The following is a 44,049-nucleotide window of genomic DNA, read 5'->3' on the forward strand; positions in this document are numbered from 1 at the left end:
ACACTTTTGCTTTTGCGATTCCGAGCGCGCGCAGCAGATTGCTCGCGTCATCGGCCATGCCCTCGACGGTGTAGATACAGTCAGGCTTGTCGCTGAGCCCGGTTCCGCGATTGTCGAAGTAGATAGACTTGAAGCCGCTGAAAAACGGCAGCGACGGAATCCATCCAGCCCCCGACATCCCGAATCCCATGATCAGCAGCAACGGCTCGCCGTCACCGTAAGTGTCATAATTGATATTGATGTTGTCGGCTTTGATCAGTGGCATCGCGGGAATGTACTCCGTGTAGAAAAGTGAAAAACAAAAAACGGACGCGGCTCCGTGCCGAGCTGCGTCCGCCATGAGCAAATTCAAGTCTCTATCAGGCGATCTTCAAGATGCTCTGGGGATACTGTTCGTTGGGATCGACGCCGGGTTCCATCGTGTACACGACCGACTTATCGACCACCAGCTGTCCGTCGTCGCCAACATAAATCTTGAATCGATCCATCGGGCGCGGCGCCGGGCCTTCGAAGTTGAGCCCGCTGATGTAGTAGCCCGAGCCGTGGCACGGACATTTGAACTTTTGCTCCGTCTTCAGCCATCGCGGCGTGCATCCCAGGTGCGTGCACTTGGCGAAGATCGCGTAGAAGCCCGCTTTGGTGCGGATAATCCAGGTGCGGAAATCCTGTTTGTATTTTTCGCTGACCTCGCCGACCACGTAGTCGTCAGGAAAGCCAGCCTTGAACTTTGACGGCGGCAGGAAGAGCACACGCGGGAACGCCGAGCGGACGGCAGCGAGCAGACCGATCAGCGAGAACGCGCCGAACCCCGCCCATCCGAGGACGCCAAGGAAATCGCGACGGCTCCACAATGTGCCGAGCTCGGATTTTTCCTTGTCCCGTTTCGCCCGCTCTTTTGCCTGCTCGTCCTCGCGCCACTTCTTGAGTGCGGCGGGATCGGTCGGAGCCTTCTCTTTGAGTGCAACAGCCATCTAAGTGACGCAACCTCCCCAACTTGAGATGAGCCTGCATTAGCTCATCCACATCTCATTGGACGTATCCGATTAGCAAAAATTCTATTACCCAAAGATACGCAACATTCAAGGGTGAAGATAACCCCTGAAGCTTGGCAGATTTGCAGGACGCGAAAATTCAGTGAAGCGCGGGTTGACTGTTCGAGGCTGGCGGCGCCGATGAGGCTGGGGCCGCCGGCTTGATCAGGGTTGCATTCATCGTCACGGGCGCCCGCGTCGGAGACCAATCCTGCGGAGCAGTGGACGTCGTCGCCTGGTCCATCGTGTTGTCGGGAATAATCGGCACCGGCGGCGGAGGCGACATATCGCTGCCACCCACCGGCCGGTAAACCGGTGCGACAGGACTGTCGTTGGCTACCCAGTGCATCGGCCGGGAGACGAGCCATTCAAGGCCATAGCCGATCGGGTAGAGGAAGTCGGCGAAGAGCGCGAGCGGCTGCGAATCCTCGTCATGATATTCCTTGGGATTCTGTTGATCGGTGTCGTTGTACTGCGCGTGCGAAATTGCGGGAGACGCGAGCCAGAGCGCGGCACCTAAAATGATTGCAACCCGGCGCATATACTCAACTCTGCGCGATTGGCCGTCGTCGGTCAACACGTCGCGATCGTTCTTGCGCTGGCGCCCTTGCTGGCGCAATTCTAAACGCGATGACCACATCATCCATGCGCTCCGCGCGTGCTTGCTTGCAGATTTCCACCGCCGCGGCAGCCATCCTTATGCTAGCTCTCGGCTCGATTGCGCAGGGTGCGCCGACGCCCGGCGCGATCACCTTCGTCGGCACCGACTCCAACATCTACTATTGCGATACAAAGTGCGCGGAGCCCAAATGCATCACCTGCAAGGCCGCCGCGATTCATGTCCGCCGCGAAGATACGATCATGCCGGTCGTGCTCGCCGACACGGTCTCCGAGCAGGGTCCCGCGAGCGATTCCGTGTACGGATGGCCGACGTTCTCGCCCGACGGCAAGCGCATCGCTTATTCGGCCGAGACTCACAAGCAGAGCGAGGATTCGTTCGCGGTGTGGGTTTACGATCTCGCGCGCAGCCAGGCGATGCCAATTTTCGAGAGCCGCTCCGAGCGCATCGTGTACCTGGTGTGGACGCCCGACGCCGAGCATCTTTCATTTCTGCTCGGGGAACCGCACGGACTCAGCCTGGTGCTGGCCCAAGTGAAGGAATCGACGCCCGTCAGAATCGTGACCACCGGGATGCCGCTGTACTTCGATTGGGGCGCGCGGCCCGACGAGGTAGCACTGCACACGCTCGCGCTCGACTCCGATCGCACCGAGCGGGTCTCGCTGATGAGCCTGACGCCCACCAGCCAGAACGTGGTCAAGGTGCTATCGAGCGGACGCACGCCGTTCAAGACACCCGCATGGTCGCCCGACGGCAAGCATCTCGCGTACGTCGAGAATTACCACGCCGAATCGAACATCGTGGTCGCCGATGCCGACGCCAGTCATCCGCGCTCCGTCGTGAGCTTGCCCGTCGGCGAGAACAGTTTCGTGTGGGCGCCCGACTCGGCGCACCTGGCGTACACAACGGCGATCACGCCGCAGGACCCCACCTTCAACGGCATCAAGCTGGTTGACATCGCCACCGCGAATTCGAAATGGCTGACTAAGGACGACGTCGCCGCATTTTTCTTCGCGCCCGACTCGCGCCACGTTGCGTTCATCGGCGTGCCCGCGGAAAAGCCGTATTATACCTGGTCCGTCGTTGACGTTAGGACCGGCGCCGAAAAATCGCTAGGCAATTTTCTCGCGACGCCCGACGAATCGACCGCCTACCGCTACTTCGATCAGCTGGCCGTGTCGCACACGATCTGGTCGCCCGATTCGTCGTCGTTCATCTACGCGGGCGTGCGACTGGAAGGATCGCCGGAAAAGGCGCTCGGCTATGCACCGCCGCCTTCGGCATGGATAGTGCCTATCGACGGCAGCGCCCCGCACGCCGTCTCAAACGCAGTGCTCGCCTTCTTTTCTCCCGTGAAGTAGCGCGTTTCTGTCTCCTTTCCCTCGTGGGGAGAGGACGAAGGTGACCGTCCCTGTGCAACGCGCACTTTTGGCACGCGATTCAAAGATTCTGCCTCTGCCCCGAACGCGTGCGCGCTATTCCTTGCGGCAGACGTAAATCGCCGCCGGCTTGCCGAGCACCGACACCCGGATAATTTTGCTCGGTGCGATCCTGCGTGTGCGCTCGAGCTCGCGCATCAGCCGCCACTCCGACGTCAGCATCACCATCATGCCGCCGCTCTTGAGCACGCGCGCGAACTCGCGAAACCACAGCGGATAGAGTTTTCGATTCTCGCCGTGCGTTCCATACCGTAATCCCCACGGCAGGTTGGTGATGATTTTATCTATGCTCGCGTCGCCGAGCGGCAATGCGCCCGCGTCCCAGTTCTCGAGCTGGATCGGCTTGTAGCGCGCGCCGACGTTGACGCGCGCCGCCGCGAGCGCCGCAGCATCGCGATCGCTGCCGAGCAGCCTCGCGTACCGCCCCAGGTGCGCCCGCTCGACAAGGATCGTTCCCGCGCCGCAAAATGGATCGAGCACCAGGTCATCCTCGCGCGGTTCCGACAGCCACGCGAGCGCCGCCGCTCCCGACGCGCGCAGGGAAGCCGGTCGATGGGCAGTCTTGTACTCGCGATGGCGCATGCGGTCATCGCTGAGCCGCACCGTCAGAAAAAACTCAGCGTCGATCATGGTCGCCCACAACTCGACATCGGCGTCCTCTTCTTCCAGCCGCCACGTATGATCGCCGCGCTCGAGAACTCCGCGCTCGACCGCGCGCTGGAAATCGACGCGGCGATATTCATGCTCACCAGCCATCCTGGCGATCACGCGGAACTTTAGCCTGCGGCCTGCGCGCGTCCCCGGCGAGACCTTCACGCGCGCCTGGATCGCCGCCTCGACCAGCGGCGCCTCGCGCGCCGCGCCGCGAATCTTGTCCAGCTCCTTGTTCTCGGGTCCGATTCCGGCGCGGTAACCGGTCAGCCCGAACAGGTCTTCGGCCGTCCGGATTGCGGCGAGCTTCTCAGCCGCCGGCGCGAAAAAAATTGTCATCCCGGCGCGATCTGGCACGACCCGCCGCGTGATCTCGCGAGCGCCGCTGATTCGTCCCGCTATCTCGTCCGCCGCGATCCCCTCGAACCCCGGCTGCGTGTGCGCGATGTAGAGATTTGGCCCGAATCTAATGGGATGCGGATGCGCGCGTTCCGGCCTCGCCGCCTTGCGATCGCGCCCGGCATGTCGGTATGTCTGGCGCGCGCTGATCAATTCTCAACCCGCTACTTAGAGCGTGACAGGTACTCGCGCGTCTCGGTGTTGATCGTGATCGTGTCGCCCTCGGCGACGAAATGCGGCACGTTGATGACCATTCCCGTCTCGAGCGTCGCCGGCTTCAGCGTATTGCTCACGGCAGCCGTCTTCATTCCCGGATCGGTCTGCACCACCTTGAGCGCGACCGTCTTGGGAAGCGTCACGTTGAGCGGCGTTGTTTCGTAGAATTCGACTTCGACTTCGAGGTTCGGCGTCAGAAATCCGACCACGTCCTCGATCAACTCCTTGGGAATCGTGATCTGTTCGTAGTTCTCGGTGTTCATGAAATGAAAATCGTCGCCGTCCTGGTAGAGGAACTGCATCTTGCTCTGATTCAGGATCACCCGCTCGACGCGATCTTCCGAGCGGAACCGGTTCTCCGTCTGCGAGCCCGTTTTAACGTTACGCAGCTTGGTCTGCACCATCCCGCGCCAGTTGCCGGGCGTGATATGCGTGATCGTCATGATCCGGTAGAGGTCGTTGTTGTATTCGACAATCATGCCCGGGCGCAGTTGCGTCGCTTGAATCAGCATCGTGTGGACACTCTTAATAAGAATTTAAGAACGAAGGTTGAGAAAGCAATCCTACTCAAGCCCGCAGGGCGCGGCAAGTTCACTACGGGTTCGTAGCGCGGACTAGTGAAACATGCGCTCGTACCATGGCAGCTTCCCTGGCGGAACAGTGCCGTACGGCGGCGGACCGTAGCCAGGCGCGTATCCATAGGGATACGGATTCGGGGCGTACGGATTGTAGCCGGGCGCATACGGATTCGCGTACGCGTACGGATTGGGCGCGTAGTACGGCGACGGCGGATACGCCCCATACGGCGCCGCGTACATTGGCGGATTGCGATACTCCGTTATACCGCTGCCTCCGCCGACCGTGTCCACCGACGCCTCGACGAAATCGTTGCCGTTGCCGTATGCGCGAATCCTCGCGTCGCTGCCCGCCGGCATCGGAAAAATCAGGTCGAACGCGCTGTACCCGGTGGGGCTGATCGCGATCGGCTTGACCAGCCGCCCGTTGACGTAAATCCCCGCATGACGCACGCCCGGCCCCGCAATCTGCCCGACTACTTCGACATTTCCCGGCGCCGACATCGATTCTTCGGCGTCGATCACGTTGATCTGCACGTTGGTCAGCGGCCCCAGCGACGAGTTCGCATCGATATGACGCCGCGACGGCGACAGCTCATCGCCCGGCCGCGGAATCTCGGCCGTGTTGTTACCCTTGGAGGGCCCCGCCGACGCAATCGGACTGTCTGCCAATGGACCCGCCTCGCCCCGCGACGCGCTCGCGCCCGGGTCGACTTCAATCAACTCCTCGCTCCCGCGCATCGCGCCGACGCCCGCCGGGTCCGGCGAAATCAACGCCTGCGCCTCGCGCCCGTAAACATCCGCCACGCGAATCGATTGTGTCGGCGAAGGCTGTTCGATCGAGAAATCAAAATTGATTCGCTGCTCACCCGGCGTACTCGCGACGTCGATGTCTCTGCTCTTGGTGTCGCCGTCGAAAATTCCGGCCGACTTGAGATCGGTGCCTTCCAGAAAGCCCTTCACGCGCACCGTTCCGCCCCGGAACACCCGCGACGCGATCTCGATCTTCGGCGCGTCCGGCATCTTCTCCCCGGTCGCCGGCGCGACCGACACATGCGAATCCGGCGCGCCTCCGGCCGCTTTGCTGCCCGCGAGCGCTCCCGCGGGCACTTGCTTTTCGAGCGCCGCGATCTTCTCCCTGATACTGCTCCACTGCTCCGGATACTGCCCGCCCGCAAGCTTGGCCGCAGCCTCGATCCTGGCGCGATCGTTGAGGATCGACGTCATCGCGCCGCTCGCGCTTGCGTTGTCATGCGTGCCCAGAGCCGTCGACAGCGTTTGCGCGTCGCCCGCCAGGCTGGCCGCCGGCGCCAGCATCGGACCAGCCTTGGTGGATGACGCATTGATCGCGTTGAGCATCGCGAACGCATGGTCGCTCAACTCCAACGCTTGCTCTTGCGGGTCCTGAGCGAAGGATTGCCGCGGCGCAATCGAAATCGCAACGATCGCGAGCGCGATCGCCGCAACCGAAATAGTCGCCGCGCTCCGCCGGGAGACGGACTCGCTACGCGCCGCACGCGCGCCGCTTCTATGCGCGACAAAAAAGACCACGCAGCTTGACCCGTTAAGCTAAGGCGACTGCCTGTAGCGTTCTGCCGTTTGCTTTATCTGGCGTGAGAGCTTCAAGAACATCTCGCCCTCGTCATAGATGAAAAGCGCGAGTGCGCCACCGGCACCCACAATCAGCCCGAGGATAAACGCGCCCATAACTTCGCCTCCGGATATGCGGGATTATATTCAAATTTGCGCCGATAAACCTACCCGAAAAAACCCCGCCCCGGCGCCGCTCCAACCAACGGCGCATGGACCCGCGGGCAGACCGCTGTTAGTATCTACCGCCACAAAAAATGCTTGCGACGCTGACACGACTGGGGATCTCATCCGACGCGACTCCGTCGCAATTGCGCTCGGCGCATGAGCATTTCGAGCAACATGACTATCTGCGGATGTCCGGGTTCATCGAGCCTGCGCTGTTGCGTGTGATTCAGCATTACCTGCGCGGCGCCGTCTTCAAAGAAAAGGAATATGAGGTCGGGAGCGATCTCTCGCTCTCGGACAACCCTTTGGCCGGGGTCTTTTACGTCCTGCTGAACGATCCGAAGCTGTTCCGTCTGATTCGGCGGGTCACCGGATGCGGCCGCATCGGATGCTTTACGGGCCGGCTCTACCGGATGGTCGCGCGCGATGGACATGCCTTCAAATGGCACAACGACATTATGTACGATCGAAAGGTCGCGATTTCGATCAACGTCAGTGACGCGGCGTAGCGCGGCGGGACTCTACAGATTCGCGATACATCGCGCGGCAAGCGCGAGACAGTCCCGAACCTCGGCTTTGGCGACGCGATCATCTTCCGGGTCGCCGAGCATCTCCAGCACCGCGTCACCCCGGATGTAGGAGAGTGTGCGAAGACCGCCGTCACCGGATGGTTCTGCTCGAGACCCAGCTACACGTCAGTGCATCGCGAGATGGTGGCGAGGTCCGAATTCGCGATCGCCGCGCGCGCCGCCCGAAGGCGCAAGAATCTCGCAGCTCCCTCGCCAAATGACGTCGCGAAAATCCCGAGCGCCGTCGTATCACAAACCACCGGAAGCGAGACCTTTGTCGCCAACATCGCTACCGCGATGTGTTACGGCTTGAACGGGACCGGCGGTCGAATCTGGGAGCTGATGGCGCAGGGCCTTGGAACGCGCTCGATATCGGACACCATCGCGCGCGAATACGCGGCCCCGCGCCGCGAGGTCGAGCGCGACGTCCTCACACTGGCTCACCAGCTCGCCCAACGCGATCTGATCAAAGTGGTTCGCGCCGCCAGCCCCTGATTGAACTGGCTATCAGTCGGGTTGCCACGGATCGTAGCTGCCGAAACTCCAGATGTGCCCCTCCAAATCGCGGCAGGTGTATCCTCTGCCGCCATAGTCCTCATCCTGAACATCTCTAAGCATTACTGCGCCCGCGGCCTTGGCCCGCGCATAATGGGCATCGCAATCGCCGACGATGACGTAAGCGCTCTGCGTTTCGCAGCCTTCGATTTCATCGGGCTGCTTCATCAACCGGCCGAACATGCCGCCCCCGACCGACGACAGCATGATCATCCCGTTGCCAGACGTGAGCTGGGCATGGGCAATCCCGCCGTCCTTGTCAGGCACCACGAGATGCTGCTCAAACCCGAACGCCTTGCACAGCCATTCGATAGCCGCCGGCGCATTCCGATAACGCATAGTAGGAATTATCCTCGCGTGCTTGCTATGCGCGTCCATAAGTGCGACCTCCTGCGATAGGCTCACTGCATAGATAAACCGACGCGTCGCGAAAAAGTTACGCTCCCCGTCCGGATCCTAACCTCTCCTCGGACAAGAAGAGGTTACGATCCTCCCCTCTGAAACTTCCTAACAGGGACGAAGTCCCGCGTCCCTTCCTAACAATGGGTGCAGGGGTCACCCCTGCCCAAGGAAGTGTGAAACCCACGGTGGGGTTTCACATTCAATGAAGTGATTTCCTAGTCGATCGACTGATCGCCGTTTACGCGGCTGCGCGTGAGATACCCCGAGCCCATCGCCGCGAACTTCCGCTCGCGCGCGCGGCGCAACTCCTGCGGCTTCAGCTTGACCAGCCGCTCCAGATGCCGCGCGATAGCCGCACCCATCAGATGCGCCGCTTCGGCCGGCGCCGTATGCGCTCCGCCGACGGGCTCCGGCACGATCTCGTCGATCAATCCCAGCTCCAGCAGATCGGGCGCCGACAATTTCAGCGCTGAAGCCGCCGCCGCGACGTTCTCCTCACCGCCCGCGCGCCACAAAATCGCGGCGCATCCTTCCGGCGTGATCACCGAGTAGCACGCGTTCTCCTGCATCAACACTACGTTTGCCACACCCAGCGCCATCGCGCCGCCCGAGCCGCCTTCACCGATCACGCACGCGACAATTGGCACCGTTAGCCGCGCCATCAGTTCCAGGTTGCGCGCGATCGCCTCGATCTGCCCGCGTTCCTCCGCGCCGACGCCCGACTCTGCCCCTTGTGTGTCGATCAGCGTAATTATAGGTAAGCCGAACCGCTCCGCCAGTTCATAGAGGCGCGTCGCCTTGCGATAGCCCTCGGGCAGCGGCTTGCCGAAATTGCGCTTGATTCTCTCGGTGGTCGAGCGGCCCCGCTGATGTCCGACGACGGCGACAGCGCGGCGTCCGAAATATGCGAGGCCCGCGACGATCGCACCGTCGTCAGCGAAGCGCCGGTCGCCGTGGATCTCGATAAAGTCGCGCATTAGCAGGTCGATATAGTCGAGCGTCTGCGGGCGATTCGCATGCCGCGCCAGGCGCACGCGCTCGATCGCGCTGCGCGATTCCGAAGCAGTCCCCTCGACCATCGCGATTTCGTCTCCGCGATTTTTCGCGCCGCGCGCCCTATGTCCGTTCGAATTGCCTTTCAATCTGGTTCACGCCCGAAAAATTTCTCGAACAACGCAAGAGCATCCTGAGCGCCGCGCTCCAGGTCAAGCCACACGATCTCCGGCTCGTGGCGAAACCACGTGAGTTGGCGCTTGGCCAGCCGCCGCGATTCCTGCTTGGCGGGCGCTATCGCATCAGCCATCGTTATCCCGCCGCGCAGATACGCCGCGATCTGTTTGTACCCAATCGTACTAAGCGGCGGCTTCTCGGGCGAGTATCCAGCCTCGATCAATGCGCGCACTTCCCCGACGAGCCCAGCCGCGACCATCGAATCGAAGCGCGTGTCGATCGCCTCGTAGAGTTTTTGCCGTTCGACTTCGACACCGACCGTCAGAGTGTCGTAGCCGGCGTCGGCGAACCGATGCCGCCGCTGATGAGCTGAAATCGTCTCGCCCGTCAGCTCGAAGACTTCAAGTGCGCGCACGATGCGGTAAAGGTCGTTGACGCCGATTCGATTCGCCGCCTCGGGATCGATCCCGCGCAACCGCTGATGCAGATGCGCAACGCCGTGCTCCTCCGCGATCTTCGTCAAGCGGTCACGGATTTCCGCCGACGCAGCTGGCCCGCGGAAGATTCCGCCGCGGATCACGCGCAGGTAAAGCCCGCTGCCGCCGACCACCAGTGGATTTCGCCCGCGCGCCGCAATCTCTTCGATCGCCGCGCGCGCAAGATGTGCAAACTCGGCGACGTCGAGCGACTCGTCCGGATTGCGCACGTCTATAAGATGATGCCGCACGCGCGCGCGATCTTCCGCCGAGGGTTTCGCCGTGCCGAGATCCATCCCGCGATAAAACTGCCGCGAGTCGGCGTTGACTATTTCGCAGTTCAAGCACTCCGCTACTTCTATCGCGAGCGCAGACTTGCCCGCTCCGGTCGGCCCGACTATGAAGCCGACCGCGATCCTGGCCGGTCGTACCGACGCGTCAAGCTGCGCCACTGAAAAACTCATCGCCGAAACATTCGCTCGATTTGCCCGCGTCCGAACTGAATGTGCACCGGCCGTCCGTGTGGGCAGTTGGTCTTGAACTCCGTGCGATCCAGTTCCGCGAGCAGCGAATGGATTTCCGCCGGCTCGAGCACGCGTCCCACTCGAACCGAGCCATGACACGCGAGTTGCTTCAGCCAATTCTCGAACGCAGCCTCGCCTCCACCGCGAAAGCCTGCATCGCCCATGCTCTCGATCATGTCGCCGAGCAGCTTCGCGCCGCCTTCGGGTCCGAACACCGCGGGCGCGCCCTTGAGCAGCAGAGTGGTCGGCCCGAACGGCTCGACATCGAAGCCCATCGCGCGCAGCTCGCTCAGCGCGCCATGCACCTGCGCCGCGCGCGCGGGATTCAGCTCGACCGGCACCTGCGCGAGCATCGCCTGCGTGCGAATCCCGCCGTCGCGGAGTTCCCGGCGCAGCTTCTCGAACGTAACGCGCTCGTGCGCCGCGTGCTGATCGATCAGCAGCAAGCCCTCCTCGGTCTCGAGTGCGATATAGCCCGCGAAGATTTGTCCGATCACCCGGAGCTTCGAGTACATAGGGATCGGCGCCGCTGGCGCCGTCGGCGCGCCCGGGCGGGCGTCGCGATCGTAAGCGAGGGTGAGCGGGCGCTGAAACGCTTTTTCAGTGGCCGCGTCGGGCACGAGCCGCAACGGCCCATCGCTGCGCGGACTTGGCACTGTATCTTCGCCGCGTGACGACATTGTGATGAGTCCCATCGCGGCGTCATCGGTGGACGGAGCCGGCGCATCAACTAAATTTGTCGCGGGCGCGCTTTCGGTCTGATCGGCCAAGCGGTCGCGAATCGCGTGATACACGACGTCGAAAACCGCGCCGCCATTTCGGAAGCGCACTTCGGTCTTCATCGGATGCACGTTGACGTCGACCTCTCCGGGCCGCATATCGACGAACAGCAGCGTCGCCGGATGACGCCCGCGCGGGATCAGCGTCTGGTAGGCCTGCTCGACGGCGCGAATCAGCATCCGGTCGCGCACCGCGCGGCCGTTGACAAAAGTGAAGATCATTCTACCGGTGGCAAACGATTCGTGGCTGGACGCGGCCAGTCCTTGCGCGCGGATTCCGGGGCGGTCGAGATCGAACGCAAGCATCCTGGCCGCGAGCTTGGGACCGAACACCTGGCGGAATCGTTCGAGCACCGAGTTGGCGCGCGGCAAATCGAAGACGACGCGGCCGTCGGCGCTTAACCGAAACGCGATGTGATGATTGGCGAGCGCGACACGCTGGAACGATTCGGCGATCGCGCCCTGCTCAGTAGCCAGCGTCTTCAGGAACTTCAGGCGCGCCGGAGTGTTGAAGAACAGTTGGCGCACTTCGATTCGCGTTCCGGCCGCAATCGCGCACGTGCGGGTATCCTCGATGTTGCCGGCTTCGGCGGCCACCTCGACGCCGTGTTCGTCGGCGGCGCGACGCGTTTGCATCCGAAGATGCGACACGCTGGCGATCGAGGCGAGCGCCTCGCCGCGGAACCCGAGCGTGCGAATCGCCGTCAGGTCGGCGGCGCTACGAATCTTCGACGTTGCGTGACGCCTGAGCGAAAGGATCGCGTCGGCGCGCGTCATGCCGGAGCCGTCGTCGGCGACCGCGATTAGCGCCGAGCCGCCGCCGAGAATCTCGACGCTCACTGAGCGCGCCCCGGCGTCGAGCGAGTTCTCGACCAGCTCCTTCACGGCGGACGCGGGCCGCTCGACGACTTCGCCCGCCGCAATCTGGCTGGCGACTTGCTCGGGCAGGATGTGGACTATGTGGTCGGACATACTTTGCCGGACGACCTAACTAGACATTGTAGCTTTCGGACCGGATACTCAAGCAACTCGCCGGCGTTGGTCAAAAGCGGGGATTGTTGCCGCGCGGGTTGAAGATCGCGGCGGGTTTTGAAAAGCTCTCGGCGCGGCGAATTCGCTTTTTCACTGCATCACTTAAACGATGAAAAAAATTATGGTAATGCTGCTCGGCGCGGCAATCGTTGTGGCCGCGGCCGCGGCGGGCGCGTATGCGGAGCCGATCAAAATCGGAGTCGGCGTAATTGGTCCGATCTCGCCGCAGACCGAGGCCGATATCGACCAAATTGTCGGCAAGCTGCCGAACGTGAAGGCGGTGCCGATTCAGCCGCCAGGCGGGGTTGATGCGTGCGTCAAGCGATTCGTCGCGGGCGACCCGGACGATCGCCTCGACGCGGTGATGGTGGTGAGCCTGCCGACCGAGTCGTTTCAGTCGCAACGCGATTCGAACGAGGCGCGCTTCACTGGCGCTTACGAGATATGGACGCTAAATCTCTCGACGCTGGCCGAGGACCGGCATCGCTTCACCTTCACTGACAGCGAGCCCGTAATCGGCGGCGCGTCCGCTTTCCTGGCGCTGCCGGCGCAGGTGTTTGCCGAGCGCGCGACCGGGAAGAAACTTATCTCGAGCGATCAGTGGCAGGCCTTTGAGGCGGTGCAGACGCGCGTCGAGGCGAAGCTGGTCGCGGCGACCAAGTTGTATCTCGCGACCGCGTCGATCCGCGACACCACCCCGCTCGTTCCGCTCGACACGGCGAAGGCTCTGCTCGATCGCGGCGACGGCGAGGACGCGATGGCGGTGTTCAAGTCGGCCGGGATCAACAATCCCGACGTTCAGCGGATGATCGCGAACGCGCAAGGGCAGTTGCGGCGCAGCGCGGCGAATGCACTGCTCGGGCGCACGCTCGGAGCGATGGCGGGCGGGAACGCCGGCGCGGCGCGCGTGATACTGGCCGACTACGAGAAGGCGCCGTCGGCCGAGGCTTCGCGCGCGGATTCGATTCGGCGGGTGCTGGCGGAGATGCCGAGCAGTCACCCCGACTCGATTTACGACGGCGTGATCAAGAGCGACGTGCCCACGCTCGACCATCAGGCGTTCGTCGCGATGATCAAGCAGCTCTTCAGCGAGCAGACCGGCTCGATCCCCAACGAGGTGATCGTCGCGGCCAAGGACCTCACGATCGAAGACAAGGACGCGCCCAAGGGTCTCAAGGAGCAGCTCGACAGCTACGCGGTCGCGCTTGGGCGCAGCGCTTGGCTGATGAGCCTCAAGTGCGGATGCGACGCTGGCGCTGTGCTCGAGAGCGAAGCGGTCGGCGAGGCGCTGCTGAAGGCGAAGTATTCCCCCTCTTTCACGCGGCCGCAGGTCGGGCTACCCTAGACGGATTACCAGGTTCGGACGGAAGACCCATGAGACATTGCGCATACTGCAAGAAGCAGCCGTCAGTCGGCAATAACGTCAGTCACGCCAACAACAAGACCAAGCGGCGGTGGAATCCCAACCTGCAGGAAGTGCGTGCCGAGATAAACGGCAACGTGCGGCGAATCCTGGTCTGCACGCGATGTATCCGCTCGGGCAAGGTCAAGAAGAGCGCCTAGCAGCCCAGCCCGACTCCGTCACAACAACACTTCGAGCTTTTCCGGCGGACGCGCGATGATCGCGCGCTTGCCGCGAATCACGATTGGACGCTGCATCAGCTCGGGATGCTCGAGCAGGAGCGCGACGACCGCCTTCTTGTCGGCGTACTCGGCGGGATTCAAGCCCAGCTCCTTGAAGCGCTTGTCCTTGCGTACCAGGTCGGAGACGGGACCGTCGAGCATCTCGATTATTTTTTCGAGCCGTTCACGAGTCGGATGTTCCTTCAAATATTCAATGATGTCGAACTCGACATCGCGCGCGCGAAGCATCTCGAGCGCGCCGCGCGAGCTCCCTCATCCAGGATTGTGATACAGGGTTATGCGTTCCATCGTTACCTCGCCGTGGGATTTGCGGAAAGCATAGGCGATGCGCGGGCTTTGATGGAAATGCCCTGAGCGGCTACAATTCAGCCGGCGCGAAACCTGTCGCCATGGAGTCGTCGTGAAGAACATTTCCAATCCCAGGTCGGGCCGCAATCGTTTCGCGGCGGCAGCTCTATCGGTTGCATTCGCCGCGGGTCTCGCTGCAGGGGCGCGGATTGCGGGCGCGGCGAATGTGAGCGGCATGATGTCGTACCGCGACGGCCGACCGGCTGATCGGCGCCAGCTTCATTACGAGAATCGCGTTACCAGCGATATCTACGTCGCGCCGACCAAGCCCGACGGCTCGTTCACGGCGGACTTGCCGCCGGGACTTTACGATCTGCGCGCCGAACGCGGCGTCGTTCTTGCCAGCAACATTCGCGTCGATAGCGCGGACGTCAACGTCGGCCATGTCGTCGAGCCGGCCCCGCTGGACGTGCGCCGCCCGTTCGAGCGTGAAGGCGTGGCGGACTCGATCCTCGAAAGCCCGGCGCCCGCGACCGCGAATGTGGTTTCCGGACGCCCGCTCGCCGCGATGAAGTACGGATACGAGGCGGTTGCGCCAATGTCAGCGCCCGGGACGCCTGCGCCGCAATCCACCCCGCTCGGAGAAGCTACTCCGGTAGCCGCAGCGTCGCCGTCGGCAATGCCCGCGCAATAGCGCACACCGGCCAGGCGCCAGAGTCATTTCGATCGAACTTCGACGAGCCGGAACTTTCCCTCGACACGCGGGAAGAGCGTGCGACAACGCGCGAGTTCGGCCGGTCGCATGTAGCTGGGCAGGATAAGGGTCCGGATTTGCGCGGCGGCAGGCGGGAGCTCGCCTTCAGGGGGAAGGCGGACGAGGTCGGCGCGGCGGACCGTCGGCGCGTAGTAGAACGCTGAGCGGTTGCTGCCGTCCCAGCTCACGATACCAATGCGTCTGCGGCCCGGCGCCATTGCAATTGCCAGCGCGACTGCCTCGCGAAACAGCCGATCGCGCGGCTTGCTATCGTAGCGATAGACGTGAGTGAGCATCGTGAGCGCGACCAGTGCCGCGGCGACACCGCGCGCCCGCGCGCTGCCGAGCGCTGCGATGCCGAGTGCCGCCAGGATATAGAACGCAATGAAGGACGGGAGCACGTAGCGGGTGACGTCCATCGGTATGAACAGGTAGGAAATCGCGAGCTGCGCCAACGGTGGCAGCCACATAAGGATGAGCGCGAACGCGATCTGCTCGCGGCGCCACCGCCATCGCGTGAGCACCCCCCACAGTGCGAGCGCCGCACACAGCACGAACACCCACGCACCACTGGCGCTCTCGAAGGTCTGGAGTGGGTCTATCGGTCTCGGCGGCTGGATCCAGGACCACGTTCCGCGCGTTACTCCTGAGCCAAGCTGTAAAGCGATGACCGATGCGAATGGCGCTAGCATCGCGAAACCTGCAAGGACGCCGAACGCGGCCCGCCACGCGCGCGTATCGAGCCCGCGGCCATTGCGCCGCTCCGCAACGAGGCGCCAGGCGAACCACGCTCCTTCCGCAGCGAAGGCGAAGGCCGCGGTGAAATTCGCCGCGACCGTCAGCGCGGTGAAGACGGCGATCGCGGCGAAGCTCAGCCATCCACCGCGGCGCATCGCGCGCAGGAAAAAACCCGACTTGTGCCAGCACCATCGCGAGCATCAGCGGATACATCCGCGCCTCGCGAGATGAGTTTATCATCACGAGGCTGATCGCCGTGATGAGCGCGCTGAGCGCGGCCGTAACCTGGGCCGCGGGCCCGTCCGCTTCGCGCCCGTCGCCGCCGCTCGCTGGCAGCATCAGCAGCTCGTAGGCAACGAAGAAGGCCAGCGCGATGGCCGTGGTTCCAAACAACGCCGACAACGACCGCAGCGCCGCCTCGCTGTCACCGAACATTAGTATCCACAAGTGCAGCAGGAGGTCATGCAACGCGAGCGTGCCCAGGTTCGCGTGCTGATGCGCGCGAATCACGCCGGCCAGCGTCGGAGCGCTGGCGGTCGCCCACGATGACACCTCGTCGCCGGTAATTTCCGCCACGCCGATATGGATAAACCGGAGGAAGCCGCCGAGCGCGATCGCCAAGGCAAGGATCAGCGCGGCCTCAACCTGCAGGGCGGAGCGTCCGAGGCGGTGCTTTGGCGCCGTCGGCATCTCGGAAGCCGCGAGCGCGGGTGTCTGGCCCCCGGCCATCATCCGGCGAGCCGCGCGCGCCGCACCGGGCAGCGGTGAAGACAATGGATTTGGCGAATGTGACAAGCGCGAGCAAGCACAAGCATGCGGCCGCTCCTGGTTCTCAGTCTTTGATGAGCCGAGGCCGGAGAGCAAGATTCGCCAAGGGGCACTCGGCGTCGCCTGTCTGCCCATACTCCGCCGATCGGCCGTATGTCGAGTTCCGCGGGCTTTGCTCACCCTGACACGGAACGAAGAGCCGCCGTTGACGAAGGTGCTTTTGACAACGAGCGCTGAAAACCTCAAGCTGTGATTGTATGGCGATGCGGGAAGCTCAGATCGACGCGCTCGCGACTCATCTCGTCAACGGGCTGATTGATCGCGGTTTGATCAAGCCCAAGGCTGACGTCAAGGAACTGGTCGCGTGCGTGGTCGAGCTGATGTCGGCAAATTTCGAGACCGAAGCGCAAATAGACGAAGAGGCCGACAAGATGGCGGAGGCGGAAGCGCGCCGCGACACGCGCCTGGACGTCACGCGGCTGCGCAGTTTGATTCGCCAGCGCCTGGCCGAGAAGAAAAACTTCACGCTCTGAAATCTTCATGAAGCTCACCGAAGCACGAGTCCTGTTCCTGGCGCGCGAGTCGCTGGCAAAATTGCGCGACGAGGGCTTGGCCGAGATCGCGAACTTTCCGCTGGCGCTGCGGCAGGCGCGCGAAATTGTCGCGCAGTTCAACGAGCAGGGCGACGAGCTCGACGCAATCGTGCGGCGCAAGATCAATTCGATCAAACGCGGCGTCGTAGAAGGCTCCAACGAATGGACCCTGCTCTACAAGCGCTACCGCGACGAAGAGATGCGGAAGAAGGGCCCGCAGAGGTGAGGAAGGGGAAACCCTTCATTGAAGTGAAACCCGCGGCGGCTTCACGTTAGATGAAGTTCCCCTTCAACTGCATTAATGTTGACTGCGGTTTACCCCTCTCTCCAATCGCGTTACGCTTAATCCACAATGGCGCTCGAACGCGACAAGCATACTGCTCAGCACGCGCTGCTGACCCTCCACGAGAGCCAGCTCCTCGACCTCTATCGCCGCATGACGCTCATCCGCCGTTTCGAGGAGAAGACCGCCGAGATGTACAGCCGCGGCAAAATCACCGGCTTCTGCCATCTCTACGCCGGCGAGGAGGCCGTCGCCGTCGGCTCGATATACGCCCTCAACGACAAGGACTACGTCGTCTCGACCTATCGTGAGCACGGTCACTGCCTCGCCAAGGGTGCCGAGCCGCGCGTCGTCATGGCCGAGTTGTTCGGCAAGGCGACCGGCATCTCGCACGGGCGCGGCGGCTCGATGCATCTGTTCGACCAGGACCTGCGCTTCATGGGCGGCTATGCGATTGTCGGCGGTGGATTGCCAATCGCATGCGGGCTTGCGCTCGCGGTCAGCTACAACGAAGGTCCCGAAGTCGTCTGCTGCTTTTTCGGCGACGGCGCGCTCCCGCAGGGTGCGTTCCACGAGACGCTCAACATGGCGTCGCTGTGGAAGCTGCCGCTGGTTTTCATTTGCGAGAATAATTTTTACGGGATGGGCACGCTCGTCCAGAATGCGATCAGCCAGGAGGAACTCTACCGCTTCGCCGAGCCCTACAAGATGCCGGGCGTGCGCGTGGACGGGATGGACGTGCTCGACGTTTACGGTGCCACGATGGAGGCCGTTGCGCGCGCGCGCGCCGGTGACGGCCCCTCGTTGATCGAAGCCGTCACGTACCGCTTCCGCGGCCATTCGATGTCCGATCCGGCCGAGTATCGCTCGAAGCGCGAGGAAAGAATCTGGCAAGAACGCGACCCGATTAAAAATTTGCACCGTCGCCTCCTAGCCGAGAAGCGCGCCACCGACGCGAAGCTCGACGAAGTCGAGCGCGAAGTCGCCGCGACTATAGATGATGCGGTCAAGTTCGCCGACGAAAGCCCCGAGCCCTCGATGGATGAACTCGGCAAGGGCGTCTACGCGTCCGAGGACAAGTGAGGCCACCGAACCTGAGATTAGAATGGCGCAGATCACTTACCGTGAAGCATTGAACCAGGCCCTGCGCGAGGAACTCGATCGCGACGAGCGCGTCTTTGTCATGGGCGAAGAGGTCGGCTACTTCGGCGGCGCCTTCAAGGTCACCGACGGCCTGCTGGCTATCTACGGTGAAAAGCGCGTCCGCGACACTCCCATCTCCGAACTGACTATTGTCGGCGCCGGCATCGGCGCTGCGATGGGCGGGCTCAAGCCGATAGTCGAACTGATGACTATCAACTTCGGCCTACTGGCTATGGATCAAATAGTCAATAGCGCCGCCAAAATACACTTCATGTTCGGCGGCAAGGCCAATGTACCTATAGTCATTCGCGCGCCGCAGGGCGGCGGCCATCAGCTCGGAGCACAGCACAGCCAGAGCCTCGAAGCGTATTTCCTCCACGCCCCCGGCCTCCGCGTCGTCATCCCGGCCACGCCAGCCGACGCCAAGGGACTATTGAAAACCGCAATTCGCCAGGTCGATCCAGTAATGTTCCTCGAACACGAGTCACTATACGGCGTTAAGGGCGAAGTGCCCGAGGATCCTGAGTTCATGGTTCCGTTCGGCAAGGCAAATGTAATCCGCGAAGGTAAGGATGTGACCATAGTCACTTACTCGAAGTGCGTATACGACGCGATCGCCGCCGCCGAAGCGCTCGAGAACTCCGGCATCGACGCTGAGATAGTCGATCTGCGAACCCTGAACCCGCTCGACATGGCGACCGTCGTCGCGTCGGTGAAAAAGACCGGGCACGCCATCGTCGTATACGAGGGATGGCGCACGGGCGGTGCCGGCGCTGAAATCGCCGCGCAGATTCATGAGGCCGCCTTCGACTCGCTCGACGCGCCCGTCGCTCGCGTCGCCGCGCTCGACTCTCCGATGCCGTATAACAAGCATCTCGAGCACGCTTCGCTGCCGAGCGCGGGCGATATCGTCAAAGCGGCGGAACAATTGACGTAAAAATTTTGGGCTAGAAATCATGAGCAACGAAATCACGATGCCCAAGCTTTCCGACACGATGGAGGAAGGCAAGATCCTCCGATGGCTCAAGCATCCCGGCGACAAGATCGCGCGCGGCGAGGCGATTGCCGAGGTCGAGACCGACAAGGCCGACATGGTGCTCGAGTCGTTCGAAGAAGGCGTGCTCGATCAGATCAAATTGAACGAAGGCGAGAGCGCGCCGGTCGGCGCCGTGATCGCACTGATGAAATCCGCAAGCGCGAAAGATTCCAGGGCAGAGGGCAAACCGATGCCATCTGCGGAGGCCAAACCTCTTCCGGCGGCGGCGGTGATGGAAAACCCCGGCGCCGAAGCGGCGGCGACTTCGGAGCTGCCCGTGCTAACCGCTGTAAAACCAAAGATTGCAGGAGGAAGGCAGCCTTCGGCAAAGCAGATCGCGCCGACCGCCGCCAGTGAAAAAACTCAAAAACCTAGGAAATCAATCGCGCCGGCCGCGGTCGTCACCGACGGCTCCGCGGGCGACTTGCACGTGCATCCAGCGATGTCCGCGAATCTCTCCGCCGCGCCGACCGCAATCGCCGCACCTCCGCCGCGCCCCGAGCCGTCCGCCCCTGCGGCTGACGCCGACGCGGGCGATGGCCACAAGCTTCGCGCCTCTCCGCTGGCGCGCCGCGCAGCAGAGGAGGCCGGCGTCGATCTCTCTCACGTCCGCGGCACCGGCCCCGAAGGACGAGTCACCAAGCGCGACATCGACAACTTTATCCGCGAGCAGCAGCTATTCAAGTTTCGCCGCCTCGTATCGCCGCGCGAGGGCGCGCCCGGTTCGCGCGAAGAGTTGTCCGCGATGCGCAAGACGATCGCCAAGCGGATGGCCCAGTCGAAGCGCGAGATCCCGCACTTTTACGTCACCGTCGAAGTCGCGATGGAAGACGCGGTGCGCTTGAAGGACTCGCTCGAAGCGACTGAGCTGTTCGAGGAAACCGTCACCTACAACGACATCATCGTGAAAGCCTGCGCGCTCGCTCTGGGCCGCTACCCGCGCATCAACGCAAGCTACGAGGACGAAGGCATCTTCATCCATCCCAACATCAACATCGGCGTTGCCGTCGCGGTCGAGGATGGATTGATCCTGCCCGTGATTCGCGAATGCGAGCGGCTGTCGCTGCTCGAAATCTCGCGGGCCGCGCATCGCCTCGTCGCGAAGTCGAGCCGCGGCGGTTTCACTTCCGACGAACTGTCAGGCGCGACGTTCTCGATCTCCAACATGGGCATGCTGGGCATCGAGCATTTCGCCGCGGTCATCGTTCCACCGCAGGCCGCGATTCTCGCCGTGAGCGCCATCAAGGATCGACCCGTCATCCGCAACGGCCAGCTCGCCGTCGGCAAAACCATGATGGTCACCGGCTCGTTCGATCATCGCATCGTTGACGGCGTCGTAGCCGGCCGCTTCCTGCAAGAACTGAAACGCTTTCTCGAAAACCCCTCCAGCCTCCTGCTATGAGCGAACAGATCGCCCTCTACGATTTCCACGGCTCGCCATGCGCGCGGCGTGTGCGAATCGTGATGCTCGAAAAAATCTCGAATGGGAAACCCGGCTCGTCGATCTCACGAAGATGGAGCAGAAGCGGCCGGAGTATCTCGCGCTCAACCCCAGCGGCCTGGTGCCGACTCTGGTCCACGGCGACCGCGTCATCTACGAGTCCAACGTCATCACCGAATATCTCGACGCGGTCTTTCCCGAACCGCGCTTGTATCCCGACGACCCATGGTTGTGCGCGCGCGCCAAGATGTGGCAGGCCTTCGAGCTCGCGATGGCCAAGGAATACCGCCCTTTGATGTACCTGCGAGTGATCGGTCCTATCGATCGCCAGCGCTCCAACGACGAGGTGATGCGCGACGTGCGCCGCTCGACCGACGATCCCGCGCACATCGACTGGGTCAATCGCGTGTACGACGGTACTGCCGTAAGCGAGGATGAAGCGACGCTGCTGGCAAGCCAGCTCTACCAGCGCATCGATCATATCGAGCGCGAACTCTCCGGCGAGTTCCTGCTGTGCGATCGCTTCTCGATCGCCGACATCTCAGCGTATCCGCGAGTCGCGATGTATCCGATGGTTGGGCTGGCGCTCGAGCCCGCGAAGTATCCGCGCACGACGCGCTGGATGTCCGCGATGGCGCAACGCCCTTCGTTCAAGCGCAGCGAACGCGTTCGCCCCTGACTGACCACTACCCCGAGGTGAGGATGTGGTCGAGCTTGCGGTGCACCCAGGCGTCCACCTTGTTTGCGAGCGCGTCCAGCTTTACGGGTTTGCTCAGATAGTCGTCCATTCCGGCATCGAGGCATCGGGCGCGATCGTCTTCCGTCGCGTGCGCGGTCAGCGCGATTACCACACTGTGCCGAGCGTCCCCTTCGCGCCGTCTAATCTCGGCGACTGCTTCGTAACCGTCCATCTCGGGCATCTCACAGTCCATCAGGACGATATCGCAGCCGCCGCTCGATACGATCTCCACTCCTCGCTGCGCGCAGTCGGCGATTTCCGCCGTATAGCCGAGGGCCGAGAGCTGCTTCGCCCCGATAGTTCGATTCACGAGATTGTCGTCCACCAACAACACCCGCACCGCCTTGCGCCATTGCGGCTGTTCATTGCCAATCGGCCGGGGCGGCGCGGCCGCGATTTTCTCGACGCCTACGCGACCGGTACTTCCGCATAGCTCCAGGATACAGCTGAACAGGTGCGACGGACGCACTGGCTTCGTAATCCACGCATCCACGGCTTCGCTTGCACTCCTGCCACCGGTCTCCGCGCTGAACATGATCACCTTGCTATGTCTTCCGCCGAAATGATCCTTGATTGCGCGCGCGAGTGTTAGCGCGCCCATGTCAGGTGTCTGTTCATCGATAAGCACCACGACCTGCCTCTCGCCGCCGGCGGTCCACCGTTTCAGTATCGCGAGCGCTTCGGCCCCGCCGCCGACCGCCGCGTTCTCAACCCCCCATGACGTCAGGTATTCGGAAATGACTTGACGAAGGGCCGGACTGTCGTCGACGACCATCGCGCGCATCGCCTTGAAGCATGAGATTGCGGTTGCACTCATCCAAGGATGAACAATCTCCGATCCTCTTCCGAACCGCGCCGTGAAATGAAAGTTCGAGCCACGTTCGGGCGCGCTTTCAAATCCGATTTCGCCTCCCATTTGTTCGATCAGCTTGGCCGCGATCACCAGGCCGAGTCCGGTGCCGCCGAAGCGTCGGCCGGTCGAGCCTTCCGCCTGGACAAACGGCTGAAACAAGCGCGCCTGCGCCTCGTCCGGAATTCCAATCCCCGTGTCCACGACCTCGAACCGCACCAGCGCGTGGCCGGCCGTGCTTTCCACAGTGCTTGCCCGGACTGTCACGTCGCCTCGCTCAGTGAATTTGATCGCGTTCGCCACCAGGTTGTTGAGAATCTGGCGCAGCCGGCTCGGATCTCCCCGCAGACCGGTCGGCACATTTGCGTCCACGTACAAGGCAAGCTCGATCCCTTTGGCGCGAGCAGCCACCGCAAAGGAATCGATTAGATTCTCTGTCAGCTCGACGAGATCAAAGTCGAGTTTCTCCAGCTCGACCCGGCCGGCCGCCAGTTTCGAGAAATCGAGGATGTCGTTGACGATTGTCAGCAGCAGCTCGCCGCTTGAGCGAATGATCTCTGTCAGGCGGCGCTGCTCGGCAGTCAAATCGGAACGCGATAGCAGCTCTCCCGTGCCGATAATTCCGGCCAGCGGCGTGCGAATCTCGTGGCTCATGCTGGCCAGGAACTCCGAGCGCATACGCGCCGTCTCGAGTGCAAGGTCGCGCACCCGATCGCGCGCGCGATTGGCTTCGTCCTCGGCGCGCTTGCGGTAGGTGATATCCACCAGCACGCCCTCGTAATGTGCAACCTTGCCGGCCGCGTCGTAAACCGCGCGCGCACTCTGTTCGCACCAGATGACGCTGCCGTCGGGCCGCCGTATCTCCATCTCGAAGTTTTTGACGACTCCCACCTGATCGATGATGGCCTTGAGCCGCACCCGCTCCTCCTGCCGCAACCATACCTCCGCGAGGTTCACACGTGTGGGACTGCTGCCTGCCTGAAATCCCAGCATCTCGATCAAAGTCGGATTGAACTCGAGCAGGTCTCCTTCCGGTGAAATCCTAAACAGTTCCACCGGCACGCGATCGGCGAGACTGCGGTAGCGGGCTTCGGCGCGGTTGCGCTCGGCTCGCACTTCATAATCCCGCAGCTCGCGCTCGACCGCGAGCGGCAGCCGCGCCAGGTTGCTCTTCAGAACGTAGTCATCAGCGCCGCACTTCATGGCCTCTACGGCCACTTCCTCGCCCACCGTGCCCGAGACCAGGATGAACGGCACGTCGAGTCCAGCCTTCTGCAGCATCTTCAACGCGGCCAGCCCGGTAAAGCGCGGCATCGAGTAGTCCGCGATGACGATGTCCCAGTTCTGTTCTTCGAGTGCCCTCCGCATCGCCTCCGGCGTGTCGACGCGATGATAGGTCAGAAAGCAGGCGCCCCGGCGGAGCGCCCGAACCGTGAGCTCCGCATCATCCGGCGAGTCCTCGACGATCAGGACGCGCCGCGGCTGGCTCACGAGCCGTTCCGAAGATCGGCGGAAGGCCGCTCGTTCAAGACGAGCCAGTAGAGGCCGAGTTGCGACACGGCATCGACGAAGTGCTGAAAGTCTACGGGTTTGCGGACGTAACTGTTGGCGCCCAGGCCGTAGCCATTGACGATGTCCTGTTGCTCTTTGGAGGAAGTCAGAATGACCACTGAGAGCAGCTTCGTCCTCTGGTCTGTTCGCAACCGCTTCAACACCTCGAAGCCGTCCACTTTGGGCAGCATCAGGTCCAGCAGAACCAGCTCCGGCTGAACGGTAGTGTCACGGTCCGCGTATTGCCCCGTGCCGAACAGGTAGTCGAGCGCCTCGACCCCGTCGCGCGCGACTACGATCTTGTTGGTGATGTTGTTCTTCTTGAGCGCGCGCAGCGTCAGCGCTTCGTCGTCGGCGTTGTCTTCCACTAACAGGATAATTCGATCTCTCATTTTCTGCTCTCCTGACTGTTTTTGAGCGTGAACGAAAACGTCGCACCCTTGCCCTCCGCGCCATCAGCCGAAACTCGCCCCCCGTGGCGATGAACGATCCGCTGCACCGTCGCCAGTCCCACGCCGGTGCCGGGAAAATCCGCTGCGGCATGAAGCCGCTGGAAGGCGCCAAACAGCTTTTCGCAGTAGGTCATGTCGAAGCCCGCCCCATTGTCGCGCACGAAGTAGGCCGTCTGTCCATTTTTTTCCGCAGCTTCGAACTCGATCCTCGCCTGCTCACGCTTGCCGGTGAACTTCCATGCGTTGCCGAGCAGGTTTTCGAGCACCGCCCGAAGCAGACGCGAATCTCCATGACCCACGACGTGCTCCTGCACTACGCACTCGACGTCGCGATTCGGCTCGCCCCTGCGAAGCTCGGAAAGGATGACGTTGACCAACGCGCTCAGGTCCACCGGTTGCGTGCGCATCTCGCTGCGGGTGACGAACGCGAGTTTCAGCAGGTCGTCGATCAGCTGGGCCATGCGCTGAGTGGCCGCCCGGATTCGCCGCAGGTGTGCGTTGCCCTGCTGGTCGAGTTTATCGGCGTAATCCTCAATCAGGGCCAAGCTGAAACCGTCAATACTGCGCAGCGGCGCGCGCAGGTCGTGCGAAACCGAATAGGAGAAGGTTTCGAGCTCCTTGTTGACGACTTCGAGTTGCACTGCATGCCGCCGCTCGGATTCGTTCAGTGCCCGCATTTCGTCCTCGGCGCGCTTGCGCTCGGTGATGTCGCGGATCGCGCCGGAGACGAGGGTGACTTCGTCAGTCTCGATCGGGCTCAAGCTGATCTCAATTGGAAACTCGGTACCGTCTTTGCGCAGGCCGTAGAGCTCCAGGCCGGAGCCCATGGAACGCACCTTGGGGTCCCTGAAGTATCCCGCGCGATGCTGCGGATGCTTGTCGCGAAATCTCTCGGGCATCAGCACCTCGACCGTATTGCCGAGTAACTCCGCGCGCGCGTATCTGAACAGCTTTTCGGTCTGCGCATTGACCAGCGCAATGCGGCCGTCCCGGCCCACGATCACCATCGCGTCCGGGGCTGACTCGAGCAACGCACGGAACTTCTCTTCGGCAATCTTGCGCTCGGTGACGCGGGCCAATTCCGCCTGGCTGAACATGAGAGCCTTGGCGGCGTCCGACAGCCGCCTCCTGGTCAAGAGGGCGTAGCCGCCGAGTGTCATCAGCCATACGATGATGAAGCTGCCGCCGATTGCCAGGACGGTCACGCTGTCCCGCGACGTCACGCGAGCACGTGCGGTGCGTTCTCTCATTGGGCCCCGTTCCGTCGCAGACATTTGGTACAATTCCTCGAGTAATTGGAAAATGGCCGCACTCAGCGCGACAGCCTCCGACCCCCTGATGGACTGCGCTTGGTCGGAGGTCCGAGACGCCCGAGTAATGTTCTGCGAGAGTGCCGTTATTTGCCGCCCGATCCGATCGAATTGATCGAGTCGATTCTGCTGGGACGCGTTATCCACCGTCAGGGCCCGAAGTACGTGGGACTGGCGGTCGAGTTTCGCGATCATGTCGTCAACCTTGCCGAGGTCTTTCAGATCGCCGCTCTCGTAGTAGTCCTGAATCGCCGAGAGCGCCGAGAGCGAATATCCTCGCGCCTCTTCCAGCGCGTCGAGAACGCTCTGCGTGTGAGTTATCCAGCCGTTCCAGGCGTAGGACTCGTTCGCGTCTCGATCGGCGTTCCAGCCGATTGCAGCCGCGGCAACGACAGCCACGGCAAAGCCGAACCATAGAAACCTGTCAATCAGGCTCCGTTTCGGAAGCTTGTCGTGGCTCACGGATTGCACCTTCTCACTTCGCCGCCGCTCTCCTTCCACCCCGATGATCCCAAGAACCATGCCGCGCGATTTGGATAGTCGTGGCTCGCCGCAATCGAACCGAGGGACGAAATGGCGGCGATTGGATGGCGGCGGCGGCATAAAAATGGCGCGCCGTAGTTGAATGAGGGTGATGACAACCTCGCTCACTCGATGCTCTAATTCAGTGCATGATCGTCAACTGGATTTATAACAATCCAACCTGGCTCTGGGGCACCATCCTGATCGCGATCTTTATCGCGGCGGCATGCGGCGGCCTGCTGATCTTTCATCGATTGGTCCACGTCAAGTTGCGCCGGGCTCACAACGATCTGGCCGGGTTCACCTTTGCAATCGTCGGCGTGCTGTACGCAGTTCTGCTGGCATTCATCGCGATCGCCACGTGGGAATCTTTCAGCCGGGCGTCTGACATCGTCGAGAACGAATCGGACTACGCCGGCGGGATGTATCTCGATACCGCGGGCTTGCCTGACGCGAAGGGACAGGAGATTCGCGACGCGTTGGCGAAGTACGTCAGCGTCGTCGTCGACGTCGAATGGCCGATCCAGAGGACGGGAGTGACACCCGACCAGGGATGGAAGCCGCTGCGTGACCTCGCCACCGCGATCGCCACGATCCACCCGCAGACCCAGGGCGAAGCGGTAATCGAGGCCGAGTTGCTCAAAACATGGAACCTGCTTTACAACGCTCGCAGCGCGCGGCTGTCGGCGGTGCAGGGGCACATCCCGGGCGTCATCTGGGCGATCGTATTTTTCGGCGCGGCGATAACGACCGCCTATACCTATCTCTTCGGCTACGAAAACTTTGGCATGCACCTGGCGATGACCGCCACGCTTGCCGCAACGCTCGAATCGTGATGATCATAGCTCTGGATTGGCCGTTCCGCGGCGAGATAAGCGTTTCGCCGGACCCCTTCATAATGACGCAGCAGTCGTGGGCCGAAGCGCCAATCGATAAGCGATAAGAGCGGTCGATTCCAAAGGTCGATTGGCCGGGAAGGAGCAATTCATACCACCTGTTGTGCCCCATCGCGGTAATGACCCCATCGGTAGCTTCGTTCCGTAATTTTTGTGTTTTCTCGGCGCGGCGAGCCGGCGCGGTGAAAGCGCGGGCAGTTCGGTTGCGGGCGAGGGCTGGGCAGTATGGAGTGTCTTGAGTGTTGTCCATACCGTTAGGTGTAGCACGCCGGGCGCGAAAGGGTCAGGCTGAACAGTTCATCCCTGAACTTCCGAATGGTTGATGCGATGGTAGCATCGTGCTAACCTACGCCTTTGTAGCATGGTGCTACCAATGAAATCAGGGAGTGACACAATTTATGCAGAAACGCTTACTTTTTCTTACAGCAGACTTTTGCCCGGGTTTCACTCGGTAGGGATCTCAGATGAGTCCCACGTATTCGCTCGAAGAGATAAAGTCGAGTTTGAGCGATGGAAAGTACATTCTAACGATCAGTGGATTGCAGGGCGCTCTTCAAATGAGCCTCTCGGCCGAAGATGTGGTCGATTGTGTTTGCCAAGAGTTGAGGGATTCGCATTTCTACAAAACGATGCCGGCGGAGAAGGTCTCAGGTCTGTGGCAGGATGTCTACCGTTTGTGGTTTCGTGGCAAGAGGGTTTACCTGAAGGTTCAGATAAATGCTCGGGGAAAGGCGGTAATCATCTCCTTCAAAGAGGACACGAGCCCCTGAACGAACCAATCTATGACGCCGCCGCACGGGGCTGCTTTTGCCCCGGCGGCGCCTAGATTCAAGGTAATTGTATTCCAATTAATCATGATGGTGAAGAATAATATTGTTTGTGAGGTGTGTTCGTCGGAATCAGCAGGGAAGGTCTCTGAGAGCTTCCGGGCGAGCTATAATCAAACTTTGGTGGTCCTCCCCTCCGTTGAGATGTATAGCTGCAGTCAGTGCGGCGAAAAGTTCTTCACACCAGAGCAGGCAAAACATGTAGGCAAGGCGGTTCGTGTCGTGGTTCGCGAGCAGTTGGGTTTACTCGGTCCTGAGAGAATTGTTGAGATTAGACGGAAATATGGTCTCTCGCAGGAGCGATTAGAAGCCTTGCTGAGCCTTGGCTCGAAAGTCGTTACGCGCTGGGAGACCGGGCGGGTCCTTCAGACTAAGCAAGCGGACGATCTTTTGCGCCTCATCGACAAAGTACCAGGTGTGATCGATGTGTTGCGAGAGATCCGCGAGGAGTCCGGTCATAGCCGCGGATCACACCGTTCCGCACTGGTCTGATCTCGTGTTGATTGCCGGTTTCTGAGGGCTGAGAGTAATCGGTTTTCTCTCGAGTATCTCCGCGAGAGGGGAGGAGAGATCTGATGACCAGTTGGATGGATGAAAACGAACGGGATGAGCGGCGGGATGTCGCGCTGATCTGCACAGCTGGCCATGTGATCAATCCGAGCTTCCGCTCTCGACCACAGTTCAACACGAATTTTTGCGAGATTTGCGGGAGTGCGGCAACAAATCAGTGTGATTCCTGCAAAGCACCGATTCCGGGTGCAATGCCCCTAATTGCTATGTCGAAGCAAAACTACCTTAAGCCATACTGTGGGAACTGTGGTGTGGCTTATCCGTGGACTCGACTAGCGATCGATGAGACTCGCAAGCTCGCGTTAGAGACCGTTGAACTCTCTGACGCTGAGCGAAACGCTCTCGTCGAAAGCGTTCCAAGTCTGTTTAGAGAAGGCCCCGGCACTCCGGTTGCGATCGCACGGTTTAAACGGGTCACCTTAAAGGGAGGCAGGAAGTTCCTATCCGATGGGCTCAAGCACATACTTTACACCTTGGCCGCCGAGGGTGCGCGGCGCCAAATCTGGGGTCCGTGAGTGCAGAGCGAGGAAAATAGGACTCAGCGCAGGGAAAGAGATCCGAGGTCCCTCGACTCCGGCAACCTCCTCTCGGGATGACGGAAGGAGAGCATTAGGGGGTATCGTAAATCGCGCGTGGAAGATGCGCGCTGAAGTCTCCGTCACCGCGCCGGGTGCGCGGCCTCTCCTTGGCAGAGGCCAGGAAGGAGCCGGGATTCTTGGCTTCGCTCTAGAATGACACGGAAGGAATTCTAACAGGCGGCAAGGCCGCATCTACTCTCTCCTGATACTAAGAGTGGTCACCCCTGCTGAAACCCACGGCGGGTTTCGCATTCAATTGAGTGATTTACCCTTCCCCTCGGCGCCGTTTGACAGTTCGCCCGCGATCACGCTATGAGCTTGAGTTCATAATTCATAATATGAATCTGCATTCATTCAGGTGCTGCGCGGGTAGATGAGCGTTCAGGAACGGCATCGGCGCGAGCGGCAGGCGCGGGGGCAGGCTATCCTGACTGCGGCCGCCAAAGTTTTCGCCAAGCATGGGCTGGAAGGCGCGACTATCGAGATGGTTGCGCGCGAGGCCGAAGTGGCAGTCGGCACGATCTACCTTTACTACTCTTCGCGCGACGATCTTTACCTGAATCTTATCGCCGACCGCGCCGCGCAGCTTCGCGGCCGCTACCTTGAGATTTTCGCGCGCCGGCTCGAACCGCTCGGCGAGCTGAAGGCGATCGCGTCCGCCTACCTGGACTATCTGCGCGAATCGCGCGAGATCTTTTTGTCGCAGCATTCGGTGGTTTACGCGCAGCTGCACAAACGGCTCAAGCGGCAATCCGAGCTGCGCAATTTTCAGCGCGTGATGGAATTGAGCCACGAAATTTTTGGACTGTGGGAAGGCACGATCAGGCGCGCGTTTGAAGGCGGCGTTATCGCCAACTCGATGGGGCCCAAGAAGACCGCCGCGGTCGTCTGGGCCAGCATGAACGGCGCGTTCATGCTGATGGGCGGCGGCAATTTTTTTCGCGACGTCACCGGGCTCAACCCCGAGCATTTTCTCGACGAGGCGCTCGAGTCGCATCTGGCCGCTTCGCAGCTAGGTGTGCGAAGAAAAGCGAGCAGAAGCAGAATCTTAAATCGCGCGGGAACTAAATCCCGCGCTGCACAAGGACCCTCACCTTCATCCTCTCCCTTACAGGGAGAGGAGAAGAGCGCGGATCGCAGATCGCGCGCACGGACTAGCGGGGAATCAAATTTAGGAGAGGTCGACGTCCATCCGTCGGCGTAAAGGCCGCGGCGAGAGACGAGTAACGATCGCAAAAGGAGAACGATTTATGAAGTTTACCTGGTTCCATCTGATGCCGTATCGGTTCCTGCCCGCGGATTTCAAGGAGAAGTATCGCAGCGTGTGGGTCGATATCCCGCGCGACTTGTACGATCCGAAAGTAGGGCACCGGCTCTACAATGACTACCTCGATCAGCTCGAATACGCAGACGCGATGGGCTTCGACGGGCTGGGCGTCAACGAGCATCATCAGAATGCGTACGGCCTGATGCCGTCGCCGAATATTATGGCGGCGGCGCTCAGCCGACGGACGCGCAATGCCAGCCTGGTCGTGCTCGGCAACTCGATCGCGCTCTACAATCCGCCGATTCGCGTCGCCGAGGAATCCGCGATGCTCGACGTGATCTCGGGCGGGCGCCTGGTCGCGGGCTTCCCGGTCGGCACCTCGATGGATACCAACTTCTGCTACGGCGAAATTCCCGCGACGATCCGCGAGAAGTACTACGAGGCTCACGACCTGATCATCAAGGCGTGGAAAGAGAAGGACGTGTTCTCGTTCAACGGCAAGTACACCAAGCTGCGTTACGTCAACCTGTGGCCAAAGCCGATCCAGCAGCCGCATCCTCCGATCTGGATTCCCGGCGGCGGCTCGGTCGAGACCTACGACTTCTGCGCCGACCACGATTACCAGTACAGCTTCCTTTCCTACTTCGGGTACATCGCAGGCAAAAAGGTCGCCGACGGCTATTGGGAAGTGATGGCGAAGAAAAAGAAGGAGCTGAATCCCTACAGCCTCGGCTTCGCGCAGGTCGTCGCGGTTTCCGAGACCGATGAGCAGGCGGAGAAGGACTACGCTCCGCACATGGATTACTTCTACAACCGATGCCTGCACGTCTATAACGGCTTCGCCGACGCTCCGGGCTACCGCACGGTGAGGACGATCAAGGCCGGAATCCTCGGCCAGGTCGGCGACCGGGCGGCCTTGCAGCGCGAAGGCCTCAAGTGGAAGGACTTCATCGAGCAGGGCTACGTGATCGCGGGCTCGCCCAAGACGGTGCGCGAGCGTTTGCGCGAGGCGATGAAGTCGCTCAACTGCGGGCATTTGATGATGCTGATGCAGATTGGCTCGATGCCGCCGGAACTAGTCCGCAAGAGCACCAACCTATTCGCGACCGAGGTCATGCCGCACATGCGCGACCTGTGGAGCAACTTCGAGGACAAATGGTCGCCCAAGCGGATGCCGCAAAATGAGATCGCGATGCCGGCACCCGTCCATTTCCAGAAGACCGAAGTAAACGGCAAGGCGCGCGCGGCCGCGGCGGCCTCGACGGAGGTCCGGAGCGCGAAATGAACACGACTCAGAAACTTCTAAACGGTAAGTTCTCGCTCGAGATGCAGGTGTATGGGAGCGGCGAGCCGCTCCTGTTCATGCACGGCGCCGGTGGCCTGATGCCGGTCGAGCCGTTCCTCGAGGAGCTCGGCAAGAATTTCAAAGTCTACGCACCGCAATTCCCGGGCTACGGCGAATCCACCGGCAACGAGTATATCGATGATATCGCCGACGCGGTGCTCTTCTATCACGAGCTGATGGATGAACTCGGCATTCCGACTGCCAACATCGTCGGCCATTCGATGGGCGGGATGCTTGCGGCTGAGGTCGCGGCGTTCGACGTGCATCGCGCCAGGAAGCTCGTGCTGATAGCGCCGGCCGGTTTCTGGATCGACGAAGTGCCGATCCCTGACTTCTTCGCCGCGCAGCTCACCGAGATCGCGCCGCTGTTGTTCCACGATCCCAATTCGCGGGCGGCGCAAATGATGACCGCGATCCCGACCGACTTCAAAGCGCTCGAAACGATTTACGTCGAGCGGGTGAAGCGGCTTGCGACGGCCAGCAAATTCCTGTGGCCGATTCCTGACCGCGGCCTCAAGAAGCGTGCGTACCGGATTCAGGCGCCGACGCTGCTGCTGTGGGGCGACGACGACAAGCTGATTCCGCCGGCCTACGCGAAGGAGTTCACGAGCCGGATCAAGAACAGCAAGCTCGAGTTGATCAAGAATGCGGGACACATGGTGATGTACGAGCAGCAGGAGGCGCTGGTCGGCGCGATCCGGAAATTCCTGAAGGGGTAACAAACACAGAAAGCAGAATCTTAAATCGCGCGCGAAAGATGCGCGCTGGACAAGGACCCTCACCTTCATCCTCTCCCTTGCAGGGAGAGGAGCCAGACGGCCGGAGCATCGACGCTCCGGCCGGTTTGTTTTCGGAGCCCTTGATCGAAGGGAGCAGCGCGAGCGCCTGATCTGTCATCCTTTCCCTGCGCTCGCGTTGCTCGCTTCGTTCTGGATGACACCCCTGTCTTGCGCGCTTCGCTCAGAATGACACTAGATCTCTTGCTTCACGGCTTGAATCTGATTGCGCACGCGACTAGCTTCCCGCGCATGGCAGATCAAACGCCGCAATCCGCTCGCGCGCCGCGTGGATGGTTCCTTACCGTGATGACGGTGCTGTTTCTCCTGCTCGCGCTTTCCGATTTCACCAAGGCGTTTCAATTCGCCAACAATCCGGCGATCGGTGGCCTGGTGGTCCTTGGGCACAAATTCCACGGCGTCGCGCACAACCTCGTGCTCGGCCCGATCTTCGGCATCGTACTTCTCATCTACGCCTTCGGCATCTGGAACATGCGGGCGTGGGTACTGCCGCTCTCGATCGTCTATGCGTTCTACGTGCCAGTGAACATGGTCATGTTCTGGTCGCTGCACCAACTGCCGCCTCCGACGGTGGGCTTCATAGTGATGTATCTGTTCCTTTCGCTGACCGGCTCGGTCGGCACCGCGATCTATCTCGCCTATCATCGCGAACGTCTCAACTGACGTTCGCGCGCGCGATGAAAGCGAGAGAATTTGTAGGTTGACCCGAACTTTGATGAGTTTTAAATTGCAACTACTATGAAGATTTACGATTTCGCTTTCGCTCCTAATCCTCGACGGCTCAGAATTTTCGTAGCGGAAAAGGGACTCAAGATCCCGCTCGAGCAGGTCGACATCTTTGCCGGCAAGAATCGCACGCCCGAGATGCTCGCCAAGAATCCCGCGGGCGGTCTGCCGGTGGTCGAACTAGACGACGGCAGCTGCCTGGCCGAGTCGGTTGCGATCTGCCGCTACCTTGAAGGGCTGCATCCGGAACCCAACATGGTGGGCAAGAACAGCCGCGAGCAAGCCGTCATCGAGATGTGGAACCGGCGAATCGAGTTGGGCCTTTTTGCCGCTGCCGGGCGCGCGTTCCAGCACACGAATGAGCTGTTCAAGGCGCGCATCAAACAATTTCCGGAATATGGCGCGACGCAGCGCGAGGCCGCGGCGCAGCAGCTTCAATGGCTCGACGCGCAAATCGGCAACAAGCCATTCATCGCGGCCGATCGCTTTACAATCGCGGATATCACCGCCGAGGTCGCGGTCGATTTCGCTGCGCAAGCGGCGGGCGTCGCGGCGGACCCTGCGCTCAAAAATCTTGCGCGATGGTATGAGTCAGTATCGAGTCGTCCAAGCGCAAAGGCTTGACGGTTGACGGGAGCGTCGCACAGTTTTAAATTGCAACCACTATGAAAATTTACGAATTCACCCAGGCTCCGAATCCACGCCGCGTGCGCGTCTTTCTCGCGGAAAAAGGCATCAACAATGTTCCCTTCGTGCAGGTCAACCTCGCGACCGCGGACAATACCAAACCCGAGTTCCTGAAAATGAATCCGATGGGCCGGGTACCGGTGCTCGAACTCGACGACGGCACTTATATCGCGGAGTCGGTGGCGATTTGCCGCTACTTCGAGGAGATCAAGCCCGAGCCGCGCCTGATGGGCGTCGATGCGAAGGACAAGGCCGTCGTCGAGATGTGGAACCGGCGGATGGAGTTCGAAATATTGTCGAATACAGCGGGCGCGTTCCGCAACACCAGCGATTTCTTCAAGGGGCGCATTCCGCAGGTCAAGGAATACGGCGAGATTTGTCGAAACGCCGCGGTCAAACGCCTGGAATGGCTCGACACGGTGCTGGCGGATCGCGAATTCATCGCGGGACCGCGCTACACGATCGCGGACATCACGGCGCTCATCGGAATCGATTTCGGGCGCACTACCGGAATCAAGATCCAGGAGAATCAGAAGAACCTCGCGCGGTGGCATCAGGCGGTATCGAGCCGTCCGAGCGCGAAGGCGTAGCGCAGATTCGTATCACCGAAGAGTAATTGAGGACTGGGGCGGTTCGCATGGAAGCTGACCGCCCCGTTTTTTAGCGTGAGGCGGACTGCGCGTACGCCGTTGCCGGCATCGGATAGATCGGCGTGTACATTTGGTAGCACATCAGGTAAACGATCACGCCCGTTACCGAGACGTACATCCACAGCGGCCAGGTCCATCGCGCGATTCGGCGGTGGCGCGGGAAGTTGCCGCGGAGCGCGAACACAATCGTCGTGAGCGCGAGCGGCACGATCACCCCGGCCAGGATTACATGCGGGATCAGGATCGCGAAATAGAGCGAGCGGACCCATCCTTGGCCGCTGAAGCGCACGTTGCCAACGTTGTAGTGATAGACGAGGTACGACGTCAGGAAGACGGCGGAGAACCCAACCGCGCTGAGCATGCATGCGCGATGCGCTCGCACCCGGCCGTTCTTGATGAAGATGAATCCTGCCAGCAGCAGGACGGTGGCGCATCCGTTGAGGAAGGCGTTGAGGGGAGCCAGCGAATGGTAAGAATCCAATCGATCGCCAAACTACGGCGTTTGCATCGGCGGCGGCGCGACTGGATTCGCACCCATCTCAGCGGCATTCGTCACCGGCCTGGGATGGTCGAACCTGGTCCACATCCGCGACGTGAGATCGGGCAGCAGCATGAAGCATAGAAACGTGACGAGTAGGACCGGGGTGATCGCGATGATCGCAAGCCCCCGCCGCTCCATCGCCAGATGCATGAAGTACATCGCCACCAGCACGGCTTTCGCCCACGCCAGCGCGACCAGCAGACCGACCTTGGCGACTTGCGGCAGTCCCATCGCATAAACGCCCAGCTCGATCGCGGTCAGAATCGCCAGGTAGATAAAAACCGCAATGTAGTTCGGCCCGCTATGTTCGGCTTCGTGTCCTGAAATCGCAGCTTGCGTCGTCATGGTTTGAATTTCATCTCCAGCCGGTAGTCGTTGAAAAGCTGCTCCCTAAATCAAGTAGATGAACGTGAAGATCAGGATCCAGACCAGGTCGACGAAGTGCCAGTACAGGCCGGCGACCTCGACCAGGTTCGCTTTGGCCGGCGTCAACTTGCCCGTGATGCCGCGAATCAGCAGTACGCTGTTGTAAACGACGCCGCCGAAGACGTGACAGCCGTGAAAGCCGGTCAGGATGAAAAAGGTCGCGTCGAACAGGTCAACCTTGATCGACATCCCTTTTAATTCGATCAGGTGGTGCCACTCGAACGCCTGCATCCCAAGGAATGTCAGGCCACCCAGAACGGTTAGCGCCATGAAGTTGCGATACTTCGTCATCTTGCCGGTCTGGATGGCGCCGAGCGCCTCGACCATCGTGACGCTCGAGCAGATCAGGATGAACGTCATGATCGCGGTGGTGGTGATGCCGAGATATGCGGCAGGCGACGGCCAGTTGGGATTGCCGATGCGCAGCGCGCCGTACGCGGCGATGGCGGCGCCGAAGGTCATCGCGTCGCCGGCCAGGAAGGTCCACATCCCGAGCTTGCCGAGATTTCCCGGCGTCAGCGACGGTTCCAGCTGATCACGCACCGCGCCGTGATCGTGAGTATCTACTGCAGCAGCCTCGCTCATCGCGACCATCCTCTTCGGGGCAAATAGCTATAGTCAGTGTTCATTTGAGATGACTACTTCGTAGGTGATTTCCGTTCCTGACGCTGCGACCGGCGATAGACGAAATAAGTAACGCCGCCGATTGCGGCGAACGAGACGTACGGCGACATCAGCATGAACAGCACGCTGGTCTTGTAGGCGTTGGACGCGTGATCGCCCTCCGACAGCCCACAGGTCGCGCACGCGTTTGCGAGTTGCGGAGCGGCCGCGACAATCGCACTTACGATCGCCGTCGCCGCAGCCTTGAGCTTTGTACCTTTAATCATCACCTTCACTCCACGCGCCAAACTACATTAGATATACCAGTCCAAACAGCAGCGGCCACACCGCGCAGACGAAATACCAGTACACGGCGCATAGCTCAATCCCATGAGCGTTACGGGCGTTGTACCTGCCGCCCATCGCGAGCCATGCGACGCACGCGAGCCAGATGACGCCGGCGGTCACGTGCGCGCCGTGGCATCCGATCAGCAAATAAAAAGTGCCGCCGTACGCACCGCTGGAAAGCTTGAGGCCGTGCGCGACCAGTCGCACCCATTCGCTGCCCTGCACGGCGAGAAACGTCACTCCAAGCGCGAGCGTTGCCAGCAGATAGCGGCGGGTCAGGCGCTGGCGGCTGCGATGCACCCCGCGCAGCGCGAGTGTCATCGTGAGCGCGCTCGACAGCAGCACGAAAGTGTTCACCCAGGTAACCGCGATCGGCAGGCGCGGCAGGGCGGGCGGCGGCCAGAAGGCGGCCTGCAGGCGAAAGATCAGGAATGAGCCGATGAGCCCGCTGAAGAGCATCATCTCCGACGCGATCAGCATCATGATCGCGAGCATCCCGCTGCTGATGAAGGGACGCTCGCGCTGATCGCCGCTCGCGCCGGAGTCGGACGAGCGGCCGCGGCGGACTGGCGCCACCAACGGGCGAACTTTCACTGTCGATGCTGTCACGCCAAGCGCCATATCAATGATGCTTCACTATGATCGTCACGATTGAGACTGTTACCAGGAAGACCATCACGCCGATTAGTATTTTCAGCGTCCGCCAGTTTTCCTCTTTGCGCTCTTCGCGCGTTACCAGAGTAGCCATTCGAATACTCACACGCGATCCAGCACGAGTACTAACAACACTATGGGCAAATAAACTAACGACGCGAGCAGCAATCGTCGCGCCGCCTTGGAATTTCCGGGCGAACGCACCATCGCCACTCCAAATGCCAACATCCAGACGCCAAGCGCGGCGGCGATTATCATGTACGGAATTCCGGCAAAACCGAGCATGGTCGGGACGATTGCCACGGCGATGAGTCCGAGGCTTCCCGCGATGACGATCGGATTCGACGCATTTCCGCCGCGCGCATTGTCTTGCGGAAGCAGGTGGATGCCAGCGCGTTCGTAATCGGAGCGATAGAGCCGCGCAACTGCCATCGTGTGCGGCAACTGCCACAAGAACATGATCGCAAACAGTACTATCGGCTCCCAGCCAAGCCCGCCGCGCGCTGCGGCCCATCCCGCCACGGGAGGGAGAGCGCCGGGAATCGCGCCGACGATGTTGCACATCCAGGTGTAGCGCTTCAGCGGTGTGTACACGCCGAGGTAAACAATCGTGATCGCGGCGGTCACCGTGGCGCAGAGCAGGTTCGTCGCGAGCGTCAAGTAGATGAGGCCCGCCGCAGTCGCAATCACGCCAAACGTCAGCGCCTCGGCCGGGCGCATCCTCACGTCGGGCAGCGGGCGATGGCGCGTGCGCTCCATGATCGCGTCGATATCGCGCTCGACGTACTGATTGAGCGCGAGCGTCCCGCCTGCCGCAAGGGCAGTACCCGCCAGCAGATTCAGCGCGAGCGTAACATCGAAGTCCGTGCGTCCGCCGAGATAGAAACCGGCAAGCGTCGTGACCAGCACCATCAGCACGACGCGCGGCTTGGTCAGCTCGAAGTAATCGCTCACGCGGCCACGGGGCAGCGTCAGCGCGGATTCGGCGATCGCGACTTTGCTGCTCACGCGGTCACCTGCCGTTCGACTACGCGCGAACCTGTGTGCGACTCGATCGCATGCGTGCGATTCGGTACACCGAGAATGCGATATGCGCGGAGCGTTAGTGTCAGGCTGGTCGCCAGGACCGCCGCGCCGACCGCGACGTGGCTGGTCGTCGGGATCACCGCGCGGCCGCTCCAGATTGTGATCGCACCGAGACAAATCTGCACGATCAGCAGCAGGAACAGGCCGAGCGCGGGACGGCGAAGGGCGACAACGTCGCGATGCGTTCGCAATACACGGGCGACCGTCCATAAAATCATCGCGGTGACGACGACGGCGCCGCATCGATGCGCAAAATTAACCGCGATGTACTCGTTCCAGTACGGCGGCACCAGGTAGCCGAACGAAAGCGGAAAATCGGGGATCACCAGCCCAGCGCTCATGTGGCGCATCAGAGCGCCGACGAGAATTTGCATATAGATGATAGCGGTGGTCGCTGCCGCGAGCGCCGGCAGCGGGATTCGTGACGGCGGATCGTCGACGTGTGGGGTCGTGTCCCAGTGCGGATTAGTGAAGATCGCGATCGACACCATCAGGCAGAATAGCGCCTGCGCCGTGGCGGCGTGCGTGACCGCAATCGCCAGCGGCAATTCGAACAGTACGGTGATTCCGCCGAGGACGGCCTGCACGATGATCAGTCCGAACGCGAGCATAACGAGCTTGCGGACCCATTGCCGCGGCTCCGCGCGCCACGCCCACGCCATCAGCACGAGCGTGAGAACAACGACGGTTCCGGCGGCGAGGCGATGGCCAAATTCGAAGCGGATGCCGCCCTGCCACGCTGGAATCAGTTTGCCGAATGCCAGCGGCCAGTCGGGAACGGCGAGCGCGGAGCCGGTCGAGGTGACGAGTCCGCCGACGAAGATGAGGCAAAAAGTGGCGCCGGCCGTCAGCACCGCAAAGCGATGCAGTCCGCGCGCTTTCTCAACCTCAGTTGGCGACTGATTCATCACTAGCTATTGGACTGACTAGTCCGCCGCAGCCGTCGAGTGTTCGAGCAACTGCGATTGCGGCAGGAAGTCCTCCGCGACCTCAGGCGAGCTGTACTCGTATGGTCCACGATAAACGATGGGCACCGGCCCCAACCAGTTGCCGTGTGGCGGCGGCGACGGCGCCGTCCACTCCAGAGTATTCGCGTTCCACGGATTCTCGGTGGCCTTAGCGCCCTTGTAGGCGCTCCAGATGATATTGGCGAGGAACAGGAACTGCGCGGCGCCAAGCACGAACGCGCTGATCGAAATAAATTCGTTGATCGGAATGATCGGCTTCAGGAAATCGTACTGCTGCGGGTTGTAGATACGGCGCATGTGTCCGGCCATCCCGAGGATGTGCATCGGGAAGAACGTGCAGTTGAACGCGACAAACGTGATCCAGAAATGAATCTTGCCGAGCCTCTCGTTCATCATGCGGCCGAACATCTTGGGGAACCAATAGGTAACGCCCGCGAAGATGCCGAACAGACTGCCGCCGAACAGTACGTAATGAATATGCGCGACGATGAAGTAAGTATCGTGGATGTACATATCCACGGGCGTGCACGCCATCCAGATTCCCGACAGCCCGCCGATGACGAACATCGCGACGAACGCCAGCGCGTTATCCATCGCCGCCGTGTAATGGATGTTGCCCTTGTAAAGGGTGCCGAGCCAGTTGAACGTCTTAATCGCTGATGGCACTCCGATTATCATCGTCGTGATCATGAAACTGCCGCCGAGCAGCGGATCCATCCCCGACACGAACATGTGATGGCCCCACACGATCCAGGAGAGGCCCGCGATCGCGATCATCGCATACGCCATCGCGCGGTATCCGAATATCGGCTTGCGCGAAAAGGTCGCGATAACGTCGGAGGCGATCCCCATCGCGGGCAGGATCATGATGTAGACCTCGGGATGCCCGAAGAACCAGAACAGATGCTGCCACAGCAGCGGCTCGCCACCGCCCGCGGGCAGAAAGAAATGCGTGCCGCCCAGGCGATCGAACAACAGGAGCGCGAGCGCCGTCGTCAGCACCGGCAGCGCGAGCAGCAGCAGAATCGCCGTGATGAACAACGACCAGATCACAAGCGGCAGGCGAAAGAAGTACATCCCCTTGGTGCGCATGTTGATGATCGTCGTGATGTAGTTGATCGAGCCCATCAGCGACGACGCGCCGAGCACGATGATGCTGATGCACCATAAATTCTGGCCCCAATCGACGCCGGTGTAGATTGGCACGGCGCTAAGCGGCGCGTACGACGTCCAGCCCGCGGCCGCAGGTCCACCGGTTACGAAGAACGAGGAGAGCATGATCACGCCCGCTACCGCGCCGACCCAGAACGACAGCATGTTCAGCTTGGGGAACGCCATGTCGCGCGCGCCTATCATCAGCGGGATGAGGAAGTTGCCGAAGCATCCGACCAGGATCGGCATCACCACGAAGAAGATCATGATGGTGGCGTGCATCGTGAACATCGCGTTGTAGGTGTTGGGAGGGATCGCACCTTCGTACATGAAAGGCTCGGGCACCCAGGCAAATCCGGGAACGGCGGTTTCAGGAAACGCGAGTTCCCACCGCATCAACATCGCCATCAGGCCGCCGATCGACATCATGAACAGCGCCAGGAACAGGAACTGGCGCGCGATCATCTTGTGATCTTCGGAAAAAATGTACGTGCGCCAAAAGCCGAGCGCATGATGCTCCGCGTGGGCGCCGTGTACCGCAACCGCTGCCGTGCTGCTCATCTTCGACTAGCTCCTCCGTGCGACGTAGCCGGCGAATGCGGGCTTTACTTGTTTTGCGAATACTGGTCTTTGAGCCACTTGTCGAAATCCTCTTGCGACTGCACCGTCAGGTTGCCCTTCATCCCCGAATGCCCGAAGCCGCACAGCTGCGAGCACGGAATTTCGTATTGCCCGGTTTCGGTCGCCTCGAACCAGACGTGAATGATGCGGCCGGGAACAGCGTCCTGCCTCAGACGCATATTCGGAACGTAAAAACTGTGGATGACGTCCTTCGACGTCAGATCGATCCGCACCACCTTGTTCACTGGCACGTGCAACTCGTTCTCGATCGTGAGGTCGTCCTTGGTGCCGAATTTGCCGTCGGGCCCCGGGTAAGTGATTTCCCAGTTGAACTGCTTTCCACTCACCTGGTAGAACACGTCGCCCGGCGGCCCATGCTCCTTGATATCGGCCCAGGTCGAGCGGCTCATAAATGCCAGGATGATCAAGATCACCGCAGTCGCCGTGGTCCATATGATCTCGAGGCGCGAATTGCCTTCGATATACTCCGCCTTGCGTCCGGGCCGGGTGCGATAGCGAATCATGAAGGTCACCATCGCGATCATCACCGCCACCCAGACGACCAGTACCAGCCAGAAGATGATCTCGAAAAGAAGGTCTATCTTCGGACCGAAGGTCGAGATGTCGTGCGGAAAATACATGTACTCGAGCATCGAAGCGTCACCTCTGCGCTATCAACGTGCAATGCCGGACGAGCGTTCGCCGCGCCGATCAAGGCGGCCGATGCAACGTGCCGACACCTTCCGATTCATGAATTTGGTGCGATTATGCCTGTCAGTGCCACGATTAGTGAAATGAAAAATCCTTGTCCACCGCCGCAACCCGCGCTTAACTAACGCCGACATGACGCTCACATTTCGGCAGCAAATTCAAGCGCTTCGCGGTCGCAGGATAGCAAGAGGCGCGGCTGCGGCAAACAGGCGCGGGCGCGCGATTGGCGGCAACAAATCTTTGGGCTACAAGGGCTAGTTGAGGAATAGGAGGTCTTGGTTTGTTATGCCTGATCGCGTGGCGACCCTTTCCCAAAACTTCGAGGCGCAGGCGCAGAAGTACGGTTCGCGCGCGTTCCTGAAAGACAAGCGCGACAAGGTCTGGACTGACCACTCGTGGACCGAAGTTTCCGAGGCTGCCGGCAAGCTGCGCGCCGGCCTACTGGGCCTCGGCGTGCGCCCCGGCGATCGCGTCGCAATCATGTCCGACAATTGCCCCGAGTGGATCGTCGTCGATCAGGCCGTGCTCGGGCTCGGCGCGATCGTCGTACCGCTCTACACGACCAGCGGCCTCGAGGAGACCGCGCACGTCATCAGCGACTCGGGCGCGAAAGTGATCGCGGCGAACGGTCCCGAGATGGTCAAGAAAATTCTCGGCCTCAGCGCCTCGATTCCCGACGTCGCCGCAATTGTCGCGATGCACAGTGGCGCGGAATCCGCGCCCGCCGCTAACGGAACGCCCGCAGTCATGAGCGCGGCGTCGGTAAGCGGCGACGCGCCCGCGGCCATCGTCGAGGGGAGCGGCGACGACCTCGCGACGATCATCTATACGTCTGGCACTACGGGCGTGACGAAAGGGGTGATGCTCTCGCACGGCAACCTGCTGGCTAACTGCGAGGACGCGCTCGCCGCACTTTTGCTCAACGACACCGACATGACGCTGTCGCATTTGCCGATCGCGCATTCGTTCGAACGGACGGCGGGCTATTACACGGTTGCGATGGCGGGAGGGACCATCGCGTTTGCCGAGAGTCTCGGGCAGATCGCATCGAATCTCACCGAGGTCGAGCCGACCGTCGTGCTCACAGTGCCGCGCCTGCTCGAAGTGATACACAGCCGCGTGATGCGCACGGTCGAGACCTCGCCGCCGATGCGTCAACGGCTGTTCAAAATGGCTCTTACAGCGGGCGAGCAAGCAGCGGAATATCGGCATCGCGGGAAGCCGGTGCCACCCCTGCTGGCACTCTCGATGGCGCTGTTCAGGCGGCTGGTCTTTGCCCGGGTCCGCGCGATTTTCGGCAGCCGGATCCGCTACCTGATTTCCGGCGGCGCGCCGCTGCCGACTGAGATCAATCGCTTCCTGTCCGCCGCCGAAGTTCCAATCGTCGAAGGCTACGGCCTGACCGAGGCGGCTCCCGTCGTCGCATGCAATCTGCACAACGGCAAGACTCGAATCGGCACGGTGGGGTTGCCATTGAAGCGCATCCAGGTGGAAACCGCCCCCGACGGGGAGTTGCTGCTGCGCGGGCCGAACATAATGAAGGGCTACTACAAGCTCGAGGCCGAGACGAAGGAAGCGATCGACGAAAACGGATGGCTCCATACCGGCGACATCGCAAAGATCGACGTTGAGGGATACATCTCGATCACCGACCGCAAAAAAGAAATCATCGTGCTGTCGGGCGGCAAGAATGTCTCGCCCGCATACGTCGAGGGTAAGCTGGTCGGCGACAAATTCATCAGCCAGGCATGCGTGATCGGCGACCGCCGCAAACACCTGTCGGCACTGATAGTCCCCGACTACGAAAACCTCGTCGATTTCCTCAAAGAGAACAACCTCGACCCCAAGAACGCCGACGCGCTCGCAAAATCGCGCGAGCTGAAGACTCTACTGCAAACCCGGATCCGCGAGATCAACAAACAACTGTCAGATGTCGAAGCAGTCGCCTCATTCACCGTCATCCCGCAACCCTTCACCCAGGAAAATGGCGAGCTGACGCCGTCACTGAAAATCCGCCGCAAGGTAGTGCAAGCGCACTTCCAGCAGCAGATCGATTCAATGTACGGCGACTAATCGTACGCGGGGCTCCTCGCCCCGCACCCCCGGCAGGGGTGACCCCTGCACCCAGTGAAGGGTCTGGCCGCGGGAACGCTTCGCGTTCACGCGCCAGCCGCGGCAAGATACTTCGACGCCTCTTCCCAAAAAAACTTCCTCAGGCGCGCGAAGCGCGCCGCATCTTCTCTTTGTGTAAATACCGGGTGCAGGGGTCACCCCTGCCGAGGGTGCGGG

General features: G+C 61.3%; 50 protein-coding genes. 24 read left to right on the forward strand and 26 right to left on the reverse strand.

The genetic code is table 11. The features are described 5' to 3' along the window. The 3 genes from VJX68_RS01655 to VJX68_RS01665 all read right to left on the reverse strand — a co-directional run. Nucleotides 1–265 (reverse strand): alpha/beta fold hydrolase (locus VJX68_RS01655; protein ID WP_324093899.1); only part of this gene is annotated, 265 nt, incomplete at its 3' end. A gap of 94 nt (nucleotides 266–359) precedes the next feature. After that, the gene (locus VJX68_RS01660; protein ID WP_324093900.1) at nucleotides 360–971 is read right to left on the reverse strand and encodes a QcrA and Rieske domain-containing protein; all 612 of its coding nucleotides are present in this window, start codon (nucleotides 969–971) and stop codon (nucleotides 360–362) included. Nucleotides 972–1,131: 160 nt separating this feature from the next. Further along, nucleotides 1,132–1,674, reverse strand: coding sequence for a hypothetical protein (locus VJX68_RS01665; RefSeq protein WP_324093901.1), 543 nt, complete (start codon nucleotides 1,672–1,674; stop codon nucleotides 1,132–1,134). On the opposite strand from VJX68_RS01665, the gene VJX68_RS01670 reads away from it, so the two are divergent. Continuing rightward, nucleotides 1,662–3,011: a TolB family protein gene (locus tag VJX68_RS01670; protein ID WP_324093902.1), complete on the forward strand. Its 1,350-nt coding sequence runs from the start codon at nucleotides 1,662–1,664 to the stop codon at nucleotides 3,009–3,011. The genes VJX68_RS01665 and VJX68_RS01670 overlap by 13 nt on opposite strands. Nucleotides 3,012–3,125: 114 nt before the next feature. Here the strand turns inward: VJX68_RS01670 and VJX68_RS01675 are convergent, their stop codons facing one another. The 4 genes from VJX68_RS01675 to VJX68_RS01690 form a co-directional block, all read right to left on the reverse strand. Next, nucleotides 3,126–4,292 carry a methyltransferase domain-containing protein gene (locus VJX68_RS01675; protein ID WP_324093903.1) on the reverse strand — a complete coding sequence of 389 codons (1,167 nt, stop codon included), beginning with the start codon at nucleotides 4,290–4,292 and terminating at the stop codon, nucleotides 3,126–3,128. Nucleotides 4,293–4,303: 11 nt separating this feature from the next. Next, nucleotides 4,304–4,867, reverse strand: a complete 564-nt coding sequence (gene efp, locus VJX68_RS01680; protein ID WP_324093904.1) for an elongation factor P — start codon at nucleotides 4,865–4,867, stop codon at nucleotides 4,304–4,306. A gap of 102 nt (nucleotides 4,868–4,969) precedes the next feature. Further along, entirely contained in the window at nucleotides 4,970–6,310 is a 1,341-nt protein-coding gene (locus VJX68_RS01685; protein ID WP_324093905.1) for a hypothetical protein, read from the reverse strand. Nucleotides 6,311–6,499: 189 nt separating this feature from the next. Next, the gene (locus VJX68_RS01690; RefSeq protein ID WP_324093906.1) at nucleotides 6,500–6,637 is read right to left on the reverse strand and encodes a hypothetical protein; all 138 of its coding nucleotides are present in this window, start codon (nucleotides 6,635–6,637) and stop codon (nucleotides 6,500–6,502) included. Between the two features lie 140 nt (nucleotides 6,638–6,777). On the opposite strand from VJX68_RS01690, the gene VJX68_RS01695 reads away from it, so the two are divergent. Together VJX68_RS01695 and VJX68_RS01700 are read left to right on the forward strand one after the other, a co-directional pair. Continuing rightward, nucleotides 6,778–7,197, forward strand: coding sequence for a hypothetical protein (locus tag VJX68_RS01695; RefSeq protein ID WP_324093907.1), 420 nt, complete (start codon nucleotides 6,778–6,780; stop codon nucleotides 7,195–7,197). Nucleotides 7,198–7,401: 204 nt separating this feature from the next. Then, nucleotides 7,402–7,752 carry a PqqD family protein gene (locus VJX68_RS01700; protein ID WP_324093908.1) on the forward strand — a complete coding sequence of 117 codons (351 nt, stop codon included), beginning with the start codon at nucleotides 7,402–7,404 and terminating at the stop codon, nucleotides 7,750–7,752. Between the two features lie 12 nt (nucleotides 7,753–7,764). Here VJX68_RS01700 and VJX68_RS01705 read toward each other — a convergent pair whose 3' ends face one another. The 4 genes from VJX68_RS01705 to mutL form a co-directional block, all read right to left on the reverse strand. After that, a complete protein-coding gene (locus VJX68_RS01705) occupies nucleotides 7,765–8,151 on the reverse strand; it encodes a VOC family protein (RefSeq protein ID WP_324093909.1) in 387 nt (128 codons plus the stop codon). A 278-nt stretch (nucleotides 8,152–8,429) separates the two neighbouring features. After that, entirely contained in the window at nucleotides 8,430–9,356 is a 927-nt protein-coding gene (locus tag VJX68_RS01710) for an acetyl-CoA carboxylase carboxyltransferase subunit alpha (protein WP_324093910.1), read from the reverse strand. Next, the gene (gene miaA / locus VJX68_RS01715) at nucleotides 9,353–10,324 is read right to left on the reverse strand and encodes a tRNA (adenosine(37)-N6)-dimethylallyltransferase MiaA (protein ID WP_324093911.1); all 972 of its coding nucleotides are present in this window, start codon (nucleotides 10,322–10,324) and stop codon (nucleotides 9,353–9,355) included. Before miaA ends, VJX68_RS01710 begins: the two co-directional genes overlap by 4 nt. Continuing rightward, nucleotides 10,321–12,135, reverse strand: a complete 1,815-nt coding sequence (gene mutL, locus VJX68_RS01720) for a DNA mismatch repair endonuclease MutL (protein WP_324093912.1) — start codon at nucleotides 12,133–12,135, stop codon at nucleotides 10,321–10,323. The genes miaA and mutL overlap by 4 nt, the downstream gene beginning before the upstream one ends. 169 nt (nucleotides 12,136–12,304) lie before the next feature. On the opposite strand from mutL, the gene VJX68_RS01725 reads away from it, so the two are divergent. Next, nucleotides 12,305–13,540, forward strand: a complete 1,236-nt coding sequence (locus VJX68_RS01725; RefSeq protein WP_324093913.1) for a hypothetical protein — start codon at nucleotides 12,305–12,307, stop codon at nucleotides 13,538–13,540. 29 nt (nucleotides 13,541–13,569) lie between these two features. Then, on the forward strand, nucleotides 13,570–13,758 hold the full coding sequence (gene rpmB, locus VJX68_RS01730; protein WP_324093914.1) for a 50S ribosomal protein L28: 189 nt from the start codon (nucleotides 13,570–13,572) through the stop codon (nucleotides 13,756–13,758). A gap of 18 nt (nucleotides 13,759–13,776) precedes the next feature. Here rpmB and VJX68_RS01735 read toward each other — a convergent pair whose 3' ends face one another. Further along, nucleotides 13,777–14,067, reverse strand: a complete 291-nt coding sequence (locus VJX68_RS01735) for an ArsC/Spx/MgsR family protein (RefSeq protein WP_324093915.1) — start codon at nucleotides 14,065–14,067, stop codon at nucleotides 13,777–13,779. Between the two features lie 172 nt (nucleotides 14,068–14,239). Between VJX68_RS01735 and VJX68_RS01740 the strand changes: the two genes are divergently transcribed. After that, nucleotides 14,240–14,821, forward strand: a complete 582-nt coding sequence (locus tag VJX68_RS01740; protein WP_324093916.1) for a hypothetical protein — start codon at nucleotides 14,240–14,242, stop codon at nucleotides 14,819–14,821. Nucleotides 14,822–14,844: 23 nt separating this feature from the next. Here VJX68_RS01740 and VJX68_RS01745 read toward each other — a convergent pair whose 3' ends face one another. Continuing rightward, entirely contained in the window at nucleotides 14,845–15,774 is a 930-nt protein-coding gene (locus tag VJX68_RS01745; protein ID WP_324093917.1) for a hypothetical protein, read from the reverse strand. Nucleotides 15,775–16,201: 427 nt separating this feature from the next. Here VJX68_RS01745 and VJX68_RS01750 point away from each other — a divergent pair, with 427 nt between their 5' ends. From VJX68_RS01750 to VJX68_RS01780, 7 genes are all read left to right on the forward strand, one after another. Then, complete coding sequence (locus tag VJX68_RS01750; RefSeq protein WP_324093918.1) at nucleotides 16,202–16,387, forward strand: hypothetical protein; 186 nt, start codon at nucleotides 16,202–16,204, stop codon at nucleotides 16,385–16,387. A 263-nt stretch (nucleotides 16,388–16,650) separates the two neighbouring features. Beyond that, complete coding sequence (locus VJX68_RS01755; RefSeq protein ID WP_324093919.1) at nucleotides 16,651–16,920, forward strand: DUF507 family protein; 270 nt, start codon at nucleotides 16,651–16,653, stop codon at nucleotides 16,918–16,920. Nucleotides 16,921–16,927: 7 nt separating this feature from the next. Then, nucleotides 16,928–17,206, forward strand: a complete 279-nt coding sequence (locus VJX68_RS01760; RefSeq protein ID WP_324093920.1) for a DUF507 family protein — start codon at nucleotides 16,928–16,930, stop codon at nucleotides 17,204–17,206. A gap of 126 nt (nucleotides 17,207–17,332) precedes the next feature. Continuing rightward, nucleotides 17,333–18,346: a pyruvate dehydrogenase (acetyl-transferring) E1 component subunit alpha gene (gene pdhA / locus VJX68_RS01765; RefSeq protein ID WP_324093921.1), complete on the forward strand. Its 1,014-nt coding sequence runs from the start codon at nucleotides 17,333–17,335 to the stop codon at nucleotides 18,344–18,346. Between the two features lie 22 nt (nucleotides 18,347–18,368). Continuing rightward, a complete protein-coding gene (locus tag VJX68_RS01770; RefSeq protein ID WP_324093922.1) occupies nucleotides 18,369–19,343 on the forward strand; it encodes an alpha-ketoacid dehydrogenase subunit beta in 975 nt (324 codons plus the stop codon). A gap of 19 nt (nucleotides 19,344–19,362) precedes the next feature. After that, a complete protein-coding gene (locus tag VJX68_RS01775; protein ID WP_324093923.1) occupies nucleotides 19,363–20,844 on the forward strand; it encodes a dihydrolipoamide acetyltransferase family protein in 1,482 nt (493 codons plus the stop codon). Between the two features lie 37 nt (nucleotides 20,845–20,881). Next, complete coding sequence (locus VJX68_RS01780; protein WP_324093924.1) at nucleotides 20,882–21,562, forward strand: glutathione S-transferase family protein; 681 nt, start codon at nucleotides 20,882–20,884, stop codon at nucleotides 21,560–21,562. A 7-nt stretch (nucleotides 21,563–21,569) separates the two neighbouring features. On the opposite strand, the gene VJX68_RS01785 is transcribed toward VJX68_RS01780, so the two are convergent. From VJX68_RS01785 to VJX68_RS01795, 3 genes are read right to left on the reverse strand one after another with little or no spacing between them, the layout of a single operon-like run. Next, on the reverse strand, nucleotides 21,570–23,963 hold the full coding sequence (locus VJX68_RS01785; protein ID WP_324093925.1) for a hybrid sensor histidine kinase/response regulator: 2,394 nt from the start codon (nucleotides 23,961–23,963) through the stop codon (nucleotides 21,570–21,572). Beyond that, complete coding sequence (locus VJX68_RS01790; protein WP_324093926.1) at nucleotides 23,960–24,415, reverse strand: response regulator; 456 nt, start codon at nucleotides 24,413–24,415, stop codon at nucleotides 23,960–23,962. The genes VJX68_RS01785 and VJX68_RS01790 overlap by 4 nt, the downstream gene beginning before the upstream one ends. Beyond that, complete coding sequence (locus VJX68_RS01795; protein WP_324093927.1) at nucleotides 24,412–26,388, reverse strand: sensor histidine kinase; 1,977 nt, start codon at nucleotides 26,386–26,388, stop codon at nucleotides 24,412–24,414. Before VJX68_RS01795 ends, VJX68_RS01790 begins: the two co-directional genes overlap by 4 nt. A gap of 68 nt (nucleotides 26,389–26,456) precedes the next feature. Here VJX68_RS01795 and VJX68_RS01800 point away from each other — a divergent pair, with 68 nt between their 5' ends. The 10 genes from VJX68_RS01800 (at nucleotide 26,457) to VJX68_RS01835 (ending at nucleotide 34,590) form a co-directional block, all read left to right on the forward strand. Beyond that, nucleotides 26,457–27,143, forward strand: coding sequence for a bestrophin-like domain (locus tag VJX68_RS01800; RefSeq protein WP_324093928.1), 687 nt, complete (start codon nucleotides 26,457–26,459; stop codon nucleotides 27,141–27,143). Between the two features lie 524 nt (nucleotides 27,144–27,667). After that, entirely contained in the window at nucleotides 27,668–27,973 is a 306-nt protein-coding gene (locus tag VJX68_RS19250) for a type II toxin-antitoxin system MqsR family toxin (protein ID WP_414643445.1), read from the forward strand. A gap of 12 nt (nucleotides 27,974–27,985) precedes the next feature. After that, nucleotides 27,986–28,522, forward strand: coding sequence for a type II TA system antitoxin MqsA family protein (locus VJX68_RS01805; protein WP_324093929.1), 537 nt, complete (start codon nucleotides 27,986–27,988; stop codon nucleotides 28,520–28,522). A 95-nt stretch (nucleotides 28,523–28,617) separates the two neighbouring features. Further along, nucleotides 28,618–29,115, forward strand: a complete 498-nt coding sequence (locus VJX68_RS19255) for a DUF2321 domain-containing protein (RefSeq protein ID WP_414643446.1) — start codon at nucleotides 28,618–28,620, stop codon at nucleotides 29,113–29,115. A 436-nt stretch (nucleotides 29,116–29,551) separates the two neighbouring features. Then, nucleotides 29,552–30,382, forward strand: coding sequence for a TetR/AcrR family transcriptional regulator (locus tag VJX68_RS01810; RefSeq protein ID WP_324093930.1), 831 nt, complete (start codon nucleotides 29,552–29,554; stop codon nucleotides 30,380–30,382). Between the two features lie 46 nt (nucleotides 30,383–30,428). Then, nucleotides 30,429–31,730 carry an LLM class flavin-dependent oxidoreductase gene (locus VJX68_RS01815; protein ID WP_324093931.1) on the forward strand — a complete coding sequence of 434 codons (1,302 nt, stop codon included), beginning with the start codon at nucleotides 30,429–30,431 and terminating at the stop codon, nucleotides 31,728–31,730. After that, nucleotides 31,727–32,509 (forward strand): alpha/beta fold hydrolase, encoded by a 783-nt coding sequence (locus VJX68_RS01820; protein WP_324093932.1) that lies wholly within the window; start codon nucleotides 31,727–31,729, stop codon nucleotides 32,507–32,509. The genes VJX68_RS01815 and VJX68_RS01820 overlap by 4 nt, the downstream gene beginning before the upstream one ends. 309 nt (nucleotides 32,510–32,818) lie before the next feature. Continuing rightward, nucleotides 32,819–33,250: a hypothetical protein gene (locus tag VJX68_RS01825; RefSeq protein ID WP_324093933.1), complete on the forward strand. Its 432-nt coding sequence runs from the start codon at nucleotides 32,819–32,821 to the stop codon at nucleotides 33,248–33,250. Nucleotides 33,251–33,325: 75 nt separating this feature from the next. Then, on the forward strand, nucleotides 33,326–33,937 hold the full coding sequence (locus VJX68_RS01830; protein ID WP_324093934.1) for a glutathione S-transferase family protein: 612 nt from the start codon (nucleotides 33,326–33,328) through the stop codon (nucleotides 33,935–33,937). Between the two features lie 41 nt (nucleotides 33,938–33,978). Then, a complete protein-coding gene (locus VJX68_RS01835) occupies nucleotides 33,979–34,590 on the forward strand; it encodes a glutathione S-transferase family protein (RefSeq protein ID WP_324093935.1) in 612 nt (203 codons plus the stop codon). A 70-nt stretch (nucleotides 34,591–34,660) separates the two neighbouring features. Here the strand turns inward: VJX68_RS01835 and VJX68_RS01840 are convergent, their stop codons facing one another. The 10 genes from VJX68_RS01840 to coxB are packed head-to-tail and all read right to left on the reverse strand — an operon-like array spanning nucleotide 34,661 to nucleotide 41,702. Next, entirely contained in the window at nucleotides 34,661–35,131 is a 471-nt protein-coding gene (locus tag VJX68_RS01840) for a DUF420 domain-containing protein (RefSeq protein ID WP_324093936.1), read from the reverse strand. A gap of 12 nt (nucleotides 35,132–35,143) precedes the next feature. After that, nucleotides 35,144–35,536: a cytochrome C oxidase subunit IV family protein gene (locus VJX68_RS01845; RefSeq protein WP_324093937.1), complete on the reverse strand. Its 393-nt coding sequence runs from the start codon at nucleotides 35,534–35,536 to the stop codon at nucleotides 35,144–35,146. A gap of 45 nt (nucleotides 35,537–35,581) precedes the next feature. Next, a complete protein-coding gene (locus VJX68_RS01850; RefSeq protein ID WP_324093938.1) occupies nucleotides 35,582–36,202 on the reverse strand; it encodes a cytochrome c oxidase subunit 3 in 621 nt (206 codons plus the stop codon). Nucleotides 36,203–36,255: 53 nt separating this feature from the next. Continuing rightward, nucleotides 36,256–36,507 carry a hypothetical protein gene (locus VJX68_RS01855; RefSeq protein ID WP_324093939.1) on the reverse strand — a complete coding sequence of 84 codons (252 nt, stop codon included), beginning with the start codon at nucleotides 36,505–36,507 and terminating at the stop codon, nucleotides 36,256–36,258. Between the two features lie 22 nt (nucleotides 36,508–36,529). Next, nucleotides 36,530–37,177 (reverse strand): cytochrome c oxidase subunit 3, encoded by a 648-nt coding sequence (locus VJX68_RS01860; protein WP_324093940.1) that lies wholly within the window; start codon nucleotides 37,175–37,177, stop codon nucleotides 36,530–36,532. A gap of 13 nt (nucleotides 37,178–37,190) precedes the next feature. Beyond that, nucleotides 37,191–37,316 carry a hypothetical protein gene (locus VJX68_RS01865; RefSeq protein WP_324093941.1) on the reverse strand — a complete coding sequence of 42 codons (126 nt, stop codon included), beginning with the start codon at nucleotides 37,314–37,316 and terminating at the stop codon, nucleotides 37,191–37,193. 8 nt (nucleotides 37,317–37,324) lie between these two features. Beyond that, entirely contained in the window at nucleotides 37,325–38,230 is a 906-nt protein-coding gene (cyoE, locus tag VJX68_RS01870; protein ID WP_324093942.1) for a heme o synthase, read from the reverse strand. Next, complete coding sequence (locus VJX68_RS01875; protein ID WP_324093943.1) at nucleotides 38,227–39,216, reverse strand: COX15/CtaA family protein; 990 nt, start codon at nucleotides 39,214–39,216, stop codon at nucleotides 38,227–38,229. The genes cyoE and VJX68_RS01875 overlap by 4 nt, the downstream gene beginning before the upstream one ends. Nucleotides 39,217–39,234: 18 nt before the next feature. After that, nucleotides 39,235–40,989, reverse strand: a complete 1,755-nt coding sequence (locus VJX68_RS01880) for a cytochrome c oxidase subunit I (protein ID WP_324093944.1) — start codon at nucleotides 40,987–40,989, stop codon at nucleotides 39,235–39,237. 44 nt (nucleotides 40,990–41,033) lie between these two features. Then, entirely contained in the window at nucleotides 41,034–41,702 is a 669-nt protein-coding gene (gene coxB, locus VJX68_RS01885) for a cytochrome c oxidase subunit II (protein ID WP_324093945.1), read from the reverse strand. Between the two features lie 343 nt (nucleotides 41,703–42,045). Between coxB and VJX68_RS01890 the strand changes: the two genes are divergently transcribed. Beyond that, complete coding sequence (locus tag VJX68_RS01890) at nucleotides 42,046–43,833, forward strand: AMP-dependent synthetase/ligase (protein ID WP_324093946.1); 1,788 nt, start codon at nucleotides 42,046–42,048, stop codon at nucleotides 43,831–43,833. Nucleotides 43,834–44,049 lie beyond the last annotated feature (216 nt).

It is taken from the genome of Binatus sp. (SeqCode) (genome assembly GCF_035272065.1).
Taxonomy (GTDB): Bacteria; Desulfobacterota; Binatia; order Binatales; family Binataceae; genus Binatus.

What these genes read in the sequence shown, in the direction of transcription:
- VJX68_RS01890 (WP_324093946.1), top strand. Translation starts at nt 42,046, where the DNA reads ATGCCTGATCGCGTGGCGACCCTTTCCCAAAACTTCGAGGCGCAGGCG.
- VJX68_RS01795 (WP_324093927.1), bottom strand. Translation starts at nt 26,388, where the DNA reads ATGCCGCCGCCGCCATCCAATCGCCGCCATTTCGTCCCTCGGTTCGAT.
- VJX68_RS01790 (WP_324093926.1), bottom strand. Translation starts at nt 24,415, where the DNA reads ATGAGAGATCGAATTATCCTGTTAGTGGAAGACAACGCCGACGACGAA.
- VJX68_RS01660 (WP_324093900.1), bottom strand. Translation starts at nt 971, where the DNA reads ATGGCTGTTGCACTCAAAGAGAAGGCTCCGACCGATCCCGCCGCACTC.
- VJX68_RS01810 (WP_324093930.1), top strand. Translation starts at nt 29,552, where the DNA reads ATGAGCGTTCAGGAACGGCATCGGCGCGAGCGGCAGGCGCGGGGGCAG.
- VJX68_RS01780 (WP_324093924.1), top strand. Translation starts at nt 20,882, where the DNA reads ATGCGCGCGGCGTGTGCGAATCGTGATGCTCGAAAAAATCTCGAATGG.
- miaA (WP_324093911.1), bottom strand. Translation starts at nt 10,324, where the DNA reads ATGAGTTTTTCAGTGGCGCAGCTTGACGCGTCGGTACGACCGGCCAGG.
- mutL (WP_324093912.1), bottom strand. Translation starts at nt 12,135, where the DNA reads ATGTCCGACCACATAGTCCACATCCTGCCCGAGCAAGTCGCCAGCCAG.
- VJX68_RS19255 (WP_414643446.1), top strand. Translation starts at nt 28,618, where the DNA reads ATGGATGAAAACGAACGGGATGAGCGGCGGGATGTCGCGCTGATCTGC.
- VJX68_RS01705 (WP_324093909.1), bottom strand. Translation starts at nt 8,151, where the DNA reads ATGCGTTATCGGAATGCGCCGGCGGCTATCGAATGGCTGTGCAAGGCG.
- VJX68_RS01775 (WP_324093923.1), top strand. Translation starts at nt 19,363, where the DNA reads ATGAGCAACGAAATCACGATGCCCAAGCTTTCCGACACGATGGAGGAA.
- VJX68_RS01805 (WP_324093929.1), top strand. Translation starts at nt 27,986, where the DNA reads ATGACGCCGCCGCACGGGGCTGCTTTTGCCCCGGCGGCGCCTAGATTC.
- VJX68_RS01725 (WP_324093913.1), top strand. Translation starts at nt 12,305, where the DNA reads ATGAAAAAAATTATGGTAATGCTGCTCGGCGCGGCAATCGTTGTGGCC.
- VJX68_RS01845 (WP_324093937.1), bottom strand. Translation starts at nt 35,536, where the DNA reads ATGACGACGCAAGCTGCGATTTCAGGACACGAAGCCGAACATAGCGGG.
- VJX68_RS01865 (WP_324093941.1), bottom strand. Translation starts at nt 37,316, where the DNA reads ATGGCTACTCTGGTAACGCGCGAAGAGCGCAAAGAGGAAAACTGGCGG.
- VJX68_RS01670 (WP_324093902.1), top strand. Translation starts at nt 1,662, where the DNA reads ATGACCACATCATCCATGCGCTCCGCGCGTGCTTGCTTGCAGATTTCC.
- VJX68_RS01695 (WP_324093907.1), top strand. Translation starts at nt 6,778, where the DNA reads ATGCTTGCGACGCTGACACGACTGGGGATCTCATCCGACGCGACTCCG.
- VJX68_RS01875 (WP_324093943.1), bottom strand. Translation starts at nt 39,216, where the DNA reads ATGAATCAGTCGCCAACTGAGGTTGAGAAAGCGCGCGGACTGCATCGC.
- VJX68_RS01820 (WP_324093932.1), top strand. Translation starts at nt 31,727, where the DNA reads ATGAACACGACTCAGAAACTTCTAAACGGTAAGTTCTCGCTCGAGATG.
- VJX68_RS01665 (WP_324093901.1), bottom strand. Translation starts at nt 1,674, where the DNA reads ATGATGTGGTCATCGCGTTTAGAATTGCGCCAGCAAGGGCGCCAGCGC.
- VJX68_RS01850 (WP_324093938.1), bottom strand. Translation starts at nt 36,202, where the DNA reads ATGAGCGAGGCTGCTGCAGTAGATACTCACGATCACGGCGCGGTGCGT.
- rpmB (WP_324093914.1), top strand. Translation starts at nt 13,570, where the DNA reads ATGAGACATTGCGCATACTGCAAGAAGCAGCCGTCAGTCGGCAATAAC.
- coxB (WP_324093945.1), bottom strand. Translation starts at nt 41,702, where the DNA reads ATGCTCGAGTACATGTATTTTCCGCACGACATCTCGACCTTCGGTCCG.
- VJX68_RS01835 (WP_324093935.1), top strand. Translation starts at nt 33,979, where the DNA reads ATGAAAATTTACGAATTCACCCAGGCTCCGAATCCACGCCGCGTGCGC.
- VJX68_RS01855 (WP_324093939.1), bottom strand. Translation starts at nt 36,507, where the DNA reads ATGATTAAAGGTACAAAGCTCAAGGCTGCGGCGACGGCGATCGTAAGT.
- VJX68_RS01750 (WP_324093918.1), top strand. Translation starts at nt 16,202, where the DNA reads ATGGATAAACCGGAGGAAGCCGCCGAGCGCGATCGCCAAGGCAAGGAT.
- pdhA (WP_324093921.1), top strand. Translation starts at nt 17,333, where the DNA reads ATGGCGCTCGAACGCGACAAGCATACTGCTCAGCACGCGCTGCTGACC.
- VJX68_RS01760 (WP_324093920.1), top strand. Translation starts at nt 16,928, where the DNA reads ATGAAGCTCACCGAAGCACGAGTCCTGTTCCTGGCGCGCGAGTCGCTG.
- efp (WP_324093904.1), bottom strand. Translation starts at nt 4,867, where the DNA reads ATGCTGATTCAAGCGACGCAACTGCGCCCGGGCATGATTGTCGAATAC.
- VJX68_RS01800 (WP_324093928.1), top strand. Translation starts at nt 26,457, where the DNA reads ATGATCGTCAACTGGATTTATAACAATCCAACCTGGCTCTGGGGCACC.
- VJX68_RS01755 (WP_324093919.1), top strand. Translation starts at nt 16,651, where the DNA reads ATGCGGGAAGCTCAGATCGACGCGCTCGCGACTCATCTCGTCAACGGG.
- VJX68_RS19250 (WP_414643445.1), top strand. Translation starts at nt 27,668, where the DNA reads ATGAGTCCCACGTATTCGCTCGAAGAGATAAAGTCGAGTTTGAGCGAT.
- VJX68_RS01690 (WP_324093906.1), bottom strand. Translation starts at nt 6,637, where the DNA reads ATGGGCGCGTTTATCCTCGGGCTGATTGTGGGTGCCGGTGGCGCACTC.
- VJX68_RS01815 (WP_324093931.1), top strand. Translation starts at nt 30,429, where the DNA reads ATGAAGTTTACCTGGTTCCATCTGATGCCGTATCGGTTCCTGCCCGCG.
- VJX68_RS01830 (WP_324093934.1), top strand. Translation starts at nt 33,326, where the DNA reads ATGAAGATTTACGATTTCGCTTTCGCTCCTAATCCTCGACGGCTCAGA.
- VJX68_RS01745 (WP_324093917.1), bottom strand. Translation starts at nt 15,774, where the DNA reads ATGCGCCGCGGTGGATGGCTGAGCTTCGCCGCGATCGCCGTCTTCACC.
- VJX68_RS01880 (WP_324093944.1), bottom strand. Translation starts at nt 40,989, where the DNA reads ATGAGCAGCACGGCAGCGGTTGCGGTACACGGCGCCCACGCGGAGCAT.
- VJX68_RS01825 (WP_324093933.1), top strand. Translation starts at nt 32,819, where the DNA reads ATGGCAGATCAAACGCCGCAATCCGCTCGCGCGCCGCGTGGATGGTTC.
- VJX68_RS01770 (WP_324093922.1), top strand. Translation starts at nt 18,369, where the DNA reads ATGGCGCAGATCACTTACCGTGAAGCATTGAACCAGGCCCTGCGCGAG.
- VJX68_RS01735 (WP_324093915.1), bottom strand. Translation starts at nt 14,067, where the DNA reads ATGCTTCGCGCGCGCGATGTCGAGTTCGACATCATTGAATATTTGAAG.